The organism is Marinobacter flavimaris (assembly GCF_045057155.1).
In the GTDB taxonomy this organism is placed as follows: Bacteria; Pseudomonadota; Gammaproteobacteria; order Pseudomonadales; family Oleiphilaceae; genus Marinobacter; species Marinobacter manganoxydans.
The window spans coordinates 4568481-4626151 of sequence record NZ_CP171359.1 but is presented as its reverse complement, the minus strand read 5'-3'; the positions used below and the strand labels follow the sequence as shown (position 1 = coordinate 4626151).

The following is a 57671-nucleotide window of genomic DNA, read 5'->3' as shown; positions in this document are numbered from 1 at the left end:
ACTGCAACAGACCGGCCGTAAAAGCATCGCCGTTATTGGTGACGGCGCCATGACCGCTGGCATGGCCTTTGAAGCCCTGAACCACGCCGGTCACCTGCACGCCGACATGCTGGTGATCCTGAACGACAACGACATGTCGATCTCCCGGAATGTTGGCGGACTGTCCAACTACTTTGCCAAACTGCTGTCCAGTCGCACCTACAATCAGGTCCGCGATAGCAGCAAGAAGGTTCTGCAGGGAGCGCCACACCTGATGGCGCTGGCCAAGAAGACCGAGGAACACTTCAAGGGTATGATTGCCCCTGGCACGCTGTTCGAGGAACTGGGGTTCAACTACATCGGCCCGATCGATGGCCACGACCTGCCCCTGCTGGTGGAAACCCTGGAGAACATCCGCGAACTTGAGGGTCCGCAGTTTCTCCATGTGGTAACCACCAAGGGCAAGGGCTTTGCGCCGGCTGAAGCCGATCCGATCGGCTACCACGCCATCAACAAGATCGAACCGGTTCCTCCCAGCAAGCCCGAACCGGTCAAGCCGAAACCGGCAAATCCGAAATACGCCAACGTCTTTGGTCAGTGGCTCTGTGATTCCGCCGAGCAGGACGAGCGCGTGGTGGGCATTACCCCGGCCATGTGTGAAGGTTCCGATCTGCTGGCGTTCTCCCAGCGTTTCCCGGAGCGCTATTTCGATGTTGCCATCGCTGAACAGCATGCGGTCACCCTGGCCGCGGGGTTGGCCTGTGACGGCGCCAAACCGGTTGTTGCCATCTACTCGACGTTCCTCCAACGTGCCTACGATCAGCTGATCCATGATGTTGCGATACAGAATCTGGATGTGCTGTTCGCGATCGACCGCGCCGGTCTGGTCGGTGAAGACGGCCCGACCCACGCTGGCGCTTTCGACATCAGCTACCTGCGCTGCGTGCCGAACATGGTGGTGATGACACCGTCGGACGAAAATGAAACGCGTCAGATGCTCCAGACCGGCATGCTCTACGAAGGGCCCGCATCGGTGCGCTACCCCCGTGGCACGGGCCCCGGTGCCGAAACTCAGCAGGAACTGACGCCGTTTGAAATTGGCAAGGGTCGCCGGATTCGCAACGGCAAAGGTGTTGCCATCCTCAACTTTGGCACCCTGCTGGCGCCTGCTCTGGAGGCCGCAGAAGCCATCGGCGCAACGGTTGCCGACATGCGCTTCGTCAAACCCCTCGATGAGGAACTGGTGCTGGAACTGGCGGAGCAGCATGAGCTGCTGGTAACCCTGGAAGAGAATGCCATTGCCGGTGGTGCCGGCAGTGCCGTGACCGAATTCCTCAACAGCCGCCTGGTCACGATGCCAGTACTTCAACTGGGGCTGCCGGACACCTTCATGGATCACGGCAAGCGCGGGGAATTGCTGGAAGATTGCGGTCTGGACGCCGCCGGAATTGAATCAGCCATCCGCACGCGGATGGAGACACTCCGGCACCAGAGCCTGAAAGTCGTCAAATAAACAAAAGACTTCTTCCAGAAAGCAAAAAGCCCGCGACAGTCGCGGGCTTTTTCATATCCGGAACCGGCTCAGACCTCAGGATCGTCGTCCTGGTGCGTCTCGAGCCAGTGGCCCAGCTTGCTCTGCTTGGTATCGAGGTAGTGTTCGTTGTGGGGGTTTCGGCCCACGTGCAGCGGTACCCTCTCGGTAATGTCAATACCGTAGGAGGACAGCGCTTTTACCTTACGGGGGTTGTTGGTCATCAGCCTCAGGCTCCTGATACCGAGATGCTCCAGCATGTCCTTGCACATGCTGTAGTCACGAAGATCGGCCGCGAAACCCAGACGCTCGTTGGCCTCTACCGTATCCGCGCCCTGATCCTGCAGATGGTAGGCGCGGATCTTGTTCAACAGGCCGATTCCCCGACCCTCTTGACGCAGATACATGAGGATACCCCGACCTTCCCGGGCAATGCTGCGCAGCGCCTCTTCCAGCTGGTAGCCGCAATCACACCGCATGCTATAGAGGGCGTCGCCGGTCAGACATTCGGAATGCGTGCGGGCCAGCATGGGTTCGTCGCTATCCAGGTCGCCGAGAGTCAGGGCAACGTGTTCCTTTCCGGTGTCCGGTTCTTCAAAGCCGTGCATATCAAATACCCCGAACGGGGTCGGCAACCGGCAGGTCTGGATGTAACGAACAGCCACAGTGTTTCCTCGTGGTTCAGTCAATCGGGCCGCGCATTCTATCACGGGCCCGCCCGCTTGGCGTAGTCTCGGCACTGTCGCTCCTCCGGAGTGGTCTTGGTAGCCAACACTTACGAGCGCGGCGGTCCGCCAGATCAGGCTTTATCGGCGACCCAGTGGCCACTGCGGCCGCCTTTCTTCTCCAGCAGACGCACGGAATCAATCTCCATGCCACGATCGACCGCCTTGCACATGTCGTACAGCGTCAGTGCCGCCACGCTTGCCGCGGTTAACGCCTCCATCTCGACACCGGTCTGGCCGGAAAGTTTGCAGCGGGTCAGGATATGTACAGATGCCCCGTCGTCGCCCGGAGTCAGTTCAACTTTCACAGACGTCAGGTTCAGCGCATGACACAAGGGAATCAGATCATGGGTTTTCTTTGCGGCCATGATACCGGCGATGCGGGCAACAGCCAGGACATCCCCTTTGGGATGCTCACCCTCAATAATCATGTTCAGGGTTTCCGGCGCCATGCGGATGGTAGCTTCAGCGCGGGCCTCGCGTTCGGTGGCCGCCTTGTCGGTCACGTCCACCATGCGGGCTTCGCCCTTGTCGTCGAGATGGGTCAGTTTACTCACGGTCTCTCCCGGAATCGGTTGTGCAAGATGGTGAAAAATGCAGGAACGACAGCATAACAGACATGGCCACGGCGTCGCTGACAAGTGTCAGCTTTGGGGCCACCAGAAGCGGATACCGGCGATGCCCTGACCGCCCCGCTGGCGAGCCTCGCGGAGATCGCCGGGCGACAAACCGCCCAGGGCAAATACCGGAAGCACCGCTTCCGACACCAGGTCGGCAAAGACCGACCATCCCAGGGTCGGCGCACCCGGATGGCTTTCGGTCGGCTGGACTGGCCCCAGGGTCACATAGTCCGCTCCGATAGCCGTCGCATGATCGATTTCCTGCCTGTCATGGCAGGAAACCCCCAGCCAGACATCTTCCGGAACCGGTCTGGCCGAGAGCTTGGCCGCCTCGCGCCAGGGCAGGTGCAGCCCATGGGCGCCGGGTATGGCGCGGAATACCTCCGGTCCACCGTGCACAATCAGTGTAGCTCCGGTCTTTTCACAAACCGGCAACGCGTTCGCCGCCAACTCCCGATAGGCCAGCGGACTCAACGCCGGAGCCCGGAGCAGTACCAGCGGTGGTCGAGCGGCGCTCAGCCCCTCCTGCAGGTGCGCAAGGGCTGGCTCCAGGCCATTCTCGGAACCGGTGATTGCCAACTGCCGGGGCAGACGCAGAGCGCGAATGATCGGCCGGTTGGCGGCGGGGAAATCCTCATCCCGAAGCTGCTCCGGGGTCAGCCATTCCACGGGCTGCCCCTCACATCCCCTTGCTTCGCCCTCGGCAGCGCTGGTTTCCCAGACGTCCAGGAAAACCCGCTTGTCGCCATAATCGTGCCGAATACCGATAACAGGCTCCAGGGAACCCGCCGGCACGTGAAGACCGGTTTCCTCGGCAATTTCGCGCACAAGCGCCGCCTGAACCGTCTCGCCAGGCTCCACCTTGCCACCGGGAAACTCCAGTAAGCCCCCCTGGTGAACGTGGTCTGGCCGTCGGGCGATCAGCACCCGGCCATCACGGACGATGACCGCCACAGCAACGTGAACCTCTTTGACCGGCGTCTCTCTGGCAGACATGCTCAGGTACGATACTCGGCGTTAATAGTCACGTAATCGTGGGAGAAATCGCAGGTCCACACGGTTTCCCGAACATCACCCCGCTTAAGGTCGATGGCAATGGTGATCTCTTCCCGATCCATCACGGCCTGCCCGCGGGCTTCCGAGTAATCCTCGGCCCGGCCACCGTTGCGGACCAGGCAGACATCGCCCAGATAGATTTCAAGGGCATTGAGGTCCAGTCCTTCGACACCGGCGCGACCAACCGCCGCCAGAATCCGGCCCCAATTGGGGTCCGAGGCGAACAGTGCGGTCTTGACCAACGGCGAATGCGCCACGGTATAGGCAACGTCCAGAGCCTCCTGCTGACCGGCCGCTCCGCTGACGTCGATGGTGACAAACTTCGTTGCTCCTTCGCCGTCGCGGACAATGGCGTGGGCCAGTTCCAGATAGATTGCCTGCAAGGCCTCCCGCAGCTTCGGCAGCGCCGCGCTGGAGGCCGTAATCTCTGGGCCGGAATACTGGCCGCTGGCCATCAGCATGCAGGCGTCATTGGTAGAGGTGTCGCCATCGATAGTGATGCGGTTGAAGGACTTCCCCCCCAATTCCGAGGCAAGTGTCTGCAGCAGCTCCGGCGCAATCCGGGCATCGGTGGCAATAAAACCGAGCATCGTCGCCATGTTGGGACGAATCATGCCCGCACCCTTGCTGATGCCCGAGATGGTTACCGTGTGACCATCCAGCTCAACCTGACAGGAAGCGCCCTTGGGGCGGGTGTCCGTGGTCATGATACCACTGGCAGCTTCAGCCCAGCGATTCTCGGCAGTGTTCGCCAAAGCCTCCGGAAGCGCGCCAACGATCTTCTGGACCGGCAACGGCTCGCCAATCACCCCCGTGGAAAACGGCAGAATTTCGGCTTCCGTGACGCCCGCCTGCTTTGCCAGGGCCTGGCAACAGGCCATAGCATCCCGCATACCTTGCTCACCAGTACCGGCGTTGGCATTGCCCGTGTTGATCAAGAGGTACCGGGGCGAGGTCTCGGCCAGATGCCGGCGGCTGAGGGTAACCGGTGCTGCACAGAACTGGTTTTTCGTGAAGATACCGGCAACCCGGCTTTCCGGGGCCAGCTCGAAAACAACCACGTCCTTACGTCCCGGCTTCTTTATACCGGCACTGGCTATGCCGACCTTGATTCCGGCTACCGGATAAAACTCAGGTAAGGTTCCCGGACCTACCGCCATTCTGCCACTCCTCTTGTCTGGGGGTGCGTTCGAGGTAACACACGACCCGCTGAAAACGAAAAAACCCGCATCCCACCAGTTGTGGCTGGCAGAGTGCGGGTTCCGATGGTGCGGTCAGTGCTCTGAATCAGCTGACCTTGCCATGACACTGCTTGTACTTCTTGCCGGACCCGCAGGGGCAGGGTTCGTTTCGACCCACCTTGCGCTCCTGTCGAACGAAGGTTTCCGGAGTCGACTGCCGGGCTTCGTCAGCCTCACCCTCACCCTGGCTCTGGGCCGTGGCGCTGGTTTCGTCGTGGCGCAGACGGGCCTTTGCGAGCTCTTCTTCCAGCTCCTGTTTGCGACGGCGCTCGACTTCTTCCATCTCCTCACGGCTCTGGACACGCACGTGGCAGAGTACCCGGGTAACATCCCGCTTCATGGTATCAAGCATGGTTTCAAACAGGTTGAACGCCTCGCGTTTGTACTCCTGCTTGGGGTTCTTCTGGGCATAACCCCGCAGATGGATACCACGGCGCAGATGGTCCATGTTGGAAAGATGCTCTTTCCAGAGGGTATCGAGCACCTGCAGGAACACCTGCTTCTCGAACTTGCGCATGGCCTCGGAACCGGCAATCTCTTCCTTGGCCTGGTAGGCAGCCACGATCTCGTCGAGAATCTTCTGGCGCAGGTTTTCTTCGTACAGCTTGTTGTCTTCTTCCAGCCACTTCTGAACCGGCAGATCAATCGCCATCTCCGACTGGAGCTGTGCTTCCAGCCCGGCGACGTCCCATTGTTCCGGCATACTCTGGGGCGGAATGTATTCACTGATCAGCGAGTCGACAACGTCTTCCCGAATGGTCGTCACCATGTCCGAAATGTCGTCGGAAGACATGACTTCGTTGCGCTGGTCGTAGATAACCGTGCGCTGGTCGTTGGCCACGTCATCGTATTCCAGCAGGGTCTTACGCATGTCGAAGTTGCGACCTTCCACCTTGCGCTGGGATTTCTCGATCGCGTTGGTCACCATCCGGTGCTCGATGGCCTCCCCCTTCTTCATGCCCATGGCCTGCATCAGGCTCTTCACCCGGTCTGGGGCAAAGATGCGCATGAGGTTGTCTTCCAGAGACAGGAAGAACCTTGAGGAGCCAGGATCACCCTGACGCCCGGCACGACCGCGAAGCTGGTTGTCAATTCGACGGGATTCGTGACGCTCGGTACCAATGATGTGCAGACCGCCGGCCTCCAGCACCTGATTGTGACGCTCGGTCCACTCGGCCTTGGCCCGGGCAATCTCCTCTTCGGAGGGATTGTCCATTGCGGCAACTTCGTGTTCCCAGTTACCGCCCAGCACGATATCGGTACCACGGCCAGCCATGTTGGTGGCGATGGTGACCGCCCCGGGGCGGCCCGCCTGGGCAATGATATGGGCTTCGGATTCGTGCTGCTTGGCGTTCAGGATCTTGTGTTCGATCCGCGCCTTCTTGAGCAGCATGGAGAGTAGTTCTGAGGCCTCGATGGAGGCGGTACCGACGAGAATCGGACGCCCTTCGGCAGTGACATCCTTGATCTCGTCAATAATGGCGTGGAATTTCTCTTCCTGGGTCAGGTAGACCAGGTCGTTGTAATCGGTCCGCTGGATCGGCTTGTTGGGAGGAATGACCACCACATCGAGGCCGTAGATCTGGCGAAACTCGAAGGCTTCGGTATCTGCCGTACCGGTCATGCCGGCCAGCTTGTCGTACAGCCGGAAATAATTCTGGAAGGTGGTCGATGCCAGCGTCTGGCTTTCGGCCTGAATCTTGACGCCCTCTTTGGCCTCAACGGCCTGGTGCAGACCTTCACTCCAGCGGCGACCCGGCATGGTACGACCGGTATGCTCGTCGACGATGACCACCTGGCCGCCCTGGACGATATAATCCACGTCTTTCTGGAACAGGTGGTGGGCCCGCAATGCTGAGTGCACATGGTGCAACAGGCTGAGGTTGGCGGCGGAATAGAGGCTCTCACCTTCCTTCAGAAGGCCTCGCTCAAGCAGCAGCTCTTCAACCTTCTCGTGACCGCTTTCTGTCAGCTCGACCTGGCGGGATTTCTCATCGATGGTGAAGTCACCGGTCGGCTCTCCTTCCTCAGGCACTTCGCCCTTTTCGAGGTTGGGGATCAGTTCATTGATGGCCTGATAAAGCTTTGAACTGTCCTCAGCTGCCCCGGAGATAATCAGCGGCGTTCTGGCTTCGTCGATCAGGATGGAGTCCACCTCGTCCACGATCGCATAGTTCAGCCCGCGCTGGACCTTGTCTTCGGTACTGAACGCCATGTTGTCGCGCAGGTAGTCGAAGCCGAATTCGTTGTTGGTACCGTAGGTAATATCGGCCTGGTAGGCTGCCCGCTTTTCCTCCGCTGGCTGGCCCGAGGCCACGACACCCACCTGCATGCCCAGGAACCGATAGAGCTTGCCCATCCAGTCGGCATCACGACGGGCCAGGTAATCGTTCACGGTAACCACGTGGACACCCTTGCCGGACAACGCGTTGAGGTACACGGAAGCGGTAGCAACCAGCGTCTTGCCCTCACCGGTCTTCATTTCCGCGATCCGGCCTTCGTGCAGGGTGATACCACCGATCAGCTGGACGTCGTAATGACGCATACCCATAACCCGGCGGCCCGCTTCACGCACGGTTGCGAAGGCTTCCGCAAGAAGCGCATCCAGGGATTCGCCTTCGTCGATCCGACGACGGAACTCCGCGGTCTTGCCCTGCAACTCGGAGTCGGACAGATTGCCATATTGCTCTTCAAGCTCGTTAATGCGCATGACCGTCTTGCGCATTCTCTTGATTTCTCTGGCGTTTTTACTGCCGAACATCTTGGTTGCAAGCTTTGTGAACATAGACCACTGCTTCTTTGATTAAACGGAGGAAGCCGGCATTCTAACCTTATTTTGTAACAGGACAAAAGGTAGGCCTCACACAGGCGCAATAAGTCGCTGATGAGGCACCGGATTCACGGATAAAAACTGGCCGGAGGCCGACTGGCGGGAAAGTACTGACAACGGCTTGCGGGCCGGAACCGAATTAGCGGCTCGCCCGCTTGATGTAGGTTTCCGGGTTTTCAGACTTGCCATTCCGGATGACTTCAAAGTGCACGTGAGGCCCGGTGGAACGGCCTGTGCTGCCCATCAGCGCGACTACCTGGCCTTTCTGGACAACATCGCCCACCTTCACCTTGATAGTCTTGCAGTGGGCATAGCGGGTTATCAGACCATCACCATGGTCGACTTCCACAAGGTTACCGTAGCCATAGCGCTCTCCGGCATAGGTAACGACACCGCCGGCGACCGAAATAATGTCACTGCCATCCTTGCCGGCCAAATCAACACCGGCATGCCAGGTCCGCTTGCCGGTAAACGGATCGGACCGGTAACCGTACTTCGAAGACAGCCAGCCCCAGGTGATCGGACGGCCTTCCAGGTACAGCTCATCTTCGAGCCGCTTGCTGGAGGCCAGCTGGTCGAGCAACCGCAGTTGCTGCTCGCGGTCTTCGATTCGCCATTCCATTTCCTCAATCATCCGGGTCAGCTCAGGTGCGGAGAAGGAATCCCCGGACAAGGCATCTTCTGGCCCGCCGACTGCAGCCGGCTGATCGAAGTTGAATTCGTCACTGGCCACGAGGCCGGATTCCACAAACCGCTGGCCCAGCGCATCCAGTCGCAGGAGACGGCCCTGGATCTCGCCGAGGCGAAGAGTCAGCGCATCAACCTGTTGCTGAACGTTCTCCTCAATACTGGCCAGTTCTGCCTTCTGGTCTGCCAGCTTCTGTTTCCAATCGGCGACCAGCTCGGAGTTGGTGGGCTCTCTGGCCTCTACCTGCTGCACAGCCATTTGATACCCTGCCCAGCCGGCCGCGACCAGCAGGGAGAGCACGAGGAACAGCAAGCAGGCAGCAAGCGTGCTGTTGATCGACAGCACACGGGACTTTCCGTGGCGTTTGCCAACGAGAATAATGTTCATATCATCATCTGGTTTCATCGTTGAGCCGCAACCGCATCCTGTAGTGTTGCGCCCCGGAAAAATCCGAAGGGGGTCTGCCATCCTTTGGCAACAGCTACATACTGAAAAAATTGCAGCGCCCGGTAGACATACTCATTTATCACAATGTAAAACGAGTGTAATACAGGCACTACGCATAAACCGTGCCGAAGTGTAACCAATCGTAAACGCAGCCGTCGAGTAAAAACGCCGCCATGAAACGCAAAAGCGAGCAAAAAATGACCTTCGACAAGCTTGGCAGAACCCCGGTACTGAAGGATCTTGTGGCAAAGGCCGAGCTCCATCGACAGGCGGAAGGAGAAGTCCTGGCCGCCCTGCCGAGCGAGCTGGTCAACGGGACACGCTTTGTCAGCTGCAAGGACGGAGAGCTGGTCCTGACCACCGAAACCGCGGGTAAAGCGAGTCAGATCCGGTTCCGCCAGCACGAAATCATGGAAAAGCTGCGAGAGAATGAACTGTTCCGGTTCGTCTGGAAACTGAAGGTCAAGGTTGCACCGCCCAGATTTCGGGAAAAACCGGTGTTCAAAAAAGAACCCTTGAGCAAAGAAAATGCCCGGCTCCTCAAAGAGGAGGCCGGGCACACGAAGGATAAAGCATTACGCGAGGTTCTCGAAAAACTCGCTAGCCACGTCCGGGATTAAAGCGTCCTGCTTCAGCCCGCCGCCAGCACAGGCTTCATATAGGAAATCGGGGCAGTGGCCTCGTCATCAAAGGTAACCACTTCCCAGGCATCCTCTTCTGCCCTGAGCTTGCGCAACAGCTTATTGTTCAGATCGTGGCCGGATTTGATCCCCCGGAACTCACCAATCAGGCTGTTGCCCAACTGATAGAGATCGCCGATGGCATCAAGCAGCTTGTGCTTCACAAATTCGTCGTCATAGCGCAGACCGTCTTCGTTGAGGATCTTGTAGTCATCAACAACGATGGCGTTGTCCACACTGCCGCCGAGAGCAAGGTTCATGGCACGCAATTTTTCGATGTCACGCATGAACCCGAAAGTCCGAGCGCGACTCACTTCCTTGACAAAGGAGGTACTGGAAAAATCGACGGTTGCTGTCTGGGCGCGGCCCTTGAACACGGGGTGATCAAAGTCGATACCGAAGCTCACCTTGAAGCCTTCGAAAGGCAGCAGGGTGGCCTTCTTGTCGCCTTCCTCAACCGTTACCTCACGCTTGATGCGGATGAAACGCTTGGCTGCATCCTGTTCGGCAATGCCGGCGGACTGCAGAAGGAACACAAAAGGACCGGCAGAACCGTCCATGATGGGCACTTCCGCGGCACTTAGTTCGACGAAACAGTTATCAATCCCGAGACCAGCCATGGCCGAGAGCAGATGCTCCACAGTCGCCACACGGACACCGTTTTTTACCAGCGTCGTGGACAGCATGGTCTCACCTACATTCTCCGCGCAGGCACGAATCTCAACCATCGGGTCAAGATCGGTACGGCGGAAGATGATACCGGAGTCCACCGGGGCAGGCTTGAGGGTCAGGTAGACCTTCTCACCCGAGTGCAAGCCAACACCGGTGGCACGGATGGTGTTTTTAAGTGTCCGTTGTCTGATCATCGGTACATAATTCCGTCACAAAAAGGCGATATTCTAGGCAAAAATCTGCCCGGAGAATATCAGAAAATAAGACTGAATACCATTTAACCAATCCGTTGTTGCTGAATGTTCATCCAGCATCCAACCCATGGCAATCAGTGCACGTATTTACCGGATACCGGGTTCCATGTTTCGCACAAGAACCACAACCGGATCACAATTGCACCAGATTATCAGTCAGCCTGGCGACGGAGGAATGCGGGAATATCGAGATAGTCGACACCCTGCTCCTCGCTATCCTTGCTCTGGTCGATTGCCACGTTTCCATGGGAAACGGCCCGGCGACGCAGAACAGCGGGACGATCCAGCTGGTTGTAATCGGTTTTTCCATCCAGAGTGCGGGTATTGTCCACCACCTTGGTCGGCTTCTCACGATCACCACCCAGGCCGGTCGCAACAACCGTTACCTTCAGTTCGTCGGTCATTTCCGGATCAATAACGGTACCGACAACGACGGTGGCAGAGTCAGAAGCAAACTCACGCACAATGTCGCCAACCTCGGAGAATTCGCCCAGGTTGAGATCCATGCCCGCGGTAATGTTGACCAGAATACCCTTGGCACCCTGCAGGTTGATGTCTTCGAGCAGCGGGCTGCGAACGGCCGCTTCGGCGGCTTCCCGCGCACGATTTTCACCCGTGGCACGGGCGGTGCCCATCATCGCCATACCCATCTCGGACATGACCGTCTTCACGTCGGCGAAGTCGACGTTGATCATACCGTTGCGGGTAATCAGATCAGCGATACCCTGAACTGCGCCCAGAAGCACATCGTTAGCTGCGGCAAATGCGTCCAGCAGGCTGGTTTTCTTGCCCATGACCGCCAGCAGCTTTTCATTGGGAATGGTAATCAGGGAATCAACGCTTTCTTCCAGCTCTTTCAGACCGGATTCAGCAACGCTCATGCGCTTGCCGCCTTCGAACATGAAAGGCTTGGTGACCACTGCAACGGTCAGGATGCCCAGTTCGCGGGCTACTTCCGCTACGATCGGCGCGGCACCGGTACCGGTACCACCGCCCATGCCCGCGGTAATGAAGACCATATCCGCGCCCTTGATGGCTTCGGCGATACGATCGCGGTCTTCCAGGGCAGACTGGCGACCGACTTCCGGATTGGCGCCGGCACCCAGCCCCTTGGTGATGTTGCCACCGAGCTGGATGATCTGACGCGCGTCCATATCGGTCAGCGCCTGGGCGTCCGTGTTGGCGCAGATGAATTCCACACCTTCGATGTCGCTGTTAAGCATATGGCGCACGGCGTTGCCGCCACCACCGCCTACACCGACGACTTTAATGACAGCGTTTTGCTGGACATTATCGACGAGTTCAAACATTTCCCCTACTCCTTCGTGCTGTTTTCAGCCCTTGTTCCGGGCTGTTTGTTCGAGATTGTGTTTTCGAGATACCTTCGTGTACTACCCGCCCGGCCCCGTCAGAAATGACCGGTAAACCAGGCTTTCATGCGCTCAAACAGCGAGGGTGCATCTTCACCCTTGAGCACCGGTGCCCGCCCCAGATCCATCTGGCGGAAACCATGAATCAACAACCCAACGCCAGTGGCGTAGATCGGATTGTTGACTACCTCCGTCATGCCGGAAACCGCCTGCGGACAGGCCAGCCTTACCGGCATGTGGAAGATCTCTTCGGCCAGCTCCACCACGCCTTCCATGGTGGAGGAACCGCCGGTTATCACGATGCCTGCCGGAATGAGGTCTTCAAATCCGGACCGGCGCAACTCTGACTGAACCAGGGTGAACAGCTCCTCGTAGCGCGGTTCCACCACCTCCGCCAGGGCCTGCCTGGACAGATCGCGCGGCGCGCGATCGCCAACACTGGGCACCTTGATGGTTTCATCCGCACCGGCCAGCTGGGTCAGTGCACAGGCATACTTGATCTTGATTTCTTCAGCATTCTGGGTCGGTGTGCGCAGCGCCATGGCAATGTCGTTGGTCACCTGGTCGCCGGCGATCGGAATCACCGCCGTGTGCCGGATAGCACCGCCGGTAAACACCGCAATATCCGTGGTGCCACCACCGATATCCACCACGCAGACACCCAGCTCTTTCTCATCCTCGGTGAGAATGGCGTGGCTGGATGCCAGCTGCTCCAGGATGATGTCATCCACCTCAAGCCCGCAGCGCTTCACGCATTTCTCTATGTTCTGGGCAGCATTGACCGCGCAGGTCACCAGATGAACCTTTGCCTCCAGGCGCACACCGGACATGCCCATGGGTTCCTTGATGCCTTCCTGGCTGTCGATCACGAACTCCTGGGGCAGAATATGGAGAATCTTCTGGTCTGCAGGAATCGCAACCGCCTGGGCGGCGTCAATGACCCGGTCTATATCGGCCTGGGTGACCTCACGGTCACGGATTGCAACAATGCCGTGGGAATTCAGGCTCTTGATGTGGCTGCCGGCAATACCCGCATACACCGAGTGAATGCGGCACCCGGCCATCAATTCCGCCTCTTCCACCGCGCGCTGAATTGCCTGGACGGTGGTTTCAATATTCACCACCACTCCACGCTTGAGGCCCCGGGAAGGATGGGAACCAATGCCCACCACTTCGATGGTGCCGTCCATCTTGCGCTTGCCGACAATCGCAACCACCTTCGAGGTTCCGATATCGAGGCCGACAATCATGTTTTCCGTTTCAACCGATGACATGTGTTCCACCAAACCGTAGGTCTGAATTAACCGTTGCTATGATTTTGGGCTGGAGGCTGTCTCGACAGCCTTCCACTTGACCGCCACACCGTTGGTGTAGCGGGCATCTACCCGACTGACTTCGTCCGACCTTGCTGCCAGCCGGGTTTCATAAACCGTGATAAACCGCTCGAAGCGTTGTTCCACCTGATCCCGGCCAAGCACCACCTCGATGCCATTGGCCAGTTGCAGGGTCCAGGCGCCCCGATGTTCCAGAGCCAGGCCCGAAAATCCGAGGCCCCGGGCGACCAGCTTGTCACTCATGGTCCGCGCCATATTGATCACATCCCGTACTCTTTCGTCGGGCCCGGCCAGACGGGGAAGTCGACCTGCGACTTCGGGATTGGACGGCGCAAAAAGTTCACCGGTCCGGCTCACCAGGCGCCCATCGGTCCAGTAGGCCAGCGGTTTTTTCTCCCGGATATCGATGACCAGCCGGTCCGGCCACACCCGACGCACTGCGGCGGATTCAACCCAGGGCCGACGCTCAAGGCTCTCCTTGATTTCCGAGAGATCCGTGGCGAAATAGCTCTTGCCAATCCAGTCGCCAGCGGCGCGCTCAATGGCGACTCGGCTATCGCCCACAAATTCTCCTTTCACATCGACGGCAAGGATCTGCTGATCCATAGCACCCAACACCTTGCCAGTACCCCAGGGCACCAGTGCAGCCAACAGCACAATCACCGCGCCCATGCCCACCTGGAGCCAGGGTACAGCTGCCAGCACACCCTTCAACACGCCAAACCGGTCCCGCTCGGGACCGAGGGACGTTGCCCCCCGGCGTCGCGGGGGCTCGGACGGAGTCGCCCGGCTCCGGATCAGCAGTGTTTCAAGCATTGGCGTCCTCCAGACTGTCTTTCAGTATCCGGACCACCAGCTCTTCGAAGCTGATGCCTGCGGCCTTCGCAGCCATGGGCACAAGACTGTGGTCCGTCATACCGGGCACGGTATTGACCTCCAGCAGCCAGAACTTGCCGTCGCTGTCCTGCATGATGTCGACCCGGCCCCAGGTCCGACAGCCAACAACCCGGAAGGCCTCCAGTGCCAGGTGCTGAAGACGGACTTCGTCTTCAGGCGCCAGACCACAGGGAATGCGATACCGGGTATCGTCTGCCAGGTACTTTGCCTCGTAATCGTAAAAAACGTGCTCAGTGCTTGCGCTCAGGCCAATGGCCGGAAGCGCCCGATCCTGCAACAGGCTGACGGTGAACTCCGGCCCTTCGATCCACTCCTCCACCAACACCAGATTGTCCAGCGCGGCAGCGGCTTCGTAGGCGTCAGCCAGTTCGGCCGCCGTGTGTACCTTGCGGATGCCGATGCTGGAGCCTTCCCGGGAAGGTTTCACACTCAAGGGCGCGCGCAGTTCACCAATGATCTGTTCGGCCTGATCTGCTCCGGACATGGTGCGGAACTTTGGCGTTGGCAGGCCACAGCCTTCGAACACGTATTTGGTTCTCAGCTTGTCCATGGCCAGTGCCGAGGCCAGCACATCGCTGCCGGTGTAGGGAATACCGGCCTGCGAGAGGATGGCCTGCAAGGTACCGTCCTCGCCTCCACGACCGTGCAGCGCAATGAAGACCCGGTCAAAATCAGGGTTGTCGACGGTTCTCAGCAGGCAGCCGCGGACGTCCACGGCAAACGCATCCACGCCGGCTGACACCAGCGCCGCCAGTACCGCCTTGCCGCTTTTCAGGGACACTTCCCTTTCAGCGGAATCTCCACCCATGAACACAGCCACCCGACCGAGCGACCGAACGAGCTCCGGGTCGGCCTGATAATCCTGTGGTTCCACATGATGCATATCACTCACCCGCAATCACTCCCGCGGCTGCCAGCCGCGCTGCCACGCCGCCAATATCGCCGGCGCCCTGGGTTATCAGAAGGTCGCCATCCTGCAGGACATTGGCCAACAGGGACTCGATTTCCAGGTTGTCCTCAACAAATACCGGTTCCACCTGCCCCCGCTGGCGAATACTGCGGCACAGGGCCCGACCATCGGCCCCCGGAATCGCCGGTTCGCCGGCGGAATACACGTCCATTAAAAGCAGGCCGTCCACTTCCGAAAGCACCCGGACAAAGTCTTCATAAAGGTCGCGGGTCCGCGTAAAGCGGTGCGGCTGGTAAAGCATGACCAGACGCCGATCGGGCCAGGCATCATGTGCAGCCCGGATAACAGCCTCTACCTCCGTCGGGTGGTGACCGTAATCGTCCACCAGGGTGACCGTGCCCTTGGGGGTCTGGTAATCGCCGTAGACCTGGAACCGGCGACCGACACCGGCAAATCCGGCCAGCCCGCGGCAGATTGCATCATCGGCGACGCCTTCGTCTGTGGCCACGGCTATGGCCGCCAGCGCGTTCAGCACGTTATGACGGCCCGGCATTTTCAGCTCGACCGCGAGGTCGCTGCGCCCGGCCGGACGCTTCACCACAAAGTGGGTCCGCAAACCGTCGGAATTGATACTCTCGGCCCGGTAATCCGCCTCCGGGTTGTCAATTCCGTAGGTGATGATGGCCCGGGATATCCGGGGGATGATCTCCTGAACGTAACCGTCATCGACGCACATCACCGCAACACCGTAAAACGGCAGGTTGTGCAGAAAGTCCACAAAGGTCTGCTTCAGCTTCTCGACATCGCCGCCATAGGTATCCATATGGTCCGCTTCGATGTTGGTCACCACTGAAATCACCGGCGTCAGATGCAGGAAGGACGCATCACTCTCGTCGGCCTCCGCCACCAGATAGCGGGAACCGCCCAACTGAGCGTTAGTGCCGGCGCTGTTCAGCTTGCCGCCAATCACGAAAGTCGGGTCCAGGCCCGCCTCACCCAGAATGGATGCAATCAGGCTGGTGGTTGTGGTCTTGCCATGGGTTCCAGCAACGGCGATGCCGTGGCGATAGCGCATGATTTCCGCCAGCATTTCTGCCCTGGGTACAATCGGCACCCGACGACTGCGGGCCGCCACGACTTCCGGGTTTTCCGCGGACACCGCTGAAGACACCACAACCACATCGGCACTGGCGCTGTTCTCTTCCCGGTGACCGATCTGCACTTCTACGCCCATACCCTTGAGACGATCGGTAACCGCCCCTTCTTTCAGATCCGATCCGGAAACGTCGTAGCCCTGATTCTTGAGAACCTCGGCGATGCCGCTCATCCCCGCACCACCAATCCCGACAAAGTGGATGTGACGGATCCGGCGCATTTCAGGCACCTGATAGACCAGGGGCGGATTATTTGCATCAGCCATTGGCGGCCTCCAGACAGTAATTCACGACTCTCTCCGTTGCATCAGGGCGGGCCAATGTTCGGGCGGCCTTCGCCATTTCGTTTACCCGGTCACGATTCCGGGCCAGATCACCCAGGGTTTCTGCAAGCACCGCCGGGGTCATTTTTGACTGTGGAATCAGAATGGCTGCCTTCGCCGACACCATTTGTTGCCCGTTTTTCGTCTGGTGGTCATCCACGGCGTGGGGAAAAGGCACCAGCACAGCACCGATACCCGCGGCGCACAATTCCGAAACGGTCAACGCGCCTGCCCGGCACAGCACCAGGTCGGCCCACTGATAGGCCTCGGCCATGTCCTTGATGAACGGCTCAACGGCCGCCTCCACGCCATGCTCCTCATAGGCATGCTTCGCCGCCTCGGCATGGCGCTCACCACACTGGTGGCGGACCACTGGCCGGTCACCTTCCGGCAACATGGCCAGCGCCTCGGGGAGCTGTTCGTTGAAGACCTGGGCGCCGAGACTGCCGCCGATCACCAGCAACCTGAGAGCACCTTCACGGTCCGCCAGGCGCTTTTCCGGAACGGGCAAGGAGGCGAGGTCTTCCCGCACCGGATTGCCGGTACAGCGGGTAACCACTTTCGGCCCGAAGCTACCCGGAAACGCCTCCAGCACGGTTTCTGCAAACCTGACCAGGATGCGGTTGGTCATGCCGGCGATGGCGTTCTGTTCATGAATCACCAGCGGCGTACGGTTCAGCCAGGCGGCAACACCACCGGGCCCGGTAACAAATCCGCCCATGCCTACAACGCAATCCGGGCGAATCCGGCGCAGGATGGTGAAGGCTTCACCCAGCGCCCGCATCAGCCGGAACGGCGCCAGCAAGAGAGCGAGCTTACCCTTGCCCCGCAAACCGGAAATATGAATCAGTGACAGCGGGATATCGGTTTCGCCGATCAGCCTCTGTTCCATTCCGCCACTAGCTCCGAGCCAGTACACCTGGTGACCACGAGCCTCAAGCGCCCGAGCCGTTGCCAGGGCCGGGAACACGTGCCCGCCGGTACCGCCGGCCATCATCAGGAAGCGACGCTGTTCAGTCATACACCGCACCTCCCCGCGTCTTCGGACCGGTTTTCTCTCGGGCCAGCTTTTCCTGATCCAGGCGCTCCATTTCCACACGGGCAAGAACGCCAATGCAGATACAGGTAATCATCAGACTGGATCCACCGTAGCTCACCAGCGGCAGAGTCAGCCCCTTGGTTGGCAGAAGCCCGGTGCTAACCGCCATGTTGATGCCTGCCTGCAGGCCAATCAGCAGGGTCAGCCCATAGGCAAAACAGGCGCCGAACGGCATGTCCGCCTTCTCGGCCCGGCGGGCAATGACGAATCCGGTCACCACCAGCAGGGTGAACAGACTGAGTACCAGCAAGGATCCCAGGAGACCGAATTCCTCAGCGATAATGGCGAAGATAAAGTCGGTGTGGGCCTCCGGCAGATAGAACAGCTTCTGGATGGAGTTACCCAGGCCGACACCACCCCAGTCTCCGCGACCGAAGGCAATCAGGGACTGGGTCAACTGGTAACCGCTGTCGAACTGGTCTTTCCAGGGATCGAGATAGCTGACAACCCGTTTCAGACGGTAAGGCTGGGTAACGATCAGAATGGCACCCAGGACCACCAGCGTGCCGATCAGGGGCACGAACCGGCTCAGCCGGACACCGCTCAGGAAAATCATCCCCGCCGCTGCCGTCACCAACACCACAGTGGCACCGAAGTCCGGCTGAATAACCAGCAGAACCGATGCCAAACCGAGGACGACCAACGGCTTCAGGAAACCAGGCCAGGTATTGAGCAGTTCATCCCGGCGACGGACCACGTAGCCGGCCAGGTAGGCAATCAGGCAGAGTTTCGCCACTTCCGAGACCTGGACGTTGAACAGGCCGAATGGAATCCAGCGGGTGGAGCCGTTCACGGTACGGCCCAGGGGCGTCAACACGAGAACCAGGACCAACAGACCGATGCCCAGCAGCAGCCAGCCGCTGCGCTCCCACCAGGCCACCGGCACGTTCACCGCTACCAGGGCCAGCAGGCAACCAAGACCGGCAAACATCAGCTGACGGATCACATAGTGGTAGCTGTTACCCATGGTTTCGGCAGCCATATCCATGGACGCCGAGGAAATCATGACCACACCCATCACCAACAATGCCACGGAGCTGATCACCAACATCGGCAGGGGCTGTATCTCGCCCAGCCACGGGTTCCGGTTCTGGAGTGGAAGATCTGCGTGCATCACAGGGCCTCCACCAGAGAACGAAACTGGTCACCGCGATCAAGATAGTCGCGGAACATGTCAAAGCTGGCGCATGCCGGCGAGAGCAACACCCGGTCTCCGGGCATGGCCAGTTCGGCAGAGCGGGAAACCGCCTCGGCAAGGCTACCTACCCGGTGTACCGGAATACCGCTGCCCAGCACATCGGCGATGGCCGGCGCATCACGCCCGATCAGCAGCACGGCCCGGCAATGCAGGGCGATGGGCGCTTCCAGGGCGGTAAAATCAGCCCCTTTGCCATCACCACCGGCAATCAGCACCACTCTGCCCTTGTCCGGGGCAAGGCTTTCAATAGCGGCGACCGTGGCGCCGACATTGGTTCCCTTGGAATCGTTGATGAAGTCCACATCCTTCAGCCGGCGCACGAATTCACAGCGATGCGGCAGCCCCGGAAATTCCCGCGCTACCCTGAGCATCACATCCATGGGCAGCCCGGCGGCATGGCCCAGTGCCAGAGCAGCCATCACGTTGCTGATGTTGTGATGACCCATCAGCTTCAACTCGCTGGCCAGCAAGAGGTTATCAAACCCGAAGGTAATCCAGGTGCCCTGGTCATCGTCCCGGGTGCTGAACGTCTCCGGATTCACCCGATGGAAGCCGAAACACAGGAACCTCAGGTTGTCCCTTGCCATGGGTGTGCTCAAGGCATCGTCCAGATTAACAATGGCGTTCTTGCAACCCCGGAATATCCGCTGCTTGGCCTGGAAATACGCCATCTTGTTGGGGTAACGGTCCATGTGGTCGTCACTGAGGTTGAGCACCGTTGCCGCAAGGGCGTTCAGCTCGTCCGTGGTCTCAAGCTGGAAACTCGAAAGCTCGAGCACATACAGGTCTGCGCCCTGGCCAAGAAGATCAAGGGCCGGGGTACCGATATTGCCGCCAACGGCGACGTTCCGGCCCGCCGCTCTGGCCATCTCACCCACCAGTGTGGTGACGGTGGTTTTGCCATTGGAGCCAGTGATCGCGACGATCGGCGCATCGGCAGCCTCGGCGAACAGATCAATGTCACCCCGGATTCTTGCTCCCTGGCGGGCGGCAGCTGCAATGGCTGGTTCGGCAATGCTGATTCCCGGGCTGACCACCAGTTCGTTGAAACCGGCAAACAGCTCTGCGTCAAAGGTCCCGAGGTGTACCGGAATATCCGGCCAACCGACCTTCAGCTGATCAAGACCCGGAGGAGCCGTGCGGCTATCGGCCACAGCAACGTCCCGCCCCTGTTCGGACAGATAGCGCACGCAGGAAAGCCCGGTTTTACCGAGCCCTACGATCAGTGTGCGACGATCCGAAACAATGACACTCATAGTTGCAGCGCTTTCCTATCTCAGTTTCAGACTGGCAATGCCAATCAGGACCAGAACGACCGTGATAACCCAGAACCGGACAATCACTCGTGGCTCCGGCCAGCCTTTCAGTTCAAAGTGGTGATGCAGCGGCGCCATGCGGAAGATCCGCCGCCCGGTCAGACGGAAGGACGCCACCTGCAGGATCACTGACACGGTTTCCATCACGAACACACCGCCCATGATGAACAGCACAATTTCCTGGCGAACAATCACCGCAACCACACCCAGGGCGGCACCGAGGGCCAAGGCGCCCACATCCCCCATGAAGACCTGGGCCGGGTAGGTGTTGAACCAGAGGAAACCAAGCCCGGCGCCAACGAGTGCGCCGCAGAATACGATAAGCTCCCCGGTGCCCGGGAGATGCGGGATCAACAGGTAATTGGCGAACTGGGCGTGCCCGGACAGGTAAGCGAAGATACCAAGCGCTCCGGCGACCATCACCGTCGGCATGATTGCCAGGCCATCAAGGCCGTCCGTCAGGTTGACGGCATTGCTGCTGCCAACGATCACGAAATAGGTGAGCAGAATGAACAGCACCGGGCCAAGGGTGAGGGATACCTGCTTTACAAAGGGCACATACAGGGACGTCTCCTGGGGCAAGGCGGAACTGAAGAACAACACAACGGCCGCCGTAGCGCCGATAACCGACTGCCAAAAATACTTCCAGCGGGCCGGCAGGCCCCGCGGGTTACGTTCCACCACTTTGCGATAGTCATCAACCCAGCCGATTGCGCCGAACAGGAGCGTCACCAGCAGGGTGACCCAGACGTAGCGGTTACCAAGATCCGCCCAGAGCAGCGTACTGATGCCAATGGCCACCAGGATCAGTGCGCCACCCATAGTCGGGGTGCCAGCTTTGCTGAGATGGGTTTGCGGACCGTCATCTCTCACCGCCTGACCAATCTGGTACTGGCTCAGCTTGCGGATCATCACGGGGCCGATGATCAGCGAAATCAGCAGCGCGGTGAGTGTGCCCAGAATTCCACGCAGGGTTAGGTACTGAAACACCGTCAGTGCGGAGAAATACTGTGATAGGACCTCTGTCAGCCAGAGCAGCATGAGTTATTCACCTTTTCTTTAATTCCCTCCACCACACGCTCCATGGCGGAACTGCGAGAACCCTTGACCAGCACTGTCAATGGTGTGTTTTTATCCCCAATCGCCGATTCAACGGCCTGCTCATGGCTCAGCCCGAGTTCCGTGGACTCGCCAAACCCGTCGGCATAACCTTCACAACCCGGCCCCACGGTAATCAGTCGATCGATACCATGCTCCCGGGCGCACACTCCAACTTCCCTGTGCAACACATTTGCCTTGGCGCCAAGCTCTGCCATGGCACCGAGTACAGCAATCTTCTGACCTGCACGGCCGGCCAGCACGCCGAGCGCGGCTTTCATGGACGACGGATTGGCGTTGTAACTGTCGTCAATCAGCGTCATTTCCGGCGACAACTCCAAGACCTGAAGCCGCCCTTTCACCGGCGCAACACTTGCCAGCCCTGCAACAATCGCCTGATCACTGGCACCCAACTCACGGGTGGCCGCGATGGCAAGTAGCATGTTGGTGATGTTGTGATCGCCCTCCAGGCCCAGCGTGACCCGGCATAGCCAGCCGTTCGGGCCGCTGACCTGAAAGGTTCTGGTTCCGGCGTCCTGGCCCTCAATGACTGCGTGATAATCCGCCTCGGCGCCGAGACGGCTGACACCTGCGACGCGGCGGGCCCCGGCTCGGGTGCGCCACTGCGCGAAGGCCGGATCGTCACCGTTGAGCACCATCAGACCGTCTGACGCGACGCCGTCAATGATTTCGCCCTTGGCCAGGACAATGTTCTCGTAGCTGCCAAACCCTTCCAGATGGGCCTCGCCAGCATTCGTGAGAATGGCAACGCGGGGCTTTGCCAGGGCGACGGTATGGGCAATTTCACCCAGCCCACTGGCACCCAGTTCAATCACGCCGTACTGGTGTTCCGGAGAAAGGCCGAACAGCGTAAGCGGAACGCCGATGTGATTGTTCAGGTTGCCTTTCGTTGAAAGCGTCTTGCCCATCTGCGAGAGAATGGCGGCGCACATCTCCTTGACGGTTGTCTTGCCGCTGCTGCCAGTGATCGCGAGGATGGCGGCTGTGCTTTCTTCACGATTGGCGGCCGCTAGCCGGGCAAGGGCCTCCAGCGTTTCATTCACTACCAACTGAGGCAGAGCCAGGTTGGTATCAGGCGTATCGACCACCAGCCCAACTGCGCCTTTATCCATGGCCTGTTGCAGGAAACGATGGCCATCGAAATTTTCGCCGCGCAGGGCCACAAACAGCTGGCCAGGCTCGAGGGTGCGGGTATCAGTGGAAACTCCGGCGAAGCTCACCGACGCAAGGTCGCCCGAAGCGCACTGGGCGCCCAGCCAACCCTTGGCTTCCGCCAGCGAAAAGGCGCGCATCATGCCACACCCCCATTGAGTTTCAAGACGTGGCGAACCTGCTCCGCATCGCTGAACGGGTATTTCTGGCCGGCGATTTCCTGATAAGCCTCGTGGCCTTTCCCTGCGATCAGAACTACGTCGTTTGGCGTGGCCGAGCGGATCGTCGACTGAATGGCCTCGGCCCGGTCATGGATAACAGAGACCCGGGCAGCGTCCGTGAAACCGGCGAGGATGTGCCGTGCAATTGTTTCGGGGTCCTCACTGCGGGGATTGTCATCAGTAACGACCACCCGATCTGCAAGCCTCTCGGCTTCCCGGGCCATTTCCGGACGTTTACCGGCATCACGGTCACCGCCGCAACCAAACACGCACACCAGTTCACCGGTAACGTGCGGACGCAGTGCTGTCAGAGCATTGGCGAGGGCATCCGGGGTGTGGGCGTAATCGACCACCACCCTGACACCATTAGCACCCACAAATCGCTCCAGCCTGCCCGGTGGCGGTGTGAGCCGACCGACAGCCTGCTGCACGCGCTCAATCGGCACGCCAAGCGTCAGAACCGTTGCCATAGCCGCCAACACATTGCTCGCGTTGAAACTTCCCATCAGCGGAACCGAGACAACAAACCGGCCCCACTCGCCATCGACCTCAGCTTCAAAGCCTTCGTCGGTTGGTCGGAATTCCCGCAACCAGAGCTCGGTCTGGGCCTCGTGCAGGCTGTAGCGCACGCGATCGCATTTGCCGTCCAGCTGTTCGAAGAGCTGTCGACCAAATGGATCGTCAAAGTTGATTACCGAAAAATGCAGCTCTTCGCGCTGGAAAAGCTGCGCCTTGGCGGCACCATAGGCTTCCATGGAACCGTGGTAATCCAGATGATCCCGGGTCAGATTCGTGAATACAGCGCCGGTCATCGAGAGGTTATCCACGCGACCCTGATCAAGGGCATGGGAAGACACCTCCATCACGGCTGCCCGACCTTCCTGTTTCACGATCCGGGACAGCACCCGGTTTACCTGAACCGCATCCGGTGTCGTATGCGTCGCGGGTTGCAGGGCGCCGGGCATGCCATAGCCCAGGGTGCCGAGGATACCGCAGGGCGTTCCCGTTTCCTTGAGCAGCTGTGCGACATACTGGCAGACCGACGTCTTGCCATTGGTTCCGGTCACGCCAATCAGGCGAAGCCGTTGCGACGGATGCTCGAAAAAGCGGTCTGCGATTCGCCCCACCAGACTGCGTAGGCCAGCGACAGGTACGATCAAGGCACCGTGGTGTTCGGTGCACTCTCCCGCCTGCTGCGCTTCCAGGAGGATGACCGTTGCGCCCGCTGCAATGGCCTTATCGACATAGAAGTCAGCCGGCGTTCGGGCGCCCGAGAGGGCGATAAAGGCATCGCCGGAGGCGACTTCCCGACTGTCGGTTTTCAGTCCGTGGATAGTCACGTCGAACACCGACGGAACCGCTACGATACCCTGCAATAACGTGCTGAGAGATGTGATGCACATAGGCCTACCCTCGCTCTCCAGATGCAGAAGCAGCCATTTCGGCCCCTCCCACTTCCAGTTCAGGCTTCACATTCAACAGTCGCAGTGCGTCACTCATTACCCGTGAGAATACTGGCGCGGCCACTTCACCACCGTAGTATTCTCCGGACTGCGGCGCATCAACGGCCACAACCGTAACCAGCCTGGGGTTATCAATAGGCGCCATACCGGCAAAAATCGCCTTGTACTGGCTATCCTCGTAACCCTGGGCCCCAACAAGATGAACAGTCCCGGTCTTGCCGCCAGCCGAGTAGAATCCAGGCTGGGCCCGCTTACCGGTACCCCTTGAAACGGCCTCGCGCAGCATATTGCGAACCTGGAGGGTTACCTGCTCCGAGAGCACTCGCTGCCCCTCCGGCTTCTTGTCCTGCCGGACCAGGCTCAGGGGATAGCGCACGCCACCATTGGCGATCACCATATAGGCCTGGGCCAATTGAAGAGCGTTCACGCTCATACCGTATCCGTAAGACAGTGTCGCCTCTTCCACGGGGCGCCACTTGGGTGGCGATGGCAATACGCCCACGGCTTCGCCGGGAAAACCGATCCCCGTTGGCTGGCCAAGCCCCAGACGGGCGTAAAGATCACGAATCACATCGCCGCCAAGGTCGGTAGCAATCCGGCTGATTCCGACGTTGCTGGACTTGACGATGATCTCGGTCATATCCATGACGCCATAGTTGCGATGATCCCGGATGGTGAAACGACCGAAACGGCGAAAACCCGGGTTGGTATCAATGGTGCTGTTAACCGCGTAGCTGCCGGATTCCAGAGCCGCCGCCATGGTGATCGGTTTCATGGTTGAGCCTGGCTCGAACAGGTCGGTGATAGCCTTGTTTCGAAGATTTTCCGCTGCGAGCTGACTGCGGTCATTGGGGTTATAGGACCCCTGGTTGACCATCGCCAGGACCTCACCGGTATCCACGTCGAGCATGACCAGCGTCCCCCCTCTGGCATTATGAGCCGTCACCACAGCCTTGAGTTCCCGATAGGCCAGGTACTGGAGGCGCAGGTCGATGCTGAGGGCGAGGTTCTGGCCGGGGCTGGCATCGCGAATCAGGGTCAGATCCTTGATAACCCGGCCACGGTTGTCTTTCAGGACCCGCTTCCGGCCGGTTTCACCGGACAGCCACTGGTTGTAGGCGAGTTCGATCCCTTCCTGCCCGCGCTCGTCGATGTCGGTGAAGCCCACAACGTGAGCAGTCACTTCGCCGGCGGGGTAATAGCGACGGTACTCCTGACGGGTGTATATCCCGTCAATCTCCAGTTCGAGAACCTTTCTGGCCAGATCCGGCTGAACCTTGCGGCGCAGATAGATGAATTCCCGCCCGGAGTATTCTTCGAGACGCTGCCGGAGAGAGGCTTCATTGATATCGAGCAGCCGCGCAAGATTGGTGAGTCGCGCCTCGGAGGGATTGGCTTCAGAAGGATTCGCCCAGATGGTCTGCACTGGCGTGCTGACGGCCAGAGGCTCGTCATAACGATCGGTGACAACACCACGATGAGCATCAATACTCTCAACCCGGATCGTACGGACATCACCCTGCTTGCGCAGGAAATCATTATCTACGACATGGAGATCGACCAGGCGCCAGCCAAGCACACCCACCACCAGGAGAAAGACGCCCACGACGGAGCCAAAGCGCCAGGCTGCCAGCCCGGACGCCAAACGCTGCCCCCATGTTGTCTTCTTTCCCTGATCGGACACGTCGATCACCCTGAATCGTTGTTGTTCTCGTTGATTACCGGCTGTTAACCGGCGACATCAGTGGCACCAGCACAATATCCTGACGTCCCGGCACCACCATGCCGAAACGCTCAGCCGCCAGCTTTTCGACCCGGCCATGAGCGCTTAACGCACTCTGCTCGAGCAGAAGCTGGCTCCATTCGCTCTGATAACGGTCGCGCTCGGACTGAAGTTGCGACAGCGTGTTGAAAAGCTCCCGGTTCTCGTGGGCACTGACCACCACGCCAATAGAGGAAGCCAGCAACACGGCGACCAGACCAAGCGAGACAAGCACCTTGCCCTGCTTCGTGGCAGCGAAAACCTGCCTTGAGATACGGACCGCGGTTGCAACACCGTCCCAGACCTTCTGCTTGTTGAGCTTCGCCGTTTTTACCGGCTCTTCAATGGCAACAGCGCCCATGGTTACGCGCTCCCCTGCGAGTTTTTCCTGATATCGGTGCGTTCCAGCACCCGCATGACTGCGCTGCGGGCACGTACGTTGTCACTTACTTCTTCGGCGCCGGCCTTGCTGGCTTTGCCAACGAGCCGGAAATCCGAGGCTTCCTGTTCCGCGGTTACGGGCACCCCTTTGGGCAGCTGTGGCCCGCGCGCCAGATCCCTCATGAACCGCTTGACCAACCGGTCTTCCAGCGAATGAAAACTGATGACCACCAGACGCCCTCCAGGAGCGAGGTGGTCAACAGCAGACTGAAGACCCACTTCGAGATCTTCCAGCTCCCGGTTGATAAAAATCCGGATTGCCTGGAAGGTCCGGGTCGCCGGATGCTTGTGCTTTTCCTTTTTCCGGACCGCCTCGCTGACCAACTCTGCCAACTGGCGAGTGGTTTCGACGGGCGCTTCCTGCCGACGCTCGACCAGTAGCCGGGCAATGCGCCGCGAGAATTTCTCTTCGCCGTAACGGAAAATCACGTTTGCGATATCCGACTCGTCCGCTGTTGCAAGCCATTCGGCGGCGCTGGGCGATTGTTCGGTATTCATTCGCATGTCCAGTGGACCATCACGCATGAAACTGAATCCACGGGAGGCATCATCAAGCTGCGGCGATGACACGCCGAGATCCAGCAACACACCATTCACTGTCTGCCAACCCTGACCGACCACCGCAGCGCCCAGCTCCGCAAACGAACCGTGGAAACTGTGGAACCGGTTATCCTGGGCTTCCAATTCCTTCGCCGCGCGTATCGCCTCGGGATCCTTGTCGATACCCAGCAACCGCGCCGACGGGCCGAGACGACCGAGAATCAGGCGGCTGTGACCACCCCGTCCAAAGGTGCCATCCACGTAATAACCGTCGGGGTCGTTAACCAGATAGTCGACCGCCGAATCCAGGAGCACCGAGCGATGCGAGTACGCTGCCCCGGCCTCCTGGTTGCGATCGGTGGTCATAAGGACAGCGCCTCCATCTCGGGCGGCATGTCTTCGTCATCAGAGGATTCATCCAGCCAGGCAAACCAGCGCTCTTCACTCCAGAGCTCTAGCTTCTTGCCTTGCCCGATCAACATCAGCTTTTTCTCCAGATGGGCATAGCTTCTAAGAGTTGGCGGAATCAGAATGCGCCCGGCCGAATCCAGCTCCATGGGCGCAGCATTACCCAGGATCAGGCGCTGCAACCGCCGGGCCGCCTTATTCATGTTGGGAAGAGCCTCGATTTTAGGCCGTAGAACTTCCCATTCGGGCTCCGGATAGACCAGCAGACACCGCTCCTCGTCAGCGTTTGCTGTCAATACAATGCGCCCACCACAGGCCTGCGCGAGCTCTTCGCGCACCTTGGAGGGGATCGCCAGGCGACCCTTCGCATCCATATTGATGGCATGACTGCCGAGAAAATTACTCATTTACGCTGTCTCTGGGTGCCCGATATCCACAAAAAACCACTAGAAACCACTTTTTCCCACTTCTGCACACTATAGAAACACGCAATACACAATGCAAGCGCCGCAAACAGCGCCACACTTGGAAAACTTCCTTTTATGACAAGAGGTTACAGAGCCAGATTCGATAAAATGGTGAGATTACGGAAAAGAAAAGAAGTAAAATCAAATACCTGCAAAAAAGTCTGAAGACTGCAAGTGAGGTTTAAGATTTTTTGGCTATAAAGGACATCTGTTGAGAATGACGAATGTCACAGGAAGGGAAAAGAGCGAGCTCGCCGATAAGCCGGGTTCTGTCTTGGACAGTCATTCATCTAGGGTCTGCGTCACCACAGACCTCAAGCAACCTACCCGAATCCAGCGCGGGCCACGCCATTGGATTCCTATTTGGTCTTGCTCCAGGTGGGGTTTACCATCGCCGTGGACTGTTGCCAGCCACGCGGTGCGCTCTTACCGCACCGTTTCACCCTTACCGGCGCCCGAGGGCGCTTAGGCGGTATACTTTCTGTTGCACTTTCCGTCGGCTCGCGCCGCCCAGGCGTTACCTGGCACCTTGCCCTGTGGAGCCCGGACTTTCCTCCCCCGGAAAACCGGCGGCGACTGTCTGGCGAGCTCGGGCGAGACAATACTCCTGCGCTCAGAGCCTTGCAAGGGAAAACGCCACTGTACTCAGCTGTCTTTCAGCGCCAGTGCGCGCTGGTACAGCTCATTCTTCGACAGACCGGTCAGCTCCGAGGCCATTTTGGCGACCTTCTTCACCGGAAGCTCTGCCAGCAAAACCCGAAGCACACGGTCCACATCCATGGTAGCCGCGTCATCATTACCAGGTTGCGCCATCGCACCTCGAACCATGACCACGAACTCCCCACGGGTTCCGTGGGGATCCTGCTCCAACTCTGCCAGAACCTCCGCAATCGAACCGGAATAGAAGGTTTCGAAGGTCTTGGTGATTTCCCGCCCCAGAACCATCTCACGATCCTCGCCCAGCACCTCGGCAATATCCCGTACCGACTCCAGAATCCTGTGCGGCGATTCATAGAACACCAGAGTGGCCGGCTCACTGGCCAGCGGCTCAAGACTGGCCCTGCGACCCGAGCGCTTGGCAGGCAGAAATCCCACGTACAGAAAGCGATCCGTCGGCAGGCCGGCCGCGCTCAGAGCCACTACCAGTGCACAGGGCCCCGGAATCGGGCTCACCCGATACCCCGCAGCCCTGGCGTCGCGCACCAGCACGTATCCGGGATCGGAGATAAGCGGTGTACCGGCGTCGGAGATCAGCGCCACATCGCGCCCGGCCTTAAGCTCAGCGAGGATTCCGGCTGCGCGATCTTTTTCGTTATGGTCATGCAATGCGATCATTCGCTTCTGAATGCCCAGATGGCTCAATAGCCGGCCACTGTGGCGCGTATCCTCTGCCGCGACCACATCCACGTGGGCGAGGGTCCGGGTTGCTCTTGGAGATAGATCATCAAGGTTGCCAATCGGGGTGGCAACAACATAAAGAGTGCCGCCCGGTTCATCCCTGCGGCTATCGGACGACGGGTAATCGCTGACCTCGTTTTTCAAAGCGTGTGCCTCTGTGATGGGGTATCCGGGAGCGTGACAGTTACGTCATGTGAATTAACCCCGGAGCTGTTAAACTTGCCAGCGTTAGTCTGGCGCTACAAGCCCAATCATCCGGAGTATGTCGAGCCTGCCATGTTAAATATCCGTATTCATCAACGAGCCCTGGCCAGCGTATTTACTGCCGCCCTTTTGTCGGCGGGCTGCGCCACCGTCAATCTCGAAACCCACGTCGCGCAAACGGCCGACCAGGCCCTCGAGCTTGCCGGCAACGAAGATAATATCGAGACCGCCCAGGCCTACCTCCTCCGGATCGCCAGCAGGTTTCAGGACCAGGGCAACCACGTGGCAGCACGAACGCTACTTCAAAGTTCGCAGCTGGCGCAACCGGCTGCGGACCTTGGCAACCAGAAACTCCTGCTAGCCATGGCAAGCGCCAAGGCCCTTGAGGACGAATCCTGGGCAGAGGCGCTTGCCGCCGAACTCACGCCGTCGACCTTTATAGAGTACCCGGCCGACCTGATGGCCCGGGCCGCCAACCTGCAGGCGGACACTTATGACCTGGCGGGCAAGCCGATGCCTGCGGCCATGACCCTTATCCTGCTGGCCCAGACGGATAACACCGCGGATGCGCAACAGATTCATAACCGCATCTGGTCCCTGCTGGAGAAGGTACCGGGCACCGAGCTGAGCTCGGCCTCTGCCGAAGCGATTGGCTATGAGGCCCAGGGCTGGCTGGAGCTGGCAAACCTGGTGCGCACTGCAGAAACCGGCATAGACGAGCAGGGCCGACTCATCCGGGGTTGGCAAAACAACTGGCCCGGCCATCCTGCCGCCCAGATTCTGCCCTCGGAACTCCAACTGATCGCCACACTGGCGGACAGCCGTCCGGAAAAAATCGCTCTTGCCCTGCCTCTCCAGGGCCCGCTGGCAACGGCGGGCAAGGCCATCCGGGATGGCTTTTTGGCAGCGTACTACCTGGATGACACTGCTGACCGGGGCAAAACCGACATTCGGATCTTTGATACCGCCGGCACGTCTTTCAGCGAACTTTACAAGCAGCTATCGGAACAGGATATCGACCTGATTGTCGGCCCCCTGGAAAAAGAGGCACTGGCCGGACTGGGTTCCATGAATACGCTGCCCGTACCCGCTCTCGGGCTGAATTACCTGCCGGCGGATACCAAGCCTGCTGACGGACTCTACCAGTTCGGTCTCTCGGCAGAGGACGAGGCCCGGCAAATTGCCGACCGGCTTGCCGCAGAACAGCTGCGGCAGGTTCTGGTGCTTATCCCCGGCGGCGAATGGGGCGATCGCGTTGAGGCTGCGTTGCTGAAACGCATGGCGTCCCATGAAGGGGTTGCCCTGGATATCGAGCGCTTCTATCGGGAAGACAACCTCAGGGCGGTAACGGCTGACCTGCTGGGCATTACCGTTTCCCGCGACCGGGCCATCCAGGTTGAACGCACCATTGGCATGAATGTCGAATTCGAGCCGCGTCGCCGGCAGGATGCCGACGCCATCGTCATGGTGGCAGAGCCCACTGTCGCCCGACAGTTCAAACCGCTTTTCGCCTTCTATTTCGGCGGGGACCTGCCTGTGTACTCGCCTTCCATTATCTATGAGGGCACACCCGCACCTTCACGGGACCGTGACCTGAACGGCGTTATTTTCACTGATATTCCCTGGGTACTGGGCGACGACAATGAGCTGCGTACGCGAGCTACCGAAAATCTGTCCGGAACCCGTGGCCAGCCCGGGCGCCTTTTCGCCATGGGCGCCGATGCGTGGCACCTGAGCAAACGCCTGCCGTTGCTGAAACAGGTTGAAAGCGCCTCGATATCAGGCCAAACAGGTGTGCTGACCATGACGCCCGAGGGCAGCATCCATCGGGAACAACTCTGGGCCCAGTTCCGCAACGGCGCCCCTGAACTCATTCCTGAACCGGTAACCGAAGAGGGAGAGATGGAAGGCGCTCAAGAGGAAGCCCCACCTCTCAGCGAATAACACCAACGGAGAAAAACAGTAGCCATGGATGGCACCAAAACCCTGGGTAACCACTTCGAGGGCGTTGCAGCCCGTTACCTCGCCAGTCGGGGCGTCCGGATTATTGGGCGCAACGTCTACAATCGCGGCGGCGAGATTGATCTCGTCGGACAGGAAGGTGAGACTCTCGTATTCTTCGAGGTCCGCTATCGGGGCGCTGGCAGCCTTGTAGATCCTGCAAGCTCCATCAATTACCCCAAACAGAAACGCCTGATTCGTGCAGTCTCGTTTTACCTGCACAGGCACGGGCTCTGGAACAGTCTCTCACGGATAGATGTGGTTGCCATCAGCCCGGGTACCGTCAAAAAATACCGGGTACAATGGATCAGGAATGCAATTCTGGCAGGATAGTGATACCGAAAATGACCGACACCGAACACCAGATCAACCAGTGGTTCGCAAGCCATATGGAGCATACCGCGCAGGCCGCGGGTACGGCCGGCCCTGCTATCGAGGAGGTTGCCAATGCCTTCGTGGAAACTCTGCTCCAGGACGGGAAAATAGTTACCTGCGCCAACGGTAATGCCAACATTCTGGCCCAGTACTTCTGTACCGCGCTTCTGAACCGTTTCGAACAGGACAGGCCGGCACTGCCCGCCATCAATCTCGGCGCCGACGCAACGACCTATTCGGCCATCTGCCGGGATAACCGTTTCAACGATACCTTCTCGCGTCAGGTCCGGGCGATTGGCAAACCCGGGGATCTGTTGTTCGTGATCGTCGACGATGGCCACAAGGCAAATCTTATCCAGGCTATCCAGGTTGCCCATGATCGGGAAATGAGTGTTGTGGTTCTTAGTGCCAGGGAGAAATCGGACATAACCTCTTTGTTGCATCCAGAGGACCACGAAATCGCCCTGAACGATCTCAGTCCCACGGAGGCTACACCTCTGCTGCTGCTCATCATCAATGCCCTTTGCGGGCTTATCGACGCAAAAATCTTCGGGGGATAAAAAAAGCCAGCGTAAGCTGGCTTTTCAAAACGAGTGCGCTGGCGTTATTTCACAACCTTGAGGGTAGGCCTGCCAGAGGGGCGATCCTCCTGACCAGGTGACGCCTGCTCACCATCGCGCTCCTTCGAGGTACCGTCAGGATCGGGAGAGCCCGGCTCACTGCCGAAGACCATGCCCTCGCCGTTTTCCTTGGCGTAGATTGCCATCACCGCCTGCAACGGAATAAACACCTGCATGGGCACGCCACCGAAACGGGCACTGAATTCCAGCGCTCCATTCCCGATGACCAGGCCGCGCACGGCGCCCGGGCTGATATTCAGCACAATCTGCCCGTTCGCGACATGCTCTGTCGGCACCTGCACACCCTGAATGCCTGCGTCCACTACAATGTAGGGGGTACAGTCATTGTCCAGAATCCACTCATTGAATGCTCGTACCAGGTACGGACGGCTGGACGTCATGGTGTTTTTACTCTCAGCCACTGCCACTCTCCTGCTCCGGCAAGCGGAACGTTACCAAATCAGCTGCGAATGTCTTCTTCCAGATCTGACAGGCTTGCCTTGAAGCCATCCCGACTGAAGATGCTCTCCATGTACTTCTGCAGCGGCTTGGCCTGCTTCTCATTCAGCTCAATACCCAGCGACGGAAGACGCCACAGGATGGGAGCAATGCAACAGTCCACAATGGTGAACTCTTCAGACAGGAAAAACGGCATCTCACCAAACAGCGGCGCCGTTGCCAACAGACTTTCCTTCAGCTCTTTGCGAGCTGTGTCGGACGCCTTGGCGTTCGGCTGAGCCAGAATCTGGTCGACCAGGCCACACCAGTCTTTCTGGATCCGATGGATCATCAGACGGCTGTTGGCTCGCGCCACAGGATACACCGGCAATAAAGGCGGATGCGGGAAACGCTCGTCGAGGTATTCCATCATGATGTTGGGCTCATAGAGCACAAGATCACGATCTACCAGCGTCGGCAGGGCGTTGTATGGGTTCAGGTCCGCCAGTTCAGCCGGCGGGTTATCCGGATCCACATCAACGATATCGACGGTAACACCCTTCTCTGCCAGAACAATACGCACCCTGTGGCTGTAATGGCTGGCCGGATCCGAGAAAAACGTCATTGATGACCGCTTGGTCACAACGCCCATAGAACTACCTCACGAGTAAACAAACCGAAATGATCCTGAAAAAAACGCAAAAATCCAGCGGGCCGGTTATGCCCGCTGGAACTCAGGGGACGGGATTATACCCTATTTCTCAGTGTACGTCCTTCCAGTACTCACGATTGAGCAGGTAAGCGAACACGAAGAAGATGGCCACAAAGATCAGAACAAAGATCCCCAGACGCTCACGCTCAAGCTTGACCGGATCCGCCATGTACGACATGAAGTTGGTCAGGTCGTACATCGCCTGGTCGAAGTCGGCTCCAGACATGCTGCCTTCAATCGCGTAGTCCGGGCAAGCGTCCGCGTTGTTGATATTCCCGCTCAACGGTTCAACGCTGGCCGGCGTTCCGATTTTCGGTTCAACGGCGCAGAGCCCCTGCAAATCAACCAGAACATGGGGCATACCGACATTCGGGAATACCACGTTATTGACGCCCAGCGGACGGGACTCGTCCTTGTAGAAACCGCGGAGGTAGGAATATACCCACGCTTCGCCACGCAGACGGGTTTCGAGCGTAAGATCCGGTGGCGGAGCACCGAACCAGTCAGCCGCCATGTCTTTGTTCATGGAGTTTTTCATCAGCTCGCCAATTTTGGCGCCGGTGAAGATCAGGTTTTCCTCATACAGCTCATCGGGAATTTCGAGATCCTCAGCCACACGCTTGTAGCGCGCGTACTCCATGGAATGACAACCCATGCAATAGTTGGTAAAGGTTGCCGCTCCGCGCTGGAGAGATGCCTTGTCAGAGTGATCTGACTCAAAGCTGTCCAGCGGCACGGTTGAACCCGCTGCCAGCCCGAGAGCTGGCAGGACCGCGATGAAAAGACCAAAAATCAGCTTTCTCATTATCCTGTCACCCTCTCTGGAACTGGCTTGGTTTTCTCCATACGCGTATAGATCGGCATAAGGATGAAGTAGAGGAAGTACACCACCGTCAGAACCTGGGCAACCATGGTGCGACCTTCAGTTGCCGGCACCAGGCCAAGGTAGCCAAGCACCACAAAGCTGATCGCGAAAACTGCCAGGGCAATACGGCTCAACCAACCCTTGTAGCGCATTGAACGGACCGGGCTCTTGTCCAGCCAGGGCAGCACGAACAGGATAGCGATCGCCGCACCCATCACAACAACACCCCAGAACTTGGCGTCAAGACCGAACAGGTCGATCGTCACCGCACGCAGCATTGCGTAGAACGGAGTGAAGTACCACACGGGCGCAATATGATCTGGTGTTTTCAACGGGTTTGCCGGCTCGAAATTCGGCTTCTCGATGAACAACCCGCCACCTTCCGGGAAGAAGAACACCACGATAAAGAAGATGAAGAAGAAAACGCCCACGCCGAGAAGATCGTGCACGGTGTAGTAAGGATGGAACGGGATTCCGTCTTTGGGGATGCCGTTTTCGTCCTTGTTCTTCTTGATATCGATACCGTCGGGGTTGTTGGAGCCCACTTCGTGCAGTGCCAGGATGTGAAGCACTACCAGGCCCAGAAGCACGATCGGCAGCGCCACCACGTGCAGCGCAAAGAATCGGTTGAGGGTAATACCGGAAATCAGGTAGTCACCACGAATCCAGAGAGAGAGATCCTCACCGATCACGGGTATAGCACCAAACAGGTTAACGATAACCTGCGCACCCCAGTAGGACATCTGGCCCCACGGCAGGAGATAGCCCATGAACGCTTCAGCCATCAGGATCAGGTAGATCAGCATACCGAAGATCCAGATCAGCTCACGCGGCTTTTGATAGGAGCCATACATCAGCCCCCGGAACATGTGGAGATACACCACTACGAAGAATGCCGAAGCACCACTAGAGTGCAGGTAACGGAGCAACCAACCCCATTCCACATCACGCATGATGTATTCGACGGAGGCAAACGCGCCTTCCGCCGACGGGTTATAGCTCATAGTGAGCCAGATACCGGTCACCAGCTGGTTAACCAGTACCAGCATCGCCAGTGATCCGAAGAAGTACCAGATGTTGAAGTTTTTCGGAGCATAGTACTTGCCCAGATGCTTGTTCCAGGCTTCGATGACCGGAAGGCGCTCGTCCACCCAGTGAAGTAATTTGCTCATTACGCTGCCTCCGGATCAAGACCAATCGTGAGGGTCGAATCATCGTCGAAACGGTACGGCGGAACCACAAGGTTTGTGGGTGCTGGCTGTGCCTCGTATACCCTTCCTGCCATGTCGTAGCGGGAACCATGACAAGGACAGAAGAGACCGCCCAGCCACTCATCACCCAGGTCTGCCGGTGCAACTTCCGGCCGGTAGGACGGAACACAACCGAGGTGCGTACACAGCCCGACCAACACAGCAAATTCCGGCTTCAGCGACCGGAGTATGCCGTCGATGTACTCAGGTTGTTGCGGCACTTCCGAGTTCGGATCTTTCACCCGATCGTTAAGCTTTTCGATGTTCTCATTCATCTCGTCGGTACGGCGAATGATCCAAACCGGCTGACCCCGCCATTCAACGGTGATCTGCTGACCCGGTTCAATCTTGCTGATATTGACGGTTACCGGTGCACCGGCTGCTTCCGCTTTTGCACTGGGGTTCCACGACCCCAGGAACGGAACCGCCGCACCGACGACGCCGACTCCACCCACCACAGACGTAGCACCGATCAGAAACCGGCGCCGGCCTTGGCTAACGTCGCCATTATTCATTATGGTCTTCTCCCATCAGGCGATGCCACCGCCCGCAACACAGCCGACAATGCGCATCAAAAGGACTTCACAACCCAAAAATATAAGCGTCCAAATGGTAATGAAATTACCAGAGGCTTACAAGTCAGAAAGCCGCCGCTGGCGCCTCACCCCTGCTCCAGATCAATTTGCTGACAGATCACTCGAACATAAAAAAACCCGACCGAAAAGGGCCGGGTTTTCCAGGATCCTGCTCCAGCGAAATTAACGCTTGGAGTACTGAGGACGCTTACGCGCCTTGCGCAGACCCACTTTCTTACGCTCAACTTCACGTGCATCACGGGTAACATAACCCGCTTTACGCAGCGCCGGGCGCAGAGTTTCGTCGTAATCCATCAGAGCGCGGGTCAGACCGTGGCGAATTGCGCCGGCCTGGCCACTGATACCACCACCCTTAACGGTAATGTTGATATCAAAACGATCGGTAGACTCGGCAACCACGAGGGGCTGACGAACGATCATGCGCAGGGTTTCGCGACCGAAGAAATCTTCGATGGTGCGACCGTTGATGGAGATGTTACCGCTTCCCGGCTTGATAAAAACCCGAGCCGTGGATGTCTTGCGGCGACCAGTACCGTAATTTTGTGCTACAGACATATCCGCCTTCCGTTAAATGTCGAGTTCTTTGGGCTGCTGGGCTGCGTGAGGGTGCTCAGCGCCGGCATAGATTTTCAGCTTCTTGAACATGGCGCGACCGAGCGGTCCCTTCGGAAGCATGCCTTTGACAGACTTCTGGATGATTTGCTCGGGTGCCTTGTCGACCAGCTTCTCGAAGTTGATGGATTTGATTCCACCCGGAAAGCCGGTATGACTGTAGTACATCTTGTCAGATGCTTTCTTGCCGGTAACCCGCACCTGGCTGGCGTTGATCACTACAATGTAATCGCCAGTGTCTACGTGGGGGGTGTACTCAGGCTTATGCTTGCCCCGCAGACGAAGGGCGATTTCGGTTGACAGACGACCCAGCGTCTTGCCGGCTGCGTCTACAACGTACCAGTCACGTTTTACTGTTTCTGGTTTCGCACTCAGAGTCTTCATTGATTCCGCCTTGAACGCTATATAAGAAACGTTAAAAACCACCGCCGGTAAATGCAAGGCATCCGGAGGGGGTTCCATACCTGTGTTGCGTTGCCATCATTCGGGGCTGAGATAATGACATCGCCTTGAAAAGCCAGGGCGCGAAGTATACTCGAACCACCCAGGAAAGCCAACCCTGTGTCGATTCGTTTCGTTATTCCCCTATACCGGCAGTCGCCCAACCGTACAGCCCCGACACGTTATCCAGAAGCGCCGGCGCCAGATGCTCCGGCGACGTGCCACGGAGCTCCGCGAGCGCGTCCAGAATATCCGGCAGATAGCGTGGGGAGTTCTCTCCCTGTGGCACGCCTTCCGGCGCCATGTCCGGGGCGTCTGTCTCAAGCACCAGCGCCTCCAGTGGCAATTTTGCGACTGCGTCGCGGGTCTTTCGGGCCCTGGGATGGGTGATCACACCCCCTACCCCGATAAAGCACCCAAGATCGACCAGCTTTGCAGCCTGCTGGAAGCTTCCGCTGAATCCGTGAATCAGTGCTCGACCCTGCCACTGGCGACGATTGAGCACACCGTGAACTTCGTCATGGGTCTTGACGGAGTGGATCACCAGCGGCAAATTCAGTTCGTCAGCCAGCGCCACCTGGGCTTCAAACCAGGGCAACTGCGCTTCGAGACTTCCCCGGATTCGATCGAGTCCGCATTCACCGATTGCCACACAGCGGTCGGGACGACCCTCCAGCAATCGGCGGAGCTGAGTCAGATCTTCTTCAGAATGCTCTTCCACAAACCAGGGGTGAATGCCGAGACAGTAAAACAGACCATCATGAGCCAGCGCTGTCTCGCGGACGCGGTCCCAGTCCGCTCGCCGGACACCGGGTATCACCAGCCCCCGGAGTCCGCGCGATCGGCCCTGCTCAAGCTCTTTATCGCGGCGGCCATCGAACTGGGGAAAATCGAAATGGCAATGGGCGTCGATCAGCTGCACAGTCACCTCCGCCCGGAACCGTTAATGCTCCCGGGTCTTGTGGAACTGGATGTCCGGATACCGCTCCTGGGCCAGGTTCAGGTTGACCATGGTCGGAGCAATGTAGGCCAGCCTGTCACTCCCATCGAGGGCCAGGTTGTCGTTATTCTTGCGCTGGAACTCATCAAGTTTGCGCTCATCGCTGCAGGTGACCCACCGCGCAGTAGCTACGTTAATTGGCTCGTAGATGGCCTCCACCTTGTATTCGCTTTTCAAGCGACTGACCACCACATCGAACTGCAGCACACCGACCGCCCCGACGATGAGATCGTTATTCCGAAGCGGCCTGAACACCTGGACGGCACCCTCTTCGGACAGCTGTATCAGCCCTTTCTGGAGCTGCTTGGCCTTGAGCGGATCCTTCAGGCGAATCCGGCGGAACAATTCGGGCGCAAAGTTGGGGATGCCGGTGAACTTCATGTCGTCGCCAGCAGTAAAGGTATCACCCAACTGAATGGTGCCATGGTTGTGCAGGCCGATAATATCGCCGGCAAACGCCTGCTCGGCGTGTTCGCGGTCGCCGGCCATGAACGTCAGCGCGTCGGAAAACCGGACTTCCTTGCCAATACGGACATGACGAGCCTTCATACCCTGGTTGTAACTGCCGGAGACAATGCGGAGGAAGGCAACACGGTCACGATGCTGTGGATCCATATTTGCCTGAATCTTGAATACGAAGCCCGAGAACCCGTCCTCGGCCGGCTGGACCAGTCTCTGGTCGGTTTCCCGCGGTTGCGGCGCCGGGGCCCACTCCACCAGACCATCGAGCATGTGGTCCACGCCGAAGTTACCCAGTGCGGTACCAAAGAAGACTGGCGTCAGTTCACCGGCAAGAAAAGCTTCTTGATCAAACTCGTGGGACGCGCCTTTGACCAGCTCAATTTCATCACGCAGATCGTCGGCGTAAGCGCCAATCGCCTGATCAAGCTCGGGATTGTCCAGCCCCGAGATAACGCGCTTGTCCTGAATCATATGGCCCTGGCCGGACTGATACAGAATAACCTCGTCCCGAAGCAGGTGATAAACCCCTTTGAAGCTCTTGCCCATACCGATGGGCCAGGTGATCGGTGCACAGGCAATTTTCAGAACTTCCTCAACCTCGTCCATCAGCTCCACCGGATCCCGGGTGTCCCGATCCAGCTTGTTCATGAACGTGATAATCGGCGTATCCCGCAGCCGGGTAACCTCCATCAGCTTGATGGTCCGTTCCTCGACACCCTTGGCGCTGTCAATAACCATCAGACAGGAGTCCACCGCCGTGAGCGTGCGGTAGGTGTCTTCCGAGAAGTCTTCGTGGCCCGGCGTATCCAGCAGGTTCACCAGCTTGCCACCATAAGGAAACTGCATGACGGAGGTGGTTACCGAAATACCCCGTTCTTTCTCCATTTCCATCCAGTCGGACTTGGCGTGCTGGCCAGACTTCTTTCCCTTGACGGTACCGGCCTTCTGGATTGCCTGCCCGAACAAAAGCACCTTCTCGGTAATCGTGGTCTTACCGGCATCCGGGTGCGAGATAATGGCGAAGGTGCGGCGCTTGGCCACTTCCTGGGAAAGGTTAGACATAATCGAAAAGCAACCTGAATCTGAAGTTCTGGAAAAGGCGGCCATTATAGGCCCTATGCCGCTGTGACGCTAACTCGCACTGCAGTGATCACTGGCCGAGGGCAAGCATCAGGACCCGGGCATCCTCCCGCCCACTGGCAGACGGATAATACCCGGGGCGCTGGCCGATCTCGTGAAAGCCTTCATTCTGGTACAACGCGATAGCGGCATGATTGCTGTCCCTTACTTCGAGCAACAGCTGAGCCATACCTTCATGAGCTGCGGTTGCCAGAACATGCCTCAGAAGATAGCGCCCCACCCCCTCACCGCGGGCTCTCGGGTGGACGCAGATATTCAGCAAATGCGCTTCATCAACCATGTAGGCCACGACAGCGTACGCGGTGAGTTTGCCCCCATGGCAGGCACCCCAGAGCCGGTAGTTGTCCTTGAAACAATCCAGAAACACCGATTCGCTCCAGGGGTGCGAATAACCCTGGCGCTCTATATCGAGCACATCCGGGACATCCTCGGGCACCAGGGGGCGCACAATAAGATCGGCATCAAGAACTTTTTGGTAGGTTTCCGGATAAGGCATTAACGGGCGACCAGAGGCCGTATCTGTTGCCACAGGGAGCGCTTCAATGTCGGGTTGCCGGCAATCTCAGCAAGGGTGTGCGGAAACCGGACTGCTGCGTCGTGTCCAAGGGCTTCGCTCAGCCAGCTTTTTTCTGCATCCTCTCCACCCTGCAAGACGACAACCTGCTGACGTTCCAGGCCCGACAGAACACTGCGCATCACCTCAACAAAGTCATGGCCGGAGTTCCCGGGCACCAACAGATTGTTGAAGATAGGCCAGGAGACTTGCCCGAGCACTTGAGGCTGCTCCTCACCAAGGCTCTTGAGAATATTCAGTGCGAGGGTTTCCTGCAGTCGACTGCTGGCATCCGCAGACATACCTCCGATCAGTACCGCCCTGGTTCCCGCCCAGATCATGACGTTAACGTTTTCAGAGGGAATCCCGGCAGGCTGCTCTGACATGTCCTCTGGCGCTGCGGGCTCCGGAGAGTTCGCAGCGTCATCCGACACGGCAGGCGATTGGGGAGGCTGTCGGGAGGCGTTGCCTGGCGCGACAGCCTCACCTTCCATCAAGGCCTGAAGATCCGCTATTCGGGCCACGCCTTCAGTTCTATCTGGGCCCGTCGGTTTACGCGGCGCAGGGCGACCGGCATCTCTTACCGGACTGGGTATGGTTTCAGAAGTTCCAGGCATTGGCTCCGGAACCTGACTCTCCTCGGGAAACTCAAAATCCGGGCTTGGCGCCGCGCCGGGCAACGGTTGCCGGGCATACCACATGCGTATCCCCGCTGCTCCCAGATAAAACTGACGCTCTGCTTCCGATCCAACCATTACCTTCGCCTGTCGCGACTCACCGAATAACCATTCTCACACATCCGCGACCTGGGGATGCTGTCGAATTCCGCCCTTGCTGATCAGGTTCAGGGCCTCAATGTAAGCCTTGGCGGACGCGATGATGATATCAGTATCAGCACCCACGCCGTTAACGATGCGGCCACCGCGCTCCAGGCGTACCGTCACCTCGCCCTGGGCATCGGTGCCGCTGGTAATGTTGTTTACGGAATACAGCTGGAGATTGCAGCCGGAATCCACCAGAGATTCGATTGCCTTGAACGTGGCATCGACCGGCCCGCTGCCCTCGGCTTCAACCTTGTGCTCTTTGCCGTCTACGCTCAGCGTGAGATTGGCTTTGGGTACGACTCCGGTCTCCGAGCAGACCTGCATACAGACCAGGCCATAACGGCCGTCTTCCTCTTTCTGCCGGGTATCGGTGGCAATCGCCTGAAGATCCTCATCGAAAATCTCATGTTTCAGATCTGCCAGCGCCTTGAACCGTGTAAAGGCCTCATTCAGCTCCGTCTCGGTCTCAAACTGAATTCCGAGCTCCAGCAAACGGGTACGGAAGGCGTTCCGACCGGAGTGTTTGCCCAGGACGAGGCTGTTGGTATGCCAACCAACGTCCTGCGCCCGCATGATCTCATAAGTCTCCCGGTGCTTCAGAACCCCATCCTGGTGTATCCCGGATTCATGGGCAAAGGCATTGGCGCCGACGATAGCCTTGTTGGGCTGTACCGGAAAACCGGTGATTGTAGAAACAAGACGAGACGCCGGCACGATGTGCTGGGCATCAATGCGGGTATCGATATGGAACAGATCCTGGCGGGTACGAACCGCCATGACAATTTCTTCGAGCGCCGCGTTACCGGCCCGCTCACCCAGCCCATTGATGGTGCACTCTACCTGACGGGCTCCCTGGGAAACCGCCGCCAGGGAGTTCGACACAGCCAGACCCAGGTCGTTGTGGCAATGCACTGAAAAAATAGCTTTGTCCGCGTTTGGAATCCGGTTCAACAACTGACGGATGGTTTCACCGAACTGCTCGGGAATGGCATAACCGACCGTATCCGGGATATTGATCGTGCTGGCACCGGCATCGATGGCGGCCTCGATGATCCGGCAGAGGAAGTCCAGTTCGGAACGTCCGGCGTCCTCGCAGGAGAATTCGACGTCGTCGACATGACTCCGCGCGCGTTTCACTGAGCGAACCGCCTGCTCAATCACCTCATCCGGCTGCATCTGCAGCTTGTGCTTCATGTGAATGGGCGACGTGGCTATAAACGTATGAATACGCCCGCGCTGTGCCGGCCGGATAGCTTCTGCCGCGCGATCGATATCCTTGTCGAGCGCCCGGGCTAGACTGCAGATCGTTGAGTCCTTGATGGACTCGGCGATCGCTTTCACCGCCTCGAAATCGCCCTGGCTGGCAATCGCGAATCCTGCCTCAATAACATCCACCCGGAGCTTTTCCAGCGCTTTCGCAATGCGGAGCTTCTCGGCTTTGTTCATGGTGGCACCGGGGCTTTGCTCGCCATCACGGAGCGTTGTATCGAAAATAACCAGGTGATCAGTGGCAGGCATTGGCAGGCTCCATTCTGAGATGTCGTTCGTTATGGGGAGAGTATATCACCGGCCTGCCGTGAGTGAGGCCGTGAATTTCAGGCAATAAAAAACCCCAGCATCGAGGATGCTGGGGTTTTCGGTATTAGGAGCCTGACGATGACCTACTCTCACATGGGCAACGCCACACTACCATCGGCGCTGGTCTGTTTCACTTCTGAGTTCGGGATGGGATCAGGTGGTTCCAGACCGCTATGGTCGTCAGGCAAAACGGTTGATCACTGGGGGACGAGAAGGAACTGAGTGATGTTGATTTCGTTTGAGCGGTTAGGCTCTGCGTTATCCGCAATTGTCTTGGGTGTTATATAGTCAAGCCGCACGAGCAATTAGTATCGGTTAGCTCAACGCCTCGCAGCGCTTACACACCCGACCTATCAACGTCCTGGTCTTGAACGGCTCTTCAGGGACCTCGAGGGTCCAGGGAGATCTCATCTTGGAAGGGGCTTCCCGCTTAGATGCTTTCAGCGGTTATCCTGTCCGAACATAGCTACCGGGCAATGCGACTGGCGTCACAACCCGAACACCAGAGGTTCGTCCACTCCGGTCCTCTCGTACTAGGAGCAGCTTTCCTCAAATCTCCAACGTCCACGGCAGATAGGGACCGAACTGTCTCACGACGTTCTAAACCCAGCTCGCGTACCACTTTAAATGGCGAACAGCCATACCCTTGGGACCGGCTTCAGCCCCAGGATGTGATGAGCCGACATCGAGGTGCCAAACACCGCCGTCGATGTGAACTCTTGGGCGGTATCAGCCTGTTATCCCCGGAGTACCTTTTATCCGTTGAGCGATGGCCCTTCCATACAGAACCACCGGATCACTATGACCTACTTTCGTACCTGCTCGACGTGTCTGTCTCGCAGTTAAGCGGGCTTGTGCCATTACACTAACCGCATGATGTCCGACCATGCTTAGCCCACCTTTGTGCTCCTCCGTTACGCTTTGGGAGGAGACCGCCCCAGTCAAACTACCCACCACACAGTGTCCTCATCCCCGATAAGGGGACCAAGTTAGAACCTCAAACATGTCAGGCTGGTATTTCAAGGTTGGCTCCATGAGAACTGGCGTTCCCACTTCAAAGCCTCCCAGCTATCCTACACAAACATGCTCAAAGTTCACTGTGAAGCTATAGTAAAGGTTCACGGGGTCTTTCCGTCTAGCCGCGGATACACCGCATCTTCACGGCGATTTCAATTTCACTGAGTCTCGGGTAGAGACAGCGCCCCCATCGTTACGCCATTCGTGCAGGTCGGAACTTACCCGACAAGGAATTTCGCTACCTTAGGACCGTTATAGTTACGGCCGCCGTTTACCGGGGCTTCGATCAAGAGCTTCGCGCAAGCGCTAACCCCATCAATTAACCTTCCGGCACCGGGCAGGCGTCACACCGTATACGTCCACTTTCGTGTTTGCACAGTGCTGTGTTTTTAATAAACAGTCGCAGGGGCCTGGTATCTTCGACTGGCTTCAGCTCCACCCGCAGGGATTTCACTTACCACCAGCGTGCCTTCTCCCGAAGTTACGGCACCATTTTGCCTAGTTCCTTTACCCGAGTTCTCTCAAGCGCCTTGGTATTCTCTACCTGACCACCTGTGTCGGTTTGGGGTACGGTCTCGAATAGCCTGAAGCTTAGAAGATTTTCCTGGAAGCAGGGCATCAATGACTTCCCGCTCTAAGAGCAGTCGTCGTCGCGTCTCGAGATTGTGGACCCGGATTTGCCTAAGTCCACTCCCTACTCGCTTAAACCGGGACAACCGTCGCCCGGCTCACCTAGCCTTCTCCGTCTCTCCATCGCAGCTATCCAAGGTACGGGAATATTAACCCGTTTCCCATCGACTACACCTTTCGGTCTCGCCTTAGGGGCCGACTCACCCTGCGCCGATTAGCGTTGCGCAGGAACCCTTGGTCTTCCGGCGTGCGGGTTTTTCACCCGCATTGTCGTTACTCATGTCAGCATTCGCACTTCTGATACCTCCAGCATGCTTCTCAACACACCTTCGCAGGCTTACAGAACGCTCCCCTACCCCGCATACAAAGTATGCAGCCGCAGCTTCGGTGACCAGTTTGAGCCCCGTTACATCTTCCGCGCAGGCCGACTCGACTAGTGAGCTATTACGCTTTCTTTAAAGGATGGCTGCTTCTAAGCCAACCTCCTAGCTGTCTGAGCCTTCCCACATCGTTTCCCACTTAACTGGTACTTGGGGACCTTAGCTGGCGGTCTGGGTTGTTTCCCTCTTCACGACGGACGTTAGCACCCGCCGTGTGTCTCCCGGATAGTACTCACAGGTATTCGGAGTTTGCATCGGGTTGGTAAGTCGGGATGACCCCCTAGCCGAAACAGTGCTCTACCCCCTGTGGTATTCGTCCGAGGCGCTACCTAAATAGCTTTCGGGGAGAACCAGCTATCTCCGGGCTTGATTAGCCTTTCACTCCGATCCACAAGTCATCCCCTGGCTTTTCAACGACAGTGGGTTCGGTCCTCCAGTGCCTGTTACGGCACCTTCAACCTGCTCATGGATAGATCGCCCGGTTTCGGGTCTATGCCCAGCGACTAAATCGCCCTATTCAGACTCGGTTTCCCTACGGCTCCCCTAAACGGTTAACCTCGCCACTGAACATAAGTCGCTGACCCATTATACAAAAGGTACGCCGTCACGGAACAAGTCCGCTCCGACTGCTTGTACGCATACGGTTTCAGGATCTATTTCACTCCCCTCACAGGGGTTCTTTTCGCCTTTCCCTCACGGTACTGGTTCACTATCGGTCAGTCAGGAGTATTTAGCCTTGGAGGATGGTCCCCCCATGTTCAGACAGGATATCACGTGTCCCGTCCTACTCGATTTCACCAGACTCAGGTTTCGGATACGGGGCTATCACCCACTATGGCGGCACTTTCCAGAGCCTTCTCCTACCAGTTGTCTAGCTTAAGGGCTAATCCCCGTTCGCTCGCCGCTACTTAGGGAATCTCGGTTGATTTCTTTTCCTCGGGGTACTTAGATGTTTCAGTTCCCCCGGTTCGCCTCTTACACCTATGTATTCAGTGCAAGATACCGACCCGAAAGTCGGTGGGTTTCCCCATTCAGAAATGCCCGGATCACAGCTTGTTTGCCAGCTCCCCGAACCTTATCGCAGGCTTCCACGTCTTTCATCGCCTCTGACTGCCAAGGCATCCACCGTATGCGCTTAGTTGCTTGACTATATAACCCCAAGACAACTGATCACGAATCCACACCCATCACCAGGCAAGCCTGATTCAGAGGTTTCTTCGAGACAGCCACTTGAAGCAATAGAACAACCACTTCAACGACAACACCGGATAACGCTTGAAATCGTTATCACTCTGATCAATGAATTCCGGAGATAATGGAATCCATCAATCGTGTTCTATCTCGTCCAATTTGTTAAAGAGCAAATCTGACCCAGTGATCAGAAAGAAGGGCTTCGAACTTTTTCATCAAGTTGAAACACTTGTTTCTGCACACTGCTAACCGGAGTTAGTCAGTTATGTAAGCATCGATCGTTCAGGCTTTTGGTGGAGCCAGGCGGGATCGAACCGCCGACCTCCTGCGTGCAAGGCAGGCGCTCTCCCAGCTGAGCTATAGCCCCAGAACTTGTCCAGCTTCCGTTACTCGTCGTTGCAGCATTCATTCGTTTCAGTCATGACCCATCGAGGGTCACTCCTTTACTCATTCAAGCTGCGCCTAGATTAACGAAATCTGTCCTGCGCTCTGCTATCGTCGATAGACCAGGATTTTGCTGATCTAGGCGTCGAAGTGCGCCGCATAGCCTGCTATGCAAGTACTTCGACAACGACGAGCAGTGAAATTCTGGTGGGTCTGGGTGGACTTGAACCACCGACCTCACCCTTATCAGGGGTGCGCTCTAACCACCTGAGCTACAGACCCAAAAACACGGGCCTGCAACGACCCATCTGCTCTCTTTATTCAGCTAACCAAGTAATTCGTGTGGACTCTGACCGAAGCGTTCGGCTTCGTTTAAGGAGGTGATCCAGCCGCAGGTTCCCCTACGGCTACCTTGTTACGACTTCACCCCAGTCATGAACCACACCGTGGTGATCGTCCTCCCGAAGGTTAGACTAACCACTTCTGGTGCAATCCACTCCCATGGTGTGACGGGCGGTGTGTACAAGGCCCGGGAACGTATTCACCGTGACATTCTGATTCACGATTACTAGCGATTCCGACTTCACGCAGTCGAGTTGCAGACTGCGATCCGGACTACGATGCGTTTTGTGAGATTGGCTCCCCCTCGCGGGTTTGCAGCCCTCTGTGCGCACCATTGTAGCACGTGTGTAGCCCTGGCCGTAAGGGCCATGATGACCTGACGTCATCCCCACCTTCCTCCGGTTTGTCACCGGCAGTCTCCCTAGAGTTCTCAGCCGAACTGCTAGCAACTAGGGATAGGGGTTGCGCTCGTTACGGGACTTAACCCAACATCTCACGACACGAGCTGACGACGGCCATGCAGCACCTGTGTCAGAGTTCCCGAAGGCACCAATCCATCTCTGGAAAGTTCTCTGCATGTCAAGGCCAGGTAAGGTTCTTCGCGTTGCGTCGAATTAAACCACATGCTCCACCGCTTGTGCGGGCCCCCGTCAATTCATTTGAGTTTTAACCTTGCGGCCGTACTCCCCAGGCGGTCTACTTAGTGCGTTAGCTGCGCCACTAAGACTTCAAGAGTCCCAACGGCTAGTAGACATCGTTTACGGCGTGGACTACCAGGGTATCTAATCCTGTTTGCTCCCCACGCTTTCGCACCTCAGTGTCAGTATTGGTCCAGGTAGCCGCCTTCGCCACTGGTGTTCCTTCCTATATCTACGCATTTCACCGCTACACAGGAAATTCCACTACCCTCTACCATACTCTAGCCTGACAGTTCGAAATGCCGTTCCCAGGTTAAGCCCGGGGCTTTCACATCTCGCTTACCAAACCACCTACGCGCGCTTTACGCCCAGTAATTCCGATTAACGCTTGCACCCTCCGTATTACCGCGGCTGCTGGCACGGAGTTAGCCGGTGCTTCTTCTGTGAGTAACGTCAAGCCCTACGAGTATTAGTCGCAGAGTTTTCCTCCTCACTGAAAGTGCTTTACAACCCGAAAGCCTTCTTCACACACGCGGCATGGCTGGATCAGGGTTGCCCCCATTGTCCAATATTCCCCACTGCTGCCTCCCGTAGGAGTTCGGGCCGTGTCTCAGTCCCGATGTGGCTGATCATCCTCTCAGACCAGCTACGGATCGTCGCCTTGGTAGGCCTTTACCCCACCAACTAGCTAATCCGACATAGGCACATCCAATAGCGCAAGGTCCGAAGATCCCCTGCTTTCCCCCGAAGGGCGTACGCGGTATTAATCCGGGTTTCCCCGGGCTATCCCCCACTACTGGGCAGTTTCCTATGCATTACTCACCCGTCCGCCGCTCGTCAGCGGGGTGCAAGCACCCCCTGTTACCGCTCGACTTGCATGTGTTAAGCCTGCCGCCAGCGTTCAATCTGAGCCATGATCAAACTCTTCAGTTTAAATCATACAAGAATCCGAAGATTCTCTATTCTTGCTCAAGACAAAACTCAATTTCGACGAGTCACTGTCCTGATATTTCATATCCGAAATACCTCGGCCAGCGCCCACACGAATTACTTGGTCAACTTTTTAAAGAGCGTTTGAGCTGTTGCTCAATCAAGGCCGCGTATTCTACATCGTAACGCCGCCTTGTCAACCGTTAATCCGAAGAATTTTAAAACTCATTTTCTTCAGTACTTTCAAACGGTTACTTCTGCTCGGAAAACCGCTGTGAGTGGCTTGTCCCTCAGAAGTGGTGCGCATTCTACAGGCGTCAGGAAAACTGTCAACGAGGTTTTTGAATTAATTTATAGCGGTATCGGTTTCCACGTATCCGCCTGATCAGTCAGTGATCAGATCGTATTCTTTTTACTCAAAATCAGCCTCTGACAAACGGAATCAGCGCGCGACTCCCGCTCCATTTCCAACGAAGCGCCAGCAGAACTGCGATTATCAGGCCGTACACCACCATTTCTCCAACGTCACTGCGGGACTGCCAGATGAAATGAACCCATGCCGCTATCGCAATCGGGTACACCAGCTTATGCAAGGCTTTCCATTGCCGGCCCATCCGCCTCATCATCCCCTTTGTTGAGGTTAACGCCAGTGGCACAAGCATAAGGAAAGACACCGCCCCCGCCAGGATATATGGCCGCTTGGTGAACGTGGCCCATAGATCGCTCCAGCCAAGAATAAACTGCAGAAACGCCAATACATGCAACACCGCATAAAAGAACGCAAACAGACCAAGCATCCGGCGAACCCGGATCCACGCTCCCCACCCTGTCCAACGCTTGAGCGGTGTCATGCATAAGGTAGCAATCAATAACTGAAATGCCGCGATGCCCAGCGACTCTGTTACTTCTTGCCCGGGATCCGGGCCGAGGGACTGGCTGGCAATGCTGGCAATCAGCACCAACAGGGGAACGCTGGCGAGCAGCGCTACCAGCAGGCGAAACGCCAGCACAAACCCCGGTTGGTTCAGCACACGCTTCTCATTCATCAATAGAACTTGCTCAAATCCATGCCCTTGTACAGATCGGCAACCTGTTCTCCATAACCATTGAACTTGACGGTTTCCATGTAGTTGGGAGAGAGCAAGCCAGAGGGCAGCCTGCGCTCCCGCTTCTGGCTCCACCTCGGATGGTCAACTTCAGGGTTCACGTTGGCATAGAAGCCATACTCCTGGGGCGCAAGCATTTCCCAGGTAGTCTTGGGGCGCTCCTCCTGAAAGCGAATCTTGACGATCGACTTGATGCTCTTGAAACCGTACTTCCAGGGCACGACCAGCCGGATAGGCGCGCCATTCTGGTTGGGCATGGTTTTGCCATACAGCCCGACCGCGAGGAAGCTTAACTCGTTCATGGCCTCATCCATTCTCAACCCCTCCTGGTAAGGCCAGTCGATGGTGCTGAACAATGAGCGCTGCCCTCGCATCTGATCCGGATCATACAGGGTCTCGAAATAGACGTACTTTGCGCGGGAGTTGGGTTCAAGCCGTTTAATGATGTCGGCCAGTGGAATCCCGATCCAGGGGATCACCATCGACCAGGCCTCGACACAACGAAGTCGGTACACCCTTTCCTGATATTCATGGGGCTTGAGCAGGTCCTCCAGAGCATACTCACCGGGCCGCCCGCACTCCCCCTCAACCACGACGGACCAGGGATCAACGCTCATTTCATCGGCGTACCTGGCAGGATCCCCTTTGCCGGTGCCAAATTCATAAAAGTTGTTATAGCGAGTGACATCCTCGAAAGGCGTCTTTTTCTCATCGGTTGAGAAACCGGGCATTGCAACGTAGTCCAGCGCTTCCCCAGGGACCGGAAGCTCTGCAGCGGATAATAGACCCGGCATTGAAAGGCCAGCGGCAACGGCCACAGTGCCGGACATGAATTGCCGTCGGTTGAGGTAGACAGATTCGGGGGTAACTTCAGAATGAGGCAAAGCCCAGGATGGGCGCTTCTTAATGAACATGGAAAGTCTCCGTCAGGGCGTCAGCCAGCTAGGGCGTTGACCGGAGACTGTGGTTAAAATTCCCGGACCTCGATGAGGAAGCCCGGGAAGCGAGAGCTCAGTCAGCGGCCCCTGAAGCTTTCCGGGGCTTGCCACGGAACAGCGCACGAACAGGGCCGGACAACGCGTATATCAGAAATCCGGTAAAGAGTACGGTAGCCGGATCCAGCGCGATCACTACAAACACCAGAACCACAAGCAGAATAGCAGCAAAAGGCACCCGACCACGCAGATCCAGATCCTTGAAACTGCGATAGAGGATGTTGCTGACCATCAGCACGCCCGTACCTGCAACCACCACCATTGTCAGCAACGTGAGCCAGGCAGCGGGTTCAAAGAGATGGAAGCACCAGACCAGGCCGGCAACGCACGCTGCGGCAGCCGGGCTGGGCAAACCAACAAAGAACTTCTTGTCGACCGAACCGATCTGGGTGTTGAAACGCGCCAGACGAAGCGCAGCGCCAGCCACGTATATGAACGTAACGGCCCAACCGACCTTATCGAAGGCGTTCAGCGACCAGAAAAAAGCGACAAGTCCCGGGGCCACGCCAAAGGCCACCATGTCGGCCAGGCTGTCGTATTCTTCACCGAATTTGCTCTGGGTATTGGTCATCCGGGCAACACGGCCATCAAGACCATCCAGGATCATGGATACAAAAATGGCAATCGCGGCATTATCAAACACGCCGTTTGCGGCAGAGACTATGGCGTAGAAACCCGAAAACAGCGAAGCCGTTGTAAGCGCATTGGGGAGCAGGTAAATACCTTTGCGGCGGACCGGCGCACCTTCCACCAGCTCTTCTTCAACCACTTCCCCGGCCTCTACCTCAAAGTCCGGGTTCTGCTTGCCGTCGGCGGCTTTTCTTTCTTCAGTCATTCCCATTACTCCGGAAAGCGTTTGGGCGGAGTATATACGAAAAACGCGGCCACCCGGGCCGCGTTTTTCAAAACCAGGCGGAATTCCGCTTAGTTTTTGTCCTTATCCACGATCTTGTTCGCGGAGATCCACGGCATCATACCGCGCAGCTTCTCACCAACCACTTCGATTTCGTGAGCAGCGTTCTGGCGACGACGCGCCGTCATGGACGGGTAGTTCAGAGCGCCTTCAGAAATGAACATCTTGGCGTACTCGCCGCTCTGGATACGCTTCAGCGCGTTGCGCATCGCTTCGCGGGACTGCTCGTTGATGATTTCCGGGCCAGTCACATACTCGCCATACTCCGCGTTGTTGGAGATGGAGTAGTTCATGTTGGCGATACCGCCTTCGTACATCAGGTCGACGATCAGCTTCAGCTCGTGCAGACACTCGAAGTAAGCCATTTCCGGCTCGTAACCGCCTTCCACCAGCGTTTCGAACGCGGCTTTAACCAGCTCCACAGTACCACCGCAAAGAACGGCCTGCTCACCAAACAGATCGGTTTCGGTCTCATCCTTGAACGTGGTTTCAATGATGCCGGTACGACCGCCACCGATACCGCTGGCGTAGGACAGCGCCAGGTTCTTGGCGTTGCCGGAGGAGTCCTGGAAGATGGCGATCAGGTCAGGAATACCACCGCCGTTAGCGAACTCGGTGCGCACTGTGTGGCCCGGAGCCTTGGGAGCAATCATGATGACATCCAGATCCTTGCGCGGAACGATCTGATTGTAGTGGATGGCAAAACCGTGCGCGAATGCCAGAGTGGCGCCCTGCTGCAGATTCGGCTCGATTTCCGCCTTGTACAGCTGAGCCTGGTACTCGTCCGGAGTCAGAACCATGACCACGTCAGCGGCAGCAACGGCAGAGGGCACGTCGCTGGTCTTCAGGCCATAGGCTTCTGCCTTGGCAATGGAAGAAGAACCCGGGCGCAGACCCACGGTCACGTCAACGCCGGACTCTTTCAGGTTGCACGCGTGAGCGTGGCCCTGGGAGCCGAAACCGATGATGGCAACTTTCTTGCCCTGGATGATGGAAAGATCGCAATCCTTATCGTAATAAACCTGCATGAGAAACCTCTGTTATTTGTGATGACCCCAGAGGGCCATAATGTTCAAACCCTGTTTGAAATCGTTAAAGGCTAAGCACCTTCTCGCCCCGGGCAATACCGGATACACCGCTGCGCACCACTTCCAGCACACCCGACGTGCCAACGGCCTGAATAAAGCCGTCCAGCTTCTCGCTGTCCCCGGCCAACTGAACCGTGTAGACGGAGCTGGTCACATCCACGATCTGGCCGCGGAAAATGTCCACCGTACGCTTGATCTCGGCACGCTGGGAACCGGTGGCTTTCAGCTTGACCAGCATCAGCTCACGCTCGATATGGGCACCTTCGGTGAGATCCACCAGCTTGACGACTTCAATCAGCTTGTTCAGTTGCTTGGTGATCTGCTCGATCACCTTGTCCGACCCCGTGGTGGTCACCGTCAGACGGGACAAGGTCTCGTCCTCGGTTGGCGCCACAGTGAGTGTTTCGATGTTGTAGTTACGCTGGGAAAACAGACCCACAACCCGTGACAGGGCGCCAGGCTCGTTTTCAAGCAAAACAGAAATGATTCGACGCATGATCAGACCCTCTCCGTCTTGCTGAGCCACATATCTTTCATGGAACCCCGGGCAACCTGCATCGGATACACGTGCTCAAAGCGATCCACGTAGATATCCACGAATACCAGCTCGTCTTTCATGGCCAGCACTTCTTTCAGCTTGGTCTCCAGATCCTCCTTCTTCTCAATCCGGACACCCTTGTGGCCGTAGGCTTCCGCCAGCTTGATGAAGTCGGGCAGGGATTCCATGTAGGACTCGGCATGGCGGGACTCATAGTTCATGTCCTGCCATTGCTTGACCATACCCAGAGCCTGGTTATTCAGGTTAATGATCTTAACCGGCAGGTTGTACTGCTTGCAGGTCGACAGCTCCTGGATGTTCATCTGGATACTGCCCTCACCGGTAATGCACAGCACTTCGTCGTCCGGATGGGTCAGTTTTACCCCCATGGCCGCCGGCAGGCCGAAGCCCATGGTGCCGAGACCACCGGAATTGATCCAGCGGTTGGGCTTATCGAACTTGTAGTACTGGGCCGCGAACATCTGGTGCTGACCCACATCGGAAGTCACGAAGGCTTCGCCGTTGGTCAAGCGACAAAGCATTTCAATGACTTCCTGGGGCTTGATCACATCCGGGCTGGTCTCATAGCGCATGCCATGGAATGCCCGCCACTCGTCGATCTGCTTCCACCAGGAAGCGATTGCGTCCGCGTCCGGCTTTTCCTTGGCTTCCTTCACCAGCGACAGCATTTCCTTGAGCACAGCGTCAACCGGGCCAACGATGGGCACATCGGCATCCACCGTTTTGGAAATCGAGGCCGGGTCGATGTCGATATGGATGATGCGCGCGCCCGGACAGAACTTCTCGGTCGCGTTGGTCACCCGATCGTCAAACCGGGCTCCCACGCAGAGAATGAGATCCGAGTGGTGCATGGCCATGTTGGCTTCGTAGGTGCCGTGCATGCCAAGCCAGCCGAGGTGCTGTTTATCGCTGGCCGGGTAACAGCCAATGCCCATCAGGGTATTGGTGATCGGATAGCCCAGCAGCCTTACCAGCTCGGTCAGCTGATCCGATGCCTTGCCCAGAACAACCCCACCACCTGCGTAGATAATTGGGCGCTTCGCCGCCAGCATCATGTCGACCGCTTTCTTGATCTGACCGGCATGGCCGCGAATAGCGGGGTTGTAAGAGCGCAGTTTGACCTTCTTGGGATAGGCGTACTCGTAACGCTCGTTCGGCGTGGTCATATCCTTGGGAATATCCACGACCACAGGACCGGGGCGACCGGTCGCGGCAATATAATACGCCTTACGGATAATCTCCGGGATTTCCTCGGGATGACGGACACTGAGATTGTGCTTAACCACCGGACGGGAGACACCCATCATATCGGTTTCCTGGAACGCGTCCTCGCCGATGAGGGTGGACGCAACCTGGCCGCACAGAACCACCATGGGGATGGAATCCATGAATGCGGTGGCAATGCCAGTGATGGTGTTGGTGGCTCCAGGACCCGAGGTCACCAGTACGGTACCTGGTTTTCCGGTCGCACGGGCATAACCGTCGGCCATGTGGACCGCCGCCTGCTCGTGCCTTACCAGAATGTGCTTGACTTTGTCCTGCCTGAACAGCGCATCATAAATATGAAGGGCTGCACCACCCGGATAGCCGTATATGTATTCGATACCTTCATCTTGAAGGGACCGGATCAGCATATCGGCGCCAGACAATAACTCCACGATTTTCTACCCTCTTCTACGAGTGAATGAGCCGGGAAGGCTCCCGGTTGCCTGGATTCACGGTGTCCATGCTTCTTTTGAAAGCGGAACCGGCTGCTCCTCCACACCTTGTTAAGAGGTTGTCTCCTGGCCAGCCGCCCTCCTGAGGGTTGCGGAGAACGGCCAATCAACGGGTTGCACGTAAGCAACAACCATCCCGCGACGGATACGCGGCGCGTTCAGTGTGGTAATTGATGGGGGATACTCGCTCGGGATTGCCTGCCGTATTGACCCCAGTCTTCAGGCAATCGGTAATTCTGACAGCGCGAAACTCCCTGTCAATAGCCGCTGCAGGTTTCTGTGCCTATACTGGCCGAAGGTCTGCCATACTTGGAACAAATCCGATACAAAGATTTGAACCAGACAGAAGAAAATCCGCAATAGCGATGGCATGATAGGCAACATTGAAATTAAAAAAACGGGCCCGGTCTATCCAGGTTGTCTGCCTGCCCGGGAGCAGTGAACATACGCGAGTTGAGCCATGAACAGAAAAATCCTGACGCTGACCTTATTGCTGGCCGTTGTACCAGGTGTCGCCACGAGCGCCTCTGTCTATAAATGGACCGATGAAAACGGAGTTACCCACTTTGGCGACCGACAACCCACGGGCTCGAAGGCCGAGCGGGTCAATGTGCGTTCCGGCACTTCTACCGATGCTTCTGGCAACCGGCAGAGCCCCCAGGAGCGTCTGCAGAATATGCAGGAACACCAGGAAGATGAGGCAAGGCAGCGCCAGGAGACCGCCGTTGAGGAGGCCCGCCGGAAACAGCGCGACGCAAATTGCGCGACAGCCCGGTCCAACTTGGAGGTAATTGCCAACCACGCCCGCATCCGGATTGAGGAAAACGGCGAACTGCGCTATCTGACTCCGGAAGAGCTTGCCGAGAAACGGGCAGAACTTGAGCGAATGGCGGAAGATAATTGCGAACCGATGTGAACATGTAAAAATGGGGTCAGATGAAAGCTTTCATCTGACCCCGACTTCAGCTCCGACTCTCGGGTCAGGCTTTGGTGAAATCCAGGTGGTGGTCCTTCACTGTGCCACGAATGACATCACCCGACACAAACTCTCCCTTTAGCAGCCTCTGGGCCAGCGGGTTCTCGATCATCCGCTGGATGGCCCGCTTCAGCGGCCGGGCACCGTAGACCGGGTCATAGCCCACTTCCGCCAACAACTCCATGGCAGCATCATCCAGCTCCAGCTTCATATCCTGCTCTTTCAGGCGCTTGCTCAGAGACTCGATCTGAATCCGGGCAATGCCCTGGATTTGACTCTCCGCCAGCGGGTGGAACACCACCACTTCATCCACGCGGTTGATGAACTCGGGGCGGAAATGAGTGCCGACGACTTCCATGACGGCATTCTTCATGACCTCGTAGCTCTCCTCGCCGGCTTTCTGCTGGATGATGTCCGAGCCGAGGTTTGAGGTCATGACAATGACCGTGTTCCGGAAGTCGACGGTCCTGCCCTGCCCGTCAGTCAGGCGACCATCCTCAAGTACCTGCAAAAGTATGTTGAACACATCCGGATGGGCTTTTTCCACCTCATCCAGCAACAAGACGGAATACGGCCGGCGGCGAACCGCTTCGGTCAGGTAGCCACCTTCCTCGTAGCCGACATAGCCCGGAGGCGCACCAATCAGGCGGGCCACGGAATGCTTCTCCATGAACTCGGACATATCGATGCGCACCATGGCTTCCTCGGTATCAAACAGGAAGGACGCCAGGGCCTTGCACAGCTCGGTTTTACCCACACCCGTCGGGCCGAGAAACAGGAACGAACCGTTTGGACGATTGGGGTCGGACAATCCGGCCCGGGAACGACGCACCGCGTTAGAAACAGCTTCAACCGCCTCATCCTGGCCGATAACCCGACCATGAAGCGCCTCTTCCATGCGCATGAGCTTATCGCGCTCACCTTCGAGCATCTTGGACACCGGGATGCCGGTCCACTTGGAGACAATCTCGGCGATTTCCTCGTCGGTTACCCGGTTGCGAAGCAGCTTCATTTCCATCATTTCTGCCTGGCTGGCCATATCCAGCTGGCGCTCAAGCTCAGGAATCTGCCCGTACTGGAGCTCGGACATCTTGCCGAGGTCACCGGCACGACGGGCATTCTCCAGATCAATGCGGGCCTGTTCCAACCGGCTCTTGATCTTCTGGGACCCGTGCAATGCCGCCTTTTCGGTATTCCAGACTTCTTCCAGATCGGCGTACTCACGCTCGACACCGGTGATCACATCGGACAGTTCCGACAGGCGTTTTTTCGAGGCAGCATCGGTCTCTTTCTTGAGCGCCTCACGCTCGATTTTCAACTGAATCAGACGACGTTCGAGACGATCCAGGGCCTCCGGCTTCGAATCCATTTCCATCCGGATCTGGGAAGCGGCCTCGTCCACCAGGTCAATGGCCTTGTCCGGCAGCTGACGGTCGGCAATGTAACGATGCGACAGTTTGGCGGCGGCGATAATGGCGCCATCTGTCACCTCAACCCCGTGGTGAACTTCATAACGCTCTTTCAGGCCCCGCAGGATGGCGATGGTATCTTCCTCACTGGGTTCGCTGACCAGTACTTTCTGGAAGCGACGCTCAAGAGCGGCGTCTTTTTCGATGTTTTCACGGTATTCGTCCAGGGTAGTCGCGCCCACGCAGTGCAGCTCGCCACGAGCGAGCGCCGGCTTGAGCATATTACCGGCATCCATGGAGCCTTCGGCCTTGCCGGCACCAACCATGGTGTGAATCTCGTCGATGAACAGGATGATCTGACCTTCCTGTTTGGACAGTTCGTTCAGAACAGCTTTCAGGCGTTCTTCAAACTCACCCCGGAACTTGGCG

At 57.7% G+C, this 57671-nt stretch carries 48 protein-coding genes, 2 tRNA genes, 3 rRNA genes and 1 other RNA gene (2 of these 54 cut by a window edge); 6 read left to right on the top strand and 48 right to left on the bottom strand.

All coding sequences use genetic code 11. The features are described from left to right. Positions 1 to 1492, top strand: partial view of a 1-deoxy-D-xylulose-5-phosphate synthase gene (gene dxs / locus ACGK9W_RS21570; RefSeq protein WP_405418598.1) — the 3' portion only. 440 nt of this gene lie to the left of the window's left edge; only the last 1492 of its 1932 coding nucleotides appear in the window; the start codon falls outside the window, past its left edge; its stop codon occupies positions 1490 to 1492. 68 nt (positions 1493 to 1560) lie between these two features. On the opposite strand, the gene ribA is transcribed toward dxs, so the two are convergent. The 6 genes from ribA to ACGK9W_RS21540 all read right to left on the bottom strand — a co-directional run bounded on the left by ribA (position 1561) and on the right by ACGK9W_RS21540 (position 9075). Continuing rightward, entirely contained in the window at positions 1561 to 2118 is a 558-nt protein-coding gene (gene ribA / locus ACGK9W_RS21565) for a GTP cyclohydrolase II (protein ID WP_405421133.1), read from the bottom strand. Between the two features lie 191 nt (positions 2119 to 2309). After that, the gene (moaC, locus tag ACGK9W_RS21560) at positions 2310 to 2792 is read right to left on the bottom strand and encodes a cyclic pyranopterin monophosphate synthase MoaC (protein ID WP_008176486.1); all 483 of its coding nucleotides are present in this window, start codon (positions 2790 to 2792) and stop codon (positions 2310 to 2312) included. Between the two features lie 87 nt (positions 2793 to 2879). After that, positions 2880 to 3851: a Nudix family hydrolase gene (locus tag ACGK9W_RS21555; RefSeq protein WP_014576113.1), complete on the bottom strand. Its 972-nt coding sequence runs from the start codon at positions 3849 to 3851 to the stop codon at positions 2880 to 2882. A gap of 2 nt (positions 3852 to 3853) precedes the next feature. Continuing rightward, on the bottom strand, positions 3854 to 5071 hold the full coding sequence (gene argJ / locus ACGK9W_RS21550; RefSeq protein WP_405418596.1) for a bifunctional glutamate N-acetyltransferase/amino-acid acetyltransferase ArgJ: 1218 nt from the start codon (positions 5069 to 5071) through the stop codon (positions 3854 to 3856). A gap of 127 nt (positions 5072 to 5198) precedes the next feature. Continuing rightward, entirely contained in the window at positions 5199 to 7937 is a 2739-nt protein-coding gene (secA, locus tag ACGK9W_RS21545; RefSeq protein WP_008176491.1) for a preprotein translocase subunit SecA, read from the bottom strand. 184 nt (positions 7938 to 8121) lie between these two features. Next, the gene (locus ACGK9W_RS21540; protein ID WP_008176493.1) at positions 8122 to 9075 is read right to left on the bottom strand and encodes a M23 family metallopeptidase; all 954 of its coding nucleotides are present in this window, start codon (positions 9073 to 9075) and stop codon (positions 8122 to 8124) included. Positions 9076 to 9290: 215 nt separating this feature from the next. Here ACGK9W_RS21540 and ACGK9W_RS21535 point away from each other — a divergent pair, with 215 nt between their 5' ends. Further along, positions 9291 to 9737, top strand: a complete 447-nt coding sequence (locus ACGK9W_RS21535) for a DUF721 domain-containing protein (protein WP_008176496.1) — start codon at positions 9291 to 9293, stop codon at positions 9735 to 9737. Between the two features lie 11 nt (positions 9738 to 9748). Here the strand turns inward: ACGK9W_RS21535 and lpxC are convergent, their stop codons facing one another. The 18 genes from lpxC to rsmI form a co-directional block, all read right to left on the bottom strand. Continuing rightward, positions 9749 to 10663, bottom strand: a complete 915-nt coding sequence (gene lpxC, locus ACGK9W_RS21530; protein ID WP_008176497.1) for a UDP-3-O-acyl-N-acetylglucosamine deacetylase — start codon at positions 10661 to 10663, stop codon at positions 9749 to 9751. 212 nt (positions 10664 to 10875) lie between these two features. Beyond that, on the bottom strand, positions 10876 to 12033 hold the full coding sequence (ftsZ, locus tag ACGK9W_RS21525) for a cell division protein FtsZ (protein ID WP_008176500.1): 1158 nt from the start codon (positions 12031 to 12033) through the stop codon (positions 10876 to 10878). Between the two features lie 98 nt (positions 12034 to 12131). After that, positions 12132 to 13367, bottom strand: coding sequence for a cell division protein FtsA (ftsA, locus tag ACGK9W_RS21520; RefSeq protein WP_008176504.1), 1236 nt, complete (start codon positions 13365 to 13367; stop codon positions 12132 to 12134). A 36-nt stretch (positions 13368 to 13403) separates the two neighbouring features. Beyond that, complete coding sequence (locus tag ACGK9W_RS21515) at positions 13404 to 14243, bottom strand: cell division protein FtsQ/DivIB (RefSeq protein WP_405418593.1); 840 nt, start codon at positions 14241 to 14243, stop codon at positions 13404 to 13406. Beyond that, entirely contained in the window at positions 14236 to 15207 is a 972-nt protein-coding gene (locus ACGK9W_RS21510) for a D-alanine--D-alanine ligase (RefSeq protein ID WP_405421130.1), read from the bottom strand. Before ACGK9W_RS21510 ends, ACGK9W_RS21515 begins: the two co-directional genes overlap by 8 nt. Position 15208: 1 nt before the next feature. After that, positions 15209 to 16654, bottom strand: coding sequence for a UDP-N-acetylmuramate--L-alanine ligase (gene murC, locus ACGK9W_RS21505; protein ID WP_053114559.1), 1446 nt, complete (start codon positions 16652 to 16654; stop codon positions 15209 to 15211). Next, positions 16647 to 17732 (bottom strand): undecaprenyldiphospho-muramoylpentapeptide beta-N-acetylglucosaminyltransferase, encoded by a 1086-nt coding sequence (murG, locus tag ACGK9W_RS21500; protein ID WP_273045105.1) that lies wholly within the window; start codon positions 17730 to 17732, stop codon positions 16647 to 16649. The genes murC and murG overlap by 8 nt, the downstream gene beginning before the upstream one ends. After that, the gene (ftsW, locus tag ACGK9W_RS21495) at positions 17725 to 18924 is read right to left on the bottom strand and encodes a putative lipid II flippase FtsW (RefSeq protein ID WP_288367256.1); all 1200 of its coding nucleotides are present in this window, start codon (positions 18922 to 18924) and stop codon (positions 17725 to 17727) included. Before ftsW ends, murG begins: the two co-directional genes overlap by 8 nt. Next, positions 18924 to 20264 carry a UDP-N-acetylmuramoyl-L-alanine--D-glutamate ligase gene (murD, locus tag ACGK9W_RS21490; protein WP_273045108.1) on the bottom strand — a complete coding sequence of 447 codons (1341 nt, stop codon included), beginning with the start codon at positions 20262 to 20264 and terminating at the stop codon, positions 18924 to 18926. The genes ftsW and murD overlap by 1 nt, the downstream gene beginning before the upstream one ends. A 15-nt stretch (positions 20265 to 20279) precedes the next feature. Continuing rightward, positions 20280 to 21365 carry a phospho-N-acetylmuramoyl-pentapeptide-transferase gene (gene mraY, locus ACGK9W_RS21485; protein WP_008176520.1) on the bottom strand — a complete coding sequence of 362 codons (1086 nt, stop codon included), beginning with the start codon at positions 21363 to 21365 and terminating at the stop codon, positions 20280 to 20282. Next, positions 21350 to 22738, bottom strand: a complete 1389-nt coding sequence (gene murF / locus ACGK9W_RS21480) for a UDP-N-acetylmuramoyl-tripeptide--D-alanyl-D-alanine ligase (RefSeq protein WP_273085601.1) — start codon at positions 22736 to 22738, stop codon at positions 21350 to 21352. Before murF ends, mraY begins: the two co-directional genes overlap by 16 nt. Further along, positions 22735 to 24219 carry a UDP-N-acetylmuramoyl-L-alanyl-D-glutamate--2,6-diaminopimelate ligase gene (locus tag ACGK9W_RS21475; protein WP_273045110.1) on the bottom strand — a complete coding sequence of 495 codons (1485 nt, stop codon included), beginning with the start codon at positions 24217 to 24219 and terminating at the stop codon, positions 22735 to 22737. Before ACGK9W_RS21475 ends, murF begins: the two co-directional genes overlap by 4 nt. Before the next feature lie 4 nt (positions 24220 to 24223). Then, the gene (locus tag ACGK9W_RS21470) at positions 24224 to 25963 is read right to left on the bottom strand and encodes a penicillin-binding protein 2 (RefSeq protein ID WP_092030366.1); all 1740 of its coding nucleotides are present in this window, start codon (positions 25961 to 25963) and stop codon (positions 24224 to 24226) included. 34 nt (positions 25964 to 25997) lie between these two features. Beyond that, entirely contained in the window at positions 25998 to 26402 is a 405-nt protein-coding gene (ftsL, locus tag ACGK9W_RS21465; protein WP_405418588.1) for a cell division protein FtsL, read from the bottom strand. Between the two features lie 2 nt (positions 26403 to 26404). Further along, positions 26405 to 27388 (bottom strand): 16S rRNA (cytosine(1402)-N(4))-methyltransferase RsmH, encoded by a 984-nt coding sequence (gene rsmH / locus ACGK9W_RS21460; RefSeq protein ID WP_405418586.1) that lies wholly within the window; start codon positions 27386 to 27388, stop codon positions 26405 to 26407. Beyond that, complete coding sequence (gene mraZ, locus ACGK9W_RS21455) at positions 27385 to 27837, bottom strand: division/cell wall cluster transcriptional repressor MraZ (RefSeq protein ID WP_008176533.1); 453 nt, start codon at positions 27835 to 27837, stop codon at positions 27385 to 27387. The genes rsmH and mraZ overlap by 4 nt, the downstream gene beginning before the upstream one ends. A gap of 302 nt (positions 27838 to 28139) precedes the next feature. Next, positions 28140 to 28489: RNase P RNA component class A (rnpB, locus tag ACGK9W_RS21450), an RNA gene on the bottom strand. 53 nt (positions 28490 to 28542) lie between these two features. Then, a complete protein-coding gene (gene rsmI, locus ACGK9W_RS21445; RefSeq protein ID WP_008176535.1) occupies positions 28543 to 29439 on the bottom strand; it encodes a 16S rRNA (cytidine(1402)-2'-O)-methyltransferase in 897 nt (298 codons plus the stop codon). A gap of 75 nt (positions 29440 to 29514) precedes the next feature. On the opposite strand from rsmI, the gene ACGK9W_RS21440 reads away from it, so the two are divergent. From ACGK9W_RS21440 to ACGK9W_RS21430, 3 genes are read left to right on the top strand one after another with little or no spacing between them, the layout of a single operon-like run. After that, complete coding sequence (locus ACGK9W_RS21440) at positions 29515 to 31443, top strand: penicillin-binding protein activator (RefSeq protein WP_227497880.1); 1929 nt, start codon at positions 29515 to 29517, stop codon at positions 31441 to 31443. A gap of 24 nt (positions 31444 to 31467) precedes the next feature. Further along, positions 31468 to 31833 (top strand): YraN family protein, encoded by a 366-nt coding sequence (locus ACGK9W_RS21435; RefSeq protein WP_104271799.1) that lies wholly within the window; start codon positions 31468 to 31470, stop codon positions 31831 to 31833. 11 nt (positions 31834 to 31844) lie between these two features. Further along, a complete protein-coding gene (locus ACGK9W_RS21430; protein ID WP_405418583.1) occupies positions 31845 to 32435 on the top strand; it encodes an SIS domain-containing protein in 591 nt (196 codons plus the stop codon). Positions 32436 to 32479: 44 nt separating this feature from the next. Here ACGK9W_RS21430 and ACGK9W_RS21425 read toward each other — a convergent pair whose 3' ends face one another. The 23 genes from ACGK9W_RS21425 to ACGK9W_RS21315 form a co-directional block, all read right to left on the bottom strand. Further along, positions 32480 to 32896 (bottom strand): ClpXP protease specificity-enhancing factor, encoded by a 417-nt coding sequence (locus ACGK9W_RS21425; protein WP_169702205.1) that lies wholly within the window; start codon positions 32894 to 32896, stop codon positions 32480 to 32482. A gap of 59 nt (positions 32897 to 32955) precedes the next feature. Continuing rightward, positions 32956 to 33585 (bottom strand): glutathione S-transferase N-terminal domain-containing protein, encoded by a 630-nt coding sequence (locus ACGK9W_RS21420; protein WP_014576091.1) that lies wholly within the window; start codon positions 33583 to 33585, stop codon positions 32956 to 32958. Between the two features lie 109 nt (positions 33586 to 33694). Beyond that, complete coding sequence (locus ACGK9W_RS21415; protein WP_104271797.1) at positions 33695 to 34450, bottom strand: cytochrome c1; 756 nt, start codon at positions 34448 to 34450, stop codon at positions 33695 to 33697. Beyond that, a complete protein-coding gene (locus ACGK9W_RS21410; protein WP_405418580.1) occupies positions 34450 to 35682 on the bottom strand; it encodes a cytochrome bc complex cytochrome b subunit in 1233 nt (410 codons plus the stop codon). Before ACGK9W_RS21410 ends, ACGK9W_RS21415 begins: the two co-directional genes overlap by 1 nt. After that, positions 35682 to 36275, bottom strand: coding sequence for a ubiquinol-cytochrome c reductase iron-sulfur subunit (petA, locus tag ACGK9W_RS21405; protein ID WP_008176552.1), 594 nt, complete (start codon positions 36273 to 36275; stop codon positions 35682 to 35684). The genes ACGK9W_RS21410 and petA overlap by 1 nt, the downstream gene beginning before the upstream one ends. A gap of 243 nt (positions 36276 to 36518) precedes the next feature. Beyond that, complete coding sequence (gene rpsI, locus ACGK9W_RS21400) at positions 36519 to 36911, bottom strand: 30S ribosomal protein S9 (RefSeq protein ID WP_008176554.1); 393 nt, start codon at positions 36909 to 36911, stop codon at positions 36519 to 36521. 12 nt (positions 36912 to 36923) lie between these two features. After that, positions 36924 to 37352, bottom strand: coding sequence for a 50S ribosomal protein L13 (rplM, locus tag ACGK9W_RS21395; protein WP_008176556.1), 429 nt, complete (start codon positions 37350 to 37352; stop codon positions 36924 to 36926). A gap of 193 nt (positions 37353 to 37545) precedes the next feature. Beyond that, the gene (locus tag ACGK9W_RS21390) at positions 37546 to 38331 is read right to left on the bottom strand and encodes a TatD family hydrolase (protein ID WP_008176559.1); all 786 of its coding nucleotides are present in this window, start codon (positions 38329 to 38331) and stop codon (positions 37546 to 37548) included. 21 nt (positions 38332 to 38352) lie between these two features. Continuing rightward, positions 38353 to 39933, bottom strand: a complete 1581-nt coding sequence (prfC, locus tag ACGK9W_RS21385; protein WP_053114543.1) for a peptide chain release factor 3 — start codon at positions 39931 to 39933, stop codon at positions 38353 to 38355. Positions 39934 to 40021: 88 nt separating this feature from the next. After that, positions 40022 to 40507: a ribosomal protein S18-alanine N-acetyltransferase gene (rimI, locus tag ACGK9W_RS21380; RefSeq protein WP_008176564.1), complete on the bottom strand. Its 486-nt coding sequence runs from the start codon at positions 40505 to 40507 to the stop codon at positions 40022 to 40024. Next, positions 40507 to 41319 carry a hypothetical protein gene (locus ACGK9W_RS21375; protein WP_008176565.1) on the bottom strand — a complete coding sequence of 271 codons (813 nt, stop codon included), beginning with the start codon at positions 41317 to 41319 and terminating at the stop codon, positions 40507 to 40509. The genes rimI and ACGK9W_RS21375 overlap by 1 nt, the downstream gene beginning before the upstream one ends. A 36-nt stretch (positions 41320 to 41355) precedes the next feature. Then, positions 41356 to 42906 (bottom strand): 2-isopropylmalate synthase, encoded by a 1551-nt coding sequence (locus tag ACGK9W_RS21370; protein ID WP_008176567.1) that lies wholly within the window; start codon positions 42904 to 42906, stop codon positions 41356 to 41358. Positions 42907 to 43036: 130 nt separating this feature from the next. Further along, positions 43037 to 43151: ribosomal RNA gene (gene rrf / locus ACGK9W_RS21365) — 5S ribosomal RNA — on the bottom strand. Positions 43152 to 43250: 99 nt separating this feature from the next. Beyond that, positions 43251 to 46142 (bottom strand): 23S ribosomal RNA (locus tag ACGK9W_RS21360). A 333-nt stretch (positions 46143 to 46475) separates the two neighbouring features. Then, a tRNA-Ala gene (locus ACGK9W_RS21355) sits at positions 46476 to 46551 on the bottom strand. Positions 46552 to 46773: 222 nt separating this feature from the next. Continuing rightward, positions 46774 to 46850 (bottom strand) — tRNA-Ile (locus ACGK9W_RS21350). Between the two features lie 91 nt (positions 46851 to 46941). Beyond that, positions 46942 to 48481, bottom strand: a 16S ribosomal RNA gene (locus tag ACGK9W_RS21345). Together the 16S, 23S and 5S rRNA genes with 2 tRNA genes alongside form the textbook arrangement of a ribosomal RNA operon. 419 nt (positions 48482 to 48900) lie before the next feature. Next, the gene (locus ACGK9W_RS21340) at positions 48901 to 49524 is read right to left on the bottom strand and encodes a sulfite oxidase heme-binding subunit YedZ (protein WP_008170683.1); all 624 of its coding nucleotides are present in this window, start codon (positions 49522 to 49524) and stop codon (positions 48901 to 48903) included. Then, positions 49524 to 50498 carry a protein-methionine-sulfoxide reductase catalytic subunit MsrP gene (gene msrP, locus ACGK9W_RS21335; protein ID WP_008170685.1) on the bottom strand — a complete coding sequence of 325 codons (975 nt, stop codon included), beginning with the start codon at positions 50496 to 50498 and terminating at the stop codon, positions 49524 to 49526. The genes ACGK9W_RS21340 and msrP overlap by 1 nt, the downstream gene beginning before the upstream one ends. Before the next feature lie 97 nt (positions 50499 to 50595). Continuing rightward, complete coding sequence (pssA, locus tag ACGK9W_RS21330; RefSeq protein WP_008170687.1) at positions 50596 to 51414, bottom strand: CDP-diacylglycerol--serine O-phosphatidyltransferase; 819 nt, start codon at positions 51412 to 51414, stop codon at positions 50596 to 50598. Positions 51415 to 51503: 89 nt separating this feature from the next. Then, positions 51504 to 52520 carry a ketol-acid reductoisomerase gene (ilvC, locus tag ACGK9W_RS21325; RefSeq protein ID WP_008170689.1) on the bottom strand — a complete coding sequence of 339 codons (1017 nt, stop codon included), beginning with the start codon at positions 52518 to 52520 and terminating at the stop codon, positions 51504 to 51506. A gap of 64 nt (positions 52521 to 52584) precedes the next feature. Further along, positions 52585 to 53076, bottom strand: a complete 492-nt coding sequence (gene ilvN / locus ACGK9W_RS21320) for an acetolactate synthase small subunit (RefSeq protein ID WP_008170692.1) — start codon at positions 53074 to 53076, stop codon at positions 52585 to 52587. 2 nt (positions 53077 to 53078) lie between these two features. Next, positions 53079 to 54797 (bottom strand): acetolactate synthase 3 large subunit, encoded by a 1719-nt coding sequence (locus ACGK9W_RS21315; RefSeq protein ID WP_008170695.1) that lies wholly within the window; start codon positions 54795 to 54797, stop codon positions 53079 to 53081. A 520-nt stretch (positions 54798 to 55317) separates the two neighbouring features. On the opposite strand from ACGK9W_RS21315, the gene ACGK9W_RS21310 reads away from it, so the two are divergent. Beyond that, positions 55318 to 55773, top strand: coding sequence for a DUF4124 domain-containing protein (locus ACGK9W_RS21310; protein ID WP_008170697.1), 456 nt, complete (start codon positions 55318 to 55320; stop codon positions 55771 to 55773). Between the two features lie 64 nt (positions 55774 to 55837). Here the strand turns inward: ACGK9W_RS21310 and clpB are convergent, their stop codons facing one another. After that, positions 55838 to 57671: the 3' portion of an ATP-dependent chaperone ClpB gene (gene clpB / locus ACGK9W_RS21305; protein ID WP_008170699.1), read on the bottom strand. The gene runs 743 nt beyond the window's last position; the window shows 1834 of its 2577 coding nt (coding positions 744–2577); the start codon falls outside the window, past its right edge — the gene reads right to left on this strand; the stop codon is at positions 55838 to 55840.

Bases quoted from the DNA above. Each gene is read 5' to 3' on its own strand.
- ACGK9W_RS21475 (WP_273045110.1), bottom strand. From the start codon at position 24,219: ATGTGCATCACATCTCTCAGCACGTTATTGCAGGGTATCGTAGCGGTT.
- ACGK9W_RS21555 (WP_014576113.1), bottom strand. From the start codon at position 3,851: ATGTCTGCCAGAGAGACGCCGGTCAAAGAGGTTCACGTTGCTGTGGCG.
- ACGK9W_RS21375 (WP_008176565.1), bottom strand. From the start codon at position 41,319: ATGGTTGGATCGGAAGCAGAGCGTCAGTTTTATCTGGGAGCAGCGGGG.
- ACGK9W_RS21515 (WP_405418593.1), bottom strand. From the start codon at position 14,243: ATGCTTGAAACACTGCTGATCCGGAGCCGGGCGACTCCGTCCGAGCCC.
- mraZ (WP_008176533.1), bottom strand. From the start codon at position 27,837: ATGAGTAATTTTCTCGGCAGTCATGCCATCAATATGGATGCGAAGGGT.
- pssA (WP_008170687.1), bottom strand. From the start codon at position 51,414: ATGACTGAAGAAAGAAAAGCCGCCGACGGCAAGCAGAACCCGGACTTT.
- petA (WP_008176552.1), bottom strand. From the start codon at position 36,275: ATGAATAATGGCGACGTTAGCCAAGGCCGGCGCCGGTTTCTGATCGGT.
- murF (WP_273085601.1), bottom strand. From the start codon at position 22,738: ATGATGCGCGCCTTTTCGCTGGCGGAAGCCAAGGGTTGGCTGGGCGCC.
- ACGK9W_RS21540 (WP_008176493.1), bottom strand. From the start codon at position 9,075: ATGAAACCAGATGATGATATGAACATTATTCTCGTTGGCAAACGCCAC.
- rsmH (WP_405418586.1), bottom strand. From the start codon at position 27,388: ATGACCACCGATCGCAACCAGGAGGCCGGGGCAGCGTACTCGCATCGC.
- ACGK9W_RS21425 (WP_169702205.1), bottom strand. From the start codon at position 32,896: ATGACGTCCAGCCGTCCGTACCTGGTACGAGCATTCAATGAGTGGATT.
- rimI (WP_008176564.1), bottom strand. From the start codon at position 40,507: ATGCCTTATCCGGAAACCTACCAAAAAGTTCTTGATGCCGATCTTATT.
- secA (WP_008176491.1), bottom strand. From the start codon at position 7,937: ATGTTCACAAAGCTTGCAACCAAGATGTTCGGCAGTAAAAACGCCAGA.
- mraY (WP_008176520.1), bottom strand. From the start codon at position 21,365: ATGCTGCTCTGGCTGACAGAGGTCCTATCACAGTATTTCTCCGCACTG.
- murD (WP_273045108.1), bottom strand. From the start codon at position 20,264: ATGAGTGTCATTGTTTCGGATCGTCGCACACTGATCGTAGGGCTCGGT.
- ACGK9W_RS21420 (WP_014576091.1), bottom strand. From the start codon at position 33,585: ATGGGCGTTGTGACCAAGCGGTCATCAATGACGTTTTTCTCGGATCCG.
- ftsL (WP_405418588.1), bottom strand. From the start codon at position 26,402: ATGGGCGCTGTTGCCATTGAAGAGCCGGTAAAAACGGCGAAGCTCAAC.
- ilvC (WP_008170689.1), bottom strand. From the start codon at position 52,520: ATGCAGGTTTATTACGATAAGGATTGCGATCTTTCCATCATCCAGGGC.
- ACGK9W_RS21430 (WP_405418583.1), top strand. From the start codon at position 31,845: ATGACCGACACCGAACACCAGATCAACCAGTGGTTCGCAAGCCATATG.
- ilvN (WP_008170692.1), bottom strand. From the start codon at position 53,076: ATGCGTCGAATCATTTCTGTTTTGCTTGAAAACGAGCCTGGCGCCCTG.
- rplM (WP_008176556.1), bottom strand. From the start codon at position 37,352: ATGAAGACTCTGAGTGCGAAACCAGAAACAGTAAAACGTGACTGGTAC.
- ftsW (WP_288367256.1), bottom strand. From the start codon at position 18,924: ATGCACGCAGATCTTCCACTCCAGAACCGGAACCCGTGGCTGGGCGAG.
- rpsI (WP_008176554.1), bottom strand. From the start codon at position 36,911: ATGTCTGTAGCACAAAATTACGGTACTGGTCGCCGCAAGACATCCACG.
- murC (WP_053114559.1), bottom strand. From the start codon at position 16,654: ATGGCTGATGCAAATAATCCGCCCCTGGTCTATCAGGTGCCTGAAATG.
- ACGK9W_RS21415 (WP_104271797.1), bottom strand. From the start codon at position 34,450: ATGAGAAAGCTGATTTTTGGTCTTTTCATCGCGGTCCTGCCAGCTCTC.
- ftsZ (WP_008176500.1), bottom strand. From the start codon at position 12,033: ATGTTTGAACTCGTCGATAATGTCCAGCAAAACGCTGTCATTAAAGTC.
- ACGK9W_RS21310 (WP_008170697.1), top strand. From the start codon at position 55,318: ATGAACAGAAAAATCCTGACGCTGACCTTATTGCTGGCCGTTGTACCA.
- msrP (WP_008170685.1), bottom strand. From the start codon at position 50,498: ATGTTCATTAAGAAGCGCCCATCCTGGGCTTTGCCTCATTCTGAAGTT.
- argJ (WP_405418596.1), bottom strand. From the start codon at position 5,071: ATGGCGGTAGGTCCGGGAACCTTACCTGAGTTTTATCCGGTAGCCGGA.
- prfC (WP_053114543.1), bottom strand. From the start codon at position 39,933: ATGTCTAACCTTTCCCAGGAAGTGGCCAAGCGCCGCACCTTCGCCATT.
- ACGK9W_RS21510 (WP_405421130.1), bottom strand. From the start codon at position 15,207: ATGCATCATGTGGAACCACAGGATTATCAGGCCGACCCGGAGCTCGTT.
- ACGK9W_RS21340 (WP_008170683.1), bottom strand. From the start codon at position 49,524: ATGAATGAGAAGCGTGTGCTGAACCAACCGGGGTTTGTGCTGGCGTTT.
- ribA (WP_405421133.1), bottom strand. From the start codon at position 2,118: ATGCACGGCTTTGAAGAACCGGACACCGGAAAGGAACACGTTGCCCTG.
- ACGK9W_RS21435 (WP_104271799.1), top strand. From the start codon at position 31,468: ATGGATGGCACCAAAACCCTGGGTAACCACTTCGAGGGCGTTGCAGCC.
- ACGK9W_RS21370 (WP_008176567.1), bottom strand. From the start codon at position 42,906: ATGCCTGCCACTGATCACCTGGTTATTTTCGATACAACGCTCCGTGAT.
- ftsA (WP_008176504.1), bottom strand. From the start codon at position 13,367: ATGTCATCGGTTGAAACGGAAAACATGATTGTCGGCCTCGATATCGGA.
- ACGK9W_RS21410 (WP_405418580.1), bottom strand. From the start codon at position 35,682: ATGAGCAAATTACTTCACTGGGTGGACGAGCGCCTTCCGGTCATCGAA.
- ACGK9W_RS21535 (WP_008176496.1), top strand. From the start codon at position 9,291: ATGAAACGCAAAAGCGAGCAAAAAATGACCTTCGACAAGCTTGGCAGA.
- murG (WP_273045105.1), bottom strand. From the start codon at position 17,732: ATGACTGAACAGCGTCGCTTCCTGATGATGGCCGGCGGTACCGGCGGG.
- lpxC (WP_008176497.1), bottom strand. From the start codon at position 10,663: ATGATCAGACAACGGACACTTAAAAACACCATCCGTGCCACCGGTGTT.